Below are 57,671 nucleotides of genomic sequence, written 5' to 3' on the forward strand. Positions count from 1 at the left end.
GATAATATTTATTGGGGATATCGTGGAGGTACGCTTGATATTAATGGGAATGATCTGACTTTCCACAAATTAAATGCTTTTGATGACGGTGCAATTATTACAAGTAATGGCGGGTTGGCCAGACTGACACTTTCGTTAAATGAAAAAACAGCAACTATTTATCATGGGAATTTTAAGAATGATTTGTCTGTGACAAATAACGCCACCAATAATTCAGGTGATTTTATTGTTGATGGTGGTATAAATATAAATGATAATTTTGAACAAAATGGTGGAAAATTGTTTTTTCAGGGGCATCCTGTTCCTCATGCGGTGACTAGTCAGTCAGTAGCAAATACTCTCAAAAAACTAGGAGATGACTCAGTATTAACACAACCAGTGTCATTTACACAGGATGATTGGGAGACTCGACAATTCAGTATGAAGTCTCTTGTTCTGAAAGACACCTCGTTTTATCTTGGACGAAATGCGCAGCTCACTACTGATATTAGTGCAGATAACTCATCTGTCACCCTTGGCAGTGAAGATGTCTATATTGATCTGAATGACAGTAATGAAAAGAAAGTACAGGTTATTCCGCAACAAGGTCAATCAAAAGCGACAAAGGACTCAGATAAAAGTACATTTTATGGAAATGTATCTCTGACCAATAACTCTACTTTAAATATTAATGAATTTTTTACGGGTGGAATAAATAGTACGGATAGTACTATAAATGTATCTTCCCCTGGTGCAACTATCAGTGAGTACAGTACGTTGACCCGTTCGGCACTGACACTCACCGATAATGCACAGCTTACAAGCAAGGCTGGTTTACTATCGGATGACAATGTTGTGCTCGGTTCAGGGACTACCCTCTCTTTGTTGAATGAACAATCGACGACGCCAGCGTTTTATTCAGCGGCAGCCTGGGATTTGCAAGGTTCTGGATCAACGTTGAATGTTGGTTCCGGTACGATGATGAGTGGTGATATTACTGCCGGCTCAAATGCGACCATTAATATTGGTGTTAGTACGAACCAAGGTACTTCATCAGGCATCTACTATTCCGGTGATATCAACGCACCTGGGGCCAATGTTAGTATTGACCAGACATTGTGGAAGCTTAACTCGTCTTCTCAAATGCAAAATCTGGCACTATCTAACAGCCAGCTTGTGATGACCACCGATGGTAAAACCAGCAGCAATATTACGGTTCTCGATAAGTTAATCGCAGAGAACAATATTCTGTATGTAAAACCGACCAGACCGCTTAACGAAATGTCTGTCGGTGATATTCCGTTGATCACGGCAGAAAATGGAACCAACAATACTCAGGCGTTTAAAACTGTGCCTCAACAGATGGGTTTTCACTCAATGACTCCTGATGTTGAGGTGGTAAATACTGATGGTGCCACACAGTGGCGTCTGAAAGGATTCGATGTTCAGCGTAATAATGCTGCACTCAATGAAAGTCAACGTTTTATGGATATCCGTTACAGGAACTTCTTATCTGAGGTGAATAACCTTAACCGACGTATGGGTGATCTACGCGATACACAAGGAGAAGCCGGTGCCTGGGCACGGTTTATGACCACTTCTGGTTCAGGCGAGGGGGGATTCTCTGATCGCCATATGCATCTGCAAATTGGTGCCGACAAAAAACATCACTTTGATGGAGGTGATCTTTTTACAGGTATCATGATGACTGTTACTGACAGCAAAGCCAGTGGCGAAAGTTACCAGGGGAAAACCCGCTCTGTAGGCGGCGGTTTATACGCATCCACCCTGTTTGATTCAGGATTGTATATTGATGTGGTCGGAAAATATGTCCATCATCGTGACGATTACACAATGCAAACATTGGGACTTGGTAAGGCAGACGATACTGCCCACTCCTGGTATTTAGGGGCTGAAACCGGTTGGCGCTATCAGTGGAAACCTGATGTGTTTATTGAACCGCAGGTTGAGCTTGTCTACGGCACGTTGTCAGGTAATACCTTTGACTGGCAATACAACGGAATGGATATCAGCATGCAACGTAAAACGGCAAAACCCTTGATTGGTCGTACTGGAGTGGAGTTTGGAAAAACGCTGGATGGGCACGACTGGCAGGTTACAGCGAAGGCAGGTTTAAGTTATCAATTTGACCTGCGGAATTCTGGCACCACCACTTACCGTGATTTTGCTGGTGAGTCCACGATATACAACGGTAAAGATGGTCGTATGTTAGCCAATATTGGGATTGATACACGCATTAAAGACAATACCCGTATCGGCCTGACCGTTGAGAAATCAGCATTTGGTAAGTACAACGTCGATAATGCTATCAATGCGAATATCCGCTATTCATTCTGATATTTAAAAAGATCGTTTCATCTACAAGACCCGATATGCGTACGTATCGGGTCATCTTGTGTTTGTCATCACACTCATATCAATAACATCTGCCTTTTTTTTAACCCTGGGTCATACTCATATTTTGTTAATACAAAGGACATGGCATGAAACTTATCGGTAGCTACACCAGCCCGTTTGTACGCAAACTTTCTATTCTGTTGTTAGAAAAGGGCATAACTTTCGAATTTATTAATGAACTGCCCTATAACGCGGACAACGGCGTGGCGCAATTTAACCCGTTAGGGAAAGTGCCGGTGCTGGTGACCGAAGAGGGCGAATGTTGGTTTGATTCGCCGATCATTGCCGAATATATTGAATTAATGAATGTCGCTCCGGCGATGTTGCCGCGCGATCCGCTGGAGTCGTTGCGAGTGCGCAAAATTGAGGCGCTGGCAGATGGCATTATGGATGCCGGGCTGGTGTCGGTGCGCGAACAGGCGCGTCCGGCGGCGCAGCAGTCTGAAGATGAATTGTTACGCCAGCGGGAGAAAATCAACCGTAGCCTGGATGTGCTGGAAGGATATCTGGTCGATGGCACGCTCAAAACCGATACGGTCAATCTGGCGACGATCGCTATTGCCTGTGCCGTCGGATATCTCAATTTCCGCCGCGTTGCGCCGGGCTGGTGTGTTGACCGCCCACACTTAGTCAAACTGGTCGAAAACTTGTTTAGCCGCGAAAGTTTTGCCCGCACCGAACCACCAAAGGCTTGATGCGCGATATGTCCTCCTGACCCATCTCACGTTACAATCCGTGGTTATGTTAAACGCCCTTCTCCGTGTGAGAGGGCCTTGATCAGCCAGGTTTCCTATGACAACCGAAACGCGTTCCCTCTATAGTCAACTTCCGGCTATTGATCGCTTATTGCGCGATAGCTCCTTCCTTTCTTTGCGTGATACTTATGGTCACACCCGCGTGGTGGAATTGCTGCGTCAGATGCTTGACGAAGCGCGAGAAGTGATTCGTGACAGCCAGACGCTGCCCGCGTGGTGTGAGAACTGGGCGCAAGAAGTCGATGCCCGGTTGACGAAAGAAGCGCAGAGCGCGCTGCGTCCGGTGATCAACCTGACGGGAACCGTACTGCATACCAATCTTGGGCGAGCTTTACAGGCGGAAGCAGCGGTGGAAGCCGTTGCGCAGGCTATGCGTTCGCCGGTGACGCTGGAGTACGATCTGGACGACGCCGGACGCGGGCATCGCGATCGCGCGCTGGCGCAACTGCTGTGCCGCATTACGGGGGCGGAAGATGCCTGTATCGTCAATAACAATGCGGCGGCGGTATTGTTGATGTTGGCGGCCACTGCCAGCGGTAAAGAGGTGGTGGTGTCTCGTGGCGAACTGGTGGAGATCGGCGGCGCGTTTCGTATCCCTGACGTCATGCGTCAGGCTGGCTGTACCCTGCACGAAGTGGGGACGACCAACCGCACGCACGCCAGTGATTATCGTCAGGCGGTGAATGAAAATACCGCACTGTTGATGAAAGTACATACCAGTAACTACAGCATTCAGGGGTTCACCAAAGCGATAGATGAAGCGGAACTGGTGGCGCTCGGCAAAGAGCTGGATGTTCCCGTAGTGACTGATTTAGGCAGTGGTTCGCTGGTCGATCTTAGCCAGTACGGTTTGCCGAAAGAGCCGATGCCGCAGGAGTTGATTGCAGCGGGCGTCAGCCTGGTGAGCTTCTCCGGCGACAAGTTGTTAGGCGGGCCGCAGGCAGGGATCATCGTTGGTAAGAAAGAGATGATTTCCCGCCTGCAAAGCCATCCGCTGAAACGTGCATTACGCGCGGATAAAATGACCCTCGCGGCGCTGGAAGCGACGCTGCGTCTTTATTTGCACCCCGAAGCACTGAGCGAAAAATTACCGACCCTGCGTCTGCTTACTCGCAGTGCAGAGGTCATTCAAATCCAGGCGCAACGTTTACAGGCTCCCCTTGCCGCACATTACGGCGCGGAGTTTGCGGTACAGGTTATGCCGTGTCTTTCGCAGATTGGCAGTGGTTCGCTGCCGGTTGATCGCCTGTCTAGCGCGGCATTAACGTTTACACCCCATGACGGACGTGGCAGCCACCTTGAGGCATTAGCCGCCCGCTGGCGTGAATTGCCGGTGCCGGTGATTGGTCGTATTTATGACGGACGATTGTGGCTGGATTTACGCTGCCTTGAAGATGAGCAACGGTTTATGGAGATGTTGTTGAAATGATTATTGCGACTGCCGGACACGTTGACCACGGCAAAACAACTTTATTGCAGGCGATTACTGGCGTAAATGCCGACCGTCTGCCGGAAGAAAAAAAGCGCGGAATGACTATCGATCTCGGCTATGCCTACTGGCCGCAGCCAGATGGGCGCGTGCCTGGTTTTATCGACGTTCCCGGTCATGAAAAGTTTCTTTCCAATATGCTGGCGGGCGTGGGTGGTATCGATCACGCGCTGCTGGTGGTGGCTTGCGATGACGGTGTGATGGCGCAGACCCGTGAGCATCTGGCGATTTTGCAGCTTACCGGTAACCCGATGCTGACAGTGGCGCTGACTAAAGCCGATCGCGTGGACGAAGCGCGTGTTGATGAGGTTGAACGTCAGGTAAAGCAGGTGCTGCGGGAATATGGTTTTGCTGAGGCAAAACTGTTTGTCACCGCAGCAACCGAAGGTCGGGGAATTGATGCCCTGCGCGAACATCTGCTTCAGTTGCCTGAACGTGAACACGCCAGCCAACATAGTTTCCGCCTCGCTATCGACCGCGCTTTTACCGTAAAAGGTGCCGGGCTGGTGGTCACCGGTACGGCGTTAAGCGGGGAAGTGAAGGTGGGTGATTCACTATGGCTGACCGGTGTAAATAAGCCGATGCGCGTGCGTGCTCTCCATGCGCAAAATCAACCAACAGAAACCGCCCATGCCGGGCAACGTATTGCGCTTAACATCGCCGGTGATGCGGAGAAAGAACAGATTAACCGTGGCGACTGGCTGCTTGCCGATGCGCCGCCGGAGCCGTTCACGCGGGTGATTGTCGAGCTACAAACTCATGTACCGTTGTCCCAGTGGCAGCCGCTGCATATTCACCACGCCGCCAGCCACGTTACGGGGCGCGTTTCGCTGCTGGAAGATAACCTTGCCGAGCTGGTGTTCGACACGCCTTTGTGGCTGGCGGATAACGATCGCATAGTGCTGCGCGATATCTCGGCTCGCAACACGCTGGCGGGGGCGCGCGTGGTGATGCTCAACCCGCCACGTCGCGGTAAGCGTAAGCCGGAATATCTGCAATGGCTGGCGTCTCTTGCACGCACACAAAGCGATGCCGACGCACTGACGGTTTATCTGGAACGCGGAGCGGTGAATCTTGCCGATTTCGCCTGGGCGAGACAGCTCAACGGCGAAGGGATGCGCGAAGTGCTGCAACAGCCTGGCTATATTCAGGCTGGTTATAGCTTGTTGAATGCGCCGGTTGCCGCCCGCTGGCAGCGGAAAATCCTCGACACATTAGCGGCTTATCATGAGCAGCATCGCGACGAACCAGGTCCGGGGCGCGAGCGCCTGCGGCGTATGGCGTTGCCGATGGAAGATGAAGCTCTGGTACTGTTGTTGATTGAAAAGATGCGCGAAAGCGGCGATATCCACAGCCACCACGGCTGGCTGCATCTGCCGGATCACAAAGCGGGCTTCAGCGAAGAGCAGCAGGCCATCTGGCAAAAAGCAGAGCCGCTGTTTGGTAACGAGCCGTGGTGGGTACGTGATCTGGCAAAAGAGACGGGAACCGACGAGCAGGCAATGCGGCTGACACTACGGCAGGCGGCGCAGCAGGGGATAATTACGGCGATCGTCAAAGATCGTTATTACCGTAATGATCGGATTGTTGAATTTGCCAATATGATCCGCGATCTCGATCAGGAATGTGGCTCAACCTGCGCGGCGGATTTCCGCGATCGCTTAGGTGTAGGCCGAAAGCTGGCAATTCAGATTCTGGAATATTTTGACCGCATTGGCTTTACGCGGCGTCGTGGAAATGATCATTTATTGCGCGATGCATTATTATTTCCCGAAAAATAAGGAAATGATTAATTCATAATAAATATGAATTAATACAAAATTCTTATTAATATTAAGGAAGCACGTTATTTGATGAATGTAACGTGCTTTTTATTAAAAATATTTTGATAAACGGTAATGTCGATCATATTTCCGAATGAAAATACTTTGTAATCTGCCAGCCCTTTTTACTCTTCCAGGAGTGTTTTATGGCAGCTTCAACCTTTTTTATTCCTTCAGTGAATGTCATCGGCGCTGATTCATTGAATGATGCAATGAATATGATGGCAGACTATGGGTTTACCCGTACATTAATTGTTACTGACAATATTTTAACGAAATTAGGTATGGCGGGCGATGTGCAAAAAGCACTGGAAGAACGCAATATTTTTAGCGTTATTTATGATGGCACCCAGCCTAACCCAACTACGGAAAACGTCTCCGCAGGCCTCAAACTGCTGAAAGAAAATAATTGCGATAGCGTGATTTCCTTAGGTGGTGGTTCTCCGCACGATTGTGCGAAAGGCATTGCGCTGGTGGCAGCCAACGGCGGTGATATTCGCGATTACGAAGGCGTTGACCGCTCTGCAAAACCGCAGTTGCCGATGATCGCCATCAACACCACGGCGGGTACTGCGTCTGAAATGACCCGTTTCTGCATTATTACTGACGAAGCACGTCACATCAAAATGGCGATTGTGGATAAACACGTGACTCCGCTGCTTTCTGTCAATGACTCCTCTCTGATGATCGGTATGCCGAAGTCACTGACCGCCGCAACGGGTATGGATGCCTTAACACACGCTATCGAAGCGTATGTGTCTATTGCCGCCACGCCGATCACCGACGCTTGCGCACTGAAAGCCGTGACCATGATTGCCGAAAACCTGCCGTTAGCCGTAGAAGATGGCAGCAATGCGAAAGCGCGTGAAGCGATGGCTTATGCCCAGTTCCTCGCCGGTATGGCGTTCAACAATGCGTCTTTGGGTTATGTTCATGCGATGGCGCACCAGTTAGGCGGTTTCTACAATCTGCCGCACGGTGTATGTAACGCCGTTCTGCTGCCGCATGTTCAGGTATTCAACAGCAAAGTAGCCGCCGCACGTCTGCGTGACTGCGCTGCTGCAATGGGTGTGAACGTGACAGGTAAAAACGACGCGGAAGGTGCAGAAGCCTGCATTAACGCTATCCGCGAACTGGCGAAGAAAGTCGATATTCCGGCAGGTCTGCGCGATCTGAACGTGAAAGAAGAAGATTTCGCGGTACTGGCGACCAATGCTCTGAAAGATGCCTGCGGATTTACTAACCCGATTCAGGCAACTCACGAAGAAATTGTGGCGATTTATCGCGCTGCGATGTAATCATCATTCCCACAACGGCTGGCAAATTGTCAGCCGCTTTTTTAACTATCTCTGTAATCCTTGCCCGTAAATTCGTGATTGCTGTCGTAAAGCTATCACCCGCTGGCGAAGATTTCGCCAGTCACGTCTACCCTTGTTATACCTCACACCGCAAGGAGACTACCATGACCAACAATCCCCCTTCAGCACAGATTAAGCCCGGCGAGTATGGTTTCCCCCTCAAGTTAAAAGCTCGCTATGACAACTTTATCGGCGGCGAATGGGTAGCACCCGCCGACGGCGAGTATTACCAGAACCTGACGCCGGTGACCGGGCAGCTACTGTGCGAAGTGGCGTCTTCGGGCAAACGCGACATCGATCTGGCGCTGGATGCCGCGCATAAAGTGAAAGACAAATGGGCGCATACCTCGGTGCAGGATCGCGCGGCGATTCTGTTTAAGATTGCGGATCGAATGGAACAAAACCTCGAACTGTTAGCGACGGCAGAAACCTGGGATAACGGCAAGCCCATCCGCGAAACCAGTGCTGCCGATGTGCCGCTGGCGATTGACCATTTCCGCTATTTCGCCTCGTGTATTCGGGCGCAGGAAGGTGGGATCAGTGAAGTCGATAGCGAAACTGTGGCTTATCACTTCCACGAACCGTTGGGCGTGGTGGGGCAGATTATCCCGTGGAACTTCCCGTTGCTGATGGCGAGCTGGAAAATGGCTCCCGCGCTGGCGGCGGGCAACTGCGTGGTGCTAAAACCCGCACGACTTACCCCGCTTTCAGTGTTGCTTTTGATGGAGATCGTCGGTGATTTACTGCCGCCAGGCGTGGTGAACGTGGTCAACGGTGCGGGCGGCGAAATCGGTGAATATCTGGCGACCTCAAAACGTATCGCCAAAGTGGCGTTTACCGGCTCAACGGAAGTCGGTCAGCAGATTATGCAGTACGCCACGCAGAACATTATTCCGGTGACGCTGGAGTTGGGCGGTAAGTCGCCAAATATCTTCTTTGCCGATGTGATGGATGAAGAAGATGCTTTCTTCGATAAGGCGCTGGAGGGGTTTGCACTGTTCGCCTTCAACCAGGGCGAAGTTTGCACCTGTCCAAGCCGTGCTTTAGTGCAGGAGTCTATCTACGAACGCTTTATGGAACGCGCCATCCGTCGTGTTGAAAGCATTCGTAGCGGTAACCCGCTCGACAGCGTGACGCAAATGGGCGCGCAGGTATCTCACGGGCAACTGGAAACCATCCTCAATTACATTGATATCGGCAAAAAAGAGGGCGCAGATGTGCTTACCGGCGGCCGGCGCAAGCTGCTGGAAGGCGAACTGAAAGACGGCTACTACCTCGAACCGACGATTCTGTTTGGTCAGAACAATATGCGTGTGTTCCAGGAAGAGATATTTGGCCCGGTGCTGGCGGTGACCACCTTCAAAACGATGGAAGAGGCGCTGGAGCTGGCGAATGACACGCAATATGGCCTGGGCGCTGGTGTCTGGAGTCGTAACGGTAATCTGGCCTATAAGATGGGGCGTGGCATTCAGGCAGGGCGCGTGTGGACTAACTGTTATCACGCTTACCCGGCACATGCGGCGTTTGGTGGTTACAAGCAGTCGGGTATCGGTCGCGAAACCCATAAGATGATGCTGGAGCATTATCAGCAAACCAAGTGTCTACTGGTAAGCTACTCGGATAAACCGTTGGGGCTGTTCTGATATAAGAAGCTGGTCGCATTGGGTATTCATTGCCTGATGCGACGCTTGCGTGTCTTATCGGTTCAAATGTTTACGTCTCCTGGGGTTGAGCATTCACTGAACTAAATTAAGAGCATCTTTTCTACAAATTACTGCACACCGTGATTCTTCTTACGAATATTCATATTAGCCCCCTTTAAACTTATTTTCGTTGATTGTAATGAGAGTGATAAGCGGCGATATACCGTGAAGCTGTGACAATGTAAGGAAGAGAGAAAGGCACATTTTGCGGAGCAGGACACATATTGGTGGGTAAAATAAATGTCGCAAATAAAAAACCATTTTTTAATGATTTGATGAATGTTTAAATATCTAAAGTGTTTCTGTACAAAGCTATTTATTTTTATTGTTTATGAATTAGCAGAAATCATATCTAATATTTTTTATGATATTTAGTTAAAAATGACACTATTGTTATATTCCTCACGTTCCAGGAAATCAGTAGATTTACTCGTCTTTTGTGGCGGGATACTATTCGCTGGCTTGCTGATGTTGCATTAAAATCGAAAGTGCACATCCTATTAAAACAATTTTTTATATTTTTCGATATACGCACGCCTTTTGGAAAGCGTAGGGCATCCTTTATTTCAGGGAACGTAAATAATGAAAAAATCGACGTTATCTTTAGCCATCGGTTTATTATTGGCATGTAGTACCGGTATGGCAAAAACACAGCATTTAACGCTGGAACAACGCATGGCATTGCTGGAGGAGCGGCTGGAAGCGGCGGAAATGCGGGCAACAAAAGCTGAAAGCCAGGTAAAACAGCTTCAGATACAACAGGCAGCCGAAATTCGCGAAATTAAAGCCGCGCAGGGTAATACGCCAGTAAATGGTCAGGCTGCTGCGGAATCTGCAAAGAAAAACGCGTCATCTCCTAATCTTTTGCTTTCAGGTTATGGCGATTTGAAAATCTACGGCGACGTAGAATTTAATATGGACGCGGAAAGCAATCATGGCCTGCTGGCAATGACCAACGCCGATATGAATAGCGATCCTACCAATGAACAGTGGAATCTCAATGGCCGTATTCTGTTAGGCTTTGACGGTATGCGAAAGCTGGATAACGGTTATTTTGCCGGATTCTCCGCACAGCCGCTGGGGGATATGCACGGTTCAGTGAATATCGATGACGCCGTATTCTTCTTTGGCAAAGAAAATGACTGGAGAGTCAAAGTAGGGCGCTTTGAAGCCTACGATATGTTCCCGCTAAATCAGGATACCTTTGTTGAGCATTCAGGTAATACTGCGAACGATCTTTATGACGATGGCAGCGGTTATATCTATATGATGAAAGAGGGGCGCGGGCGTTCTAACGCTGGCGGTAATTTCCTTGTCAGCAAACAACTCGATAACTGGTATTTTGAATTAAACACGTTACTGGAAGACGGAACATCTTTATATAACGATGGCAATTATCATGGCCGCGATATGGAGCAGCAGAAAAATGTCGCTTACCTGCGCCCGGTAATTGCCTGGTCGCCGACGGATGAATTAACCGTTTCCGCAGCGATGGAAGCGAACGTGGTGAATAATGCTTACGGTTATACCGATAGTAAGGGTAATTTTGTCGACCAGTCCGATCGTACCGGCTATGGCATGAGCATGACCTGGAACGGCCTGAAAACCGATCCGGAAAATGGTATCGTGGTTAATCTTAATACCGCCTATTTAGATGCCAATAATGAGAAAGATTTCACTGCCGGGATCAACGCGCTGTGGAAACGTTTCGAGCTGGGTTATATCTACGCGCACAATAAGATTGATGAATTTAGTGGCGTAGTTTGTGATAACGACTGCTGGATTGATGATGAAGGGACGTACACCATTCACACCATTCATGCGTCTTATCAGTTCGCCAACGTGATGGATATGGAGAACTTTAATATTTACCTTGGTACTTATTACTCCATTCTGGATAGCGACGGCGATAAGAAACACGGCGACGAGACTGATGACCGTTACGGCGCACGCGTTCGCTTTAAATACTTCTTCTGATGAAGGCGCGGTGCTGGATATTTTCCGGCACCGCAACTCATTAAGGCAGATAAAAGACTTCTTGCAGCTCGCTGCTGACCGGGCTGTTATCCGGATTAGCGGGCATCACCTCGGTCATATGTTTCCACCATCGTTGGCAAACATCCGTATTGGCAACCGCATTCCAGCGTTCTTCAGATTCAATTTCTACCGTGGCAAAAAGTAAATTACGTGCTTCGTCGAGGTAGATGGCGTAATGGTGCGCGCCGTGTGACTTCAACACCGCTTCCAGTTCCGGCCAGATCGGGTTATGCCGACGCTGATACTCTTCGTGAGCGTCCGGGTTGACTTGCATAACAAACGCTTTGCGGATCATAACGCCTCCAGATAAAGCTCACGCACGTCGTCGCGGCTGGCGGTACGCGGATTACATGGTGCGCATGGGTCGGCCAGGGCTTTATCTAACCAGCCTTCGATATCCTCTTTGCTGATGCCAAGCTGACTAAATCCCGCAGGTATGCCCACGCGATGGCTCAAGACTCGAATGGCATTAATTGCTTCCAGACTTGCCGCTTCATCACTCATCCCGCGCGTATCGACACCCATCGCCTGGGCGATACGGGCAAAGCGTGCGATGGCATTCGGGCGGTTAAAGTTTTCGATTACTGGCAACAAGATGGCATTACACACCCCGTGTGGCAGGTTGTGGGTAGCTCCGGGCTGATGCGCCAGTGCGTGAACCAGCCCCAGTCCCGCGCTGTTAAAAGCCATTCCCGCCAGATATTGCCCGAATGCCATTTGTTCACGGGCTTCCAGATTATGACCATCTTCTACCGCTTTCGGCAGCCACAGAGAAATCAGGCGGATAGCTTCCAGCGCGTTGGCGTCGGTTAATGGATGTGCACCAACAGAAACATAGGCTTCAACTGCGTGAGTCAGTGCATCCATACCGGTGGCAGCGGTAACGGAGGCAGGGATCTCCAGCATTACACTGGCATCATCCACCGCAATATCTGGAATAATATTCGGATCGATGATGACTTCTTTCACTTGCCGCGCAGTGTCGATGATCACCGCATTGCTGGTCATCTCAGCGGCGGTTCCGGCAGTCGTATTGATCGCCACCAGCGGTACGCCGGGGTTTGTCACTTTACCAACACCAGAGTACGCCGTAGAAGGTGCGGGATTAGCGGTAAGGATTTTTACGGCTTTTGCGGTATCAATCGGGCTACCGCCACCGAAAGCAATAATGTAGTCACATGCGGCGTCCTGAAATGCAGCGTAGCCTTTTTGCACCAGTTCTTCGGTGGGGTTTGGAAAGACCTCATCGAATAGGTGGTAAGACATTTGGTGTTGATCCAGCGCGGTGAACAGACTGTCCAGCAATCCCAATTTAACCAGTTGCCCATCGGTAACGATCAGTGCTTTTCCCCATTGCTTATTCGCAACCAGGTTTACCATATCGCCAATTGCCCCAGCGCCATGCAGGCTGATTTTCGGTAATGCCAACATAAAACTCATGATTATTCTCCTTAAGATCAAATCCTTCTGTCCGGCGGCATAACCCGCGCCGCCAGATGCGAAACGGGGTGTTAAAGCGCCAGTGCGCTTGCCAGCGGGGTGACGCCGAAACGCTTGCCGAGGGCTATCAACTCTTCACGGCTGATAGTCTGTTTCATACCGCCCATCGAATACACTTTCACCAACACTTCCGCCGATTTTTCTGCGGTATCGATCAGGCCAAACGCTTCGTCCAGCGTCGGACCGCTGCCGAAGACGCCATGGAAAGGCCAGAGAACCAGTGAGTGTTTTTGCATTTTCTGCGCGGTGGCCTGGCCAATTTCGTCCGTGCCGGGCACCATCCACGGCAAAATGCCAACGCCATCCGGGAATACCACCAGGCACTCGGTGCTGCCTTCCCACAGTTGGCGAGTGAAGACCGCCGTGTCGTTTTCCAGTACATAGGTGAGGGCAATCAGGTTGGTGGCATGGCAGTGCATGATCACCCGATCTTTACCGTTGGTGGCTTTAATGCGTTCGCAATGGGAGAGGAAGTGCGCCGGAAGTTCAGAGGTTGGGACGGCTTCGTTGGTTAGCCCCCAGAGAATATGGTAGCCCGCGCCGTCGCTGTCGATTTTTACGACGCCTAAATTGGCGGCTGGATCGAGCTGGACGTTACGAAAGAATTTGCCGGAGCCGGTGACGATAAACGGTGTATTTGCCAGTAAAGGCATTGGCTGACTGAGCGGAATATATCGCGGTTGTGGGTGAAAATTGTCGTGATATGGCGCGATATCAGCGTCATCCAGGCGCAGCGTGAGGTTACCGCCGTTGCGCTCGTCCCAGCCTTTCAGCCAGGCGTCGGTGGTGGCTTTGATCATTCCCTGGACAAACCAGGACTGGGTAATGTTTTGCATGTTCTGTGTTCCTGTAAATTCGGTTGCCTTGTTGATACATGGTGCGGCTTGTTCCCCTCACCCTAACCCTCTCCCCGAAGGGGCGAGGGGACTGTCCGGCGCAGTGTTTAGCTCCGTTGCCGGAGGGTGCTGTGGTTTTCTCCCTCGCCTTTTCAGGGAGAGGGGACGGTGCAGTGTTTAACTCCGTTGCCGGAGGGTGCTGCGGTTTTCTCCCTCGCCCTTTCAGGGAGAGGGGACGGTGCAGTGTTTAACTCCGTTGCCGGAGGGTGCTGCGGTTTTCTCCCTCGCCTTTTCAGGGAGAGGGGACGGTGCAGTGTTTAACTCCGTTGCCGGAGGGTGCTGCGGTTTTCTCCCTCGCCCTTTCAGGGAGAGGGGACGGTGCAGTGTTTAACTCCGTTGCCGGAGGGTGCTGCGGTTTTCTCCCTCGCCCTTTCAGGGAGAGGGGACGGTGCAGTGTTTAACTCCGTTGCCGGAGGGTGCTGTGGTTTTCTCCCTCGCCCTTTCAGGGAGAGGGGACGGTGCAGTGTTTAGCTCCGTTGCCGGAGGGTGCTGCGGTTTTCTCCCTCGCCCTTTCAGGGAGAGGGTCGGGGTGAGGGTGACAGCCCGCACGGTCATTCGACCCGTAGGCCGGATAAGGCGCTCGCGCCGCATCCGGCGGTGTTTACCCGCGCTGACGCAAAATTGCGTTCTCATAAGCCCGCACGCTTTCCAGCCATTCGCTACCCGCTGGCGTATCGTGACGCTGGCAATACATTTCCCACACCGCCTGCCACGGCAACGATTTTTGTTCTTCCAGCAGCGCCAGTCGCGCGGTGTAATCGCCCGCTGCTTCCAGCTTGCGTAGTTCGGCTGTCGGTTCTAACAACGCACGCAGCAGGGCTTTTTTCATATTGCGCGTGCCAATAACCCACGCGGCAATGCGGTTGATGGAGGCATCAAAGAAGTCGAGACCAATGTGTACCCGGTCAAACAGGTCATGACGGACAATCTCACTGGCAATCGCCTGGGTTTCATCATCCAGCAGCACCACGTGATCGCTGTCCCAGCGAACCGGTCGGCTGACGTGCAGCAGCAACTGCGGAACATACAGCATGGCGGCGGAAATCTTGTCGGAAATAACTTCTGTCGGGTGGAAGTGCCCGGCGTCCAGACACAAAGCGGTCTGGCGGCTGGTGGCATACCCCATGTAAAACTCATTGGAGCCAACCGTGTAGCTCTCCGCGCCAATACCAAACAATTTGCTCTCAACGGCGTCGATATGGTGCGCAGGGTTCAGCTTTTCGCTGATCACTTCATCCAGCGCAGCCAGTAAACGCTGGCGTGGGGCGAGACGGTCAACGGTGATATCTTTCATGCCATCCGGGATCCAGATGTTCATCACCGATGGCGTGCCAAGTTGCTCGCCAAAATAGGCCGAAACGCGACGGCTTGCTTTGCAGTGGTCAATCCAGAACTGGCGAATGCGGTCGTCGGGATGCGAGAGCGTAAAGCCATCGGCACTTAGCGGATGCGAAAAACAGGAGGGGTTAAAGTCCAGACCGAGGTGATTGGCTTTCGCCCATTCAACCCAGTTTTTGAAGTGCTCTGGTTTGATTTTATCGCGCGAGACTGGCGTGTCTGATTCCAGATAGATAGCATGTAAATTAAGCCGTTTCGGCCCCGGAATCAGCCGCATAGCCTGTTCCAGATCGGCTCGTAGCTCGCTGGCATTACGCGCTTTACCCGGATAATTACCTGTGGCCTGAATCCCACCAGTCAGCGAACCTTCCGGGTTTTCAAAACCAGAAACATCATCGCCCTGCCAGCAGTGCATTGAAACGGGTAAGCGATCAAGTTGGCGCAGTGCCTCCTCGACATCAATCCCTACCGCCGCGAAACGCTGTTTCGCCAGTTCCCAGGCCTGTTCCAGTTGTGTGGTCATGCGCAAAGCTCCTTTGTCTGTCGTGTAGAGTGAATCCGCGCCACATAGTGGGCAATTTCACTGTCAGGATTAGGGGTAAAGGTGGTCAGATTCGCGGTGGCGCTCACGACCTGACGGAAATCATCCACATTGTTGAGTTCATCCAGCGTCATTAACTGGATGCCGATATTGCCGAGCGTCGAGGCTTCAACTGGCCCGGCGATCACCCGAATACCGCAGGCATCGGCACACAACTGGTTGAGCAGTGCGTTCTGGCTGCCGCCGCCGACAATATGCAGTTGCGAGAAGTCTTCACCGCGTAGCTGCGCCAGTTCGTGCAGTACGTCGGCATACAGCAGCGCCAGACTGTCGAAAATACAGCGCGCCAGTTCAGCATCACTTTCTGGGATCGGTTGCGCCGTTTCCCGACACGCTGCCTGAATTTCGCTGCACATCTCGTCAGGATTAATAAAGCGATCGTCATTGGGATTGATGATGAAGCGACAGGCCGGGAGTGCCTGTGTCGCGGCGATAAGCGTTGGGAGATCGTTGATTTGCCGCTCCTGAAGCACTCGCTGAAGCAGCCATAAACCCATGATATTTTTCAGTACCCGATAGCGACCTTCCGCACCGCCTTCATTGGTGATGTTGGCTGCGAGCGCCGCATCATCGGTGAATGGCGTCTGGCTTTCGAAGCCCATCAATGACCAGGTTCCAGAAGAGAGATAAGCGGCGCGTGAACCGTTTAACGGCGAGGCGATAACCGCGCTGGCGGTATCATGGCTGGCAACGGCGACCACCGGAATCTCATTACCCTGCGGGCAAATCCAGTGACCTATGACATTACCCGGATGTGTCGGGCGACCAAACCAGGCTTTGTTGGCCCCACTCCACGCCAGTAGCGACTCGTCCCAGTCGTCGCTATTGATATTGACCAGTTGCGTGGTCGTGGCGTTGGTGTACTCCCAGTTCATCTTGCCGGTCAGGCGATAACTGAAGTAATCCGGCATCAGCAGAGCGTGAGCGATTTGTGGAATAAGTTCAGGTTGTTGCGCCGTCAGCGCACGCAACTGATAGATCGTATTGAAGGGCAGAAACTGGATGCCGCTACGCTGATAAATATCGCGTTTGCCGAGTTGCTGCTGTGCCAATGTCATCAGCCCGTGAGTGCGGCTATCACGATAGGCAATCGGTAAACCGACGCGCTGACCGTGTTGATCCAGCAGCACATAGTCCACGCCCCAGGTATCAATACCGATGCTATCGATACGAATCCCTTCCTCGCACACCTTGTTTAACCCAAAGCGAATGGCGTTTTCCAGACTATCGACATCCCAGGTGGCATAACCGCTCTGGTAATACAGCCCATTGGTAAAACGATGGATTTCACGCAGCGTCAGGCTGCGACATTCACGGTGGTAACGCGCCAGCATTACGCGCCCACTGGATGCGCCGAGATCAACAGCGACGCAGTAGCGAAAGGTCATAATGAGATCCTTCTAGGTTTCATTACGCCCAGTCTAAGAAGCGCCCGACTTCGCTACCTTCTCGTTACTGACAGGAAAATACACCACTGGCAACCAGGGAAAGATGAACGTGATAGCGTTCACAATTTTCAGAATTGTGGTGGTGTGATGTTTGCCGCATTTTCTGAAAAATCACGCTTTATCTTGAAAAATCGACATTTTTTACGTGTTTTGCTGTCGAAAATTTAAGGTAAGAACCAAATCGCTTGATTACTATTCCGCCATGTTGACGGCATCAGGAGGTTTATATGGACGTATTACATTGCGTGGATTTTTTTCCGTCTGGTAACGTGTCTGTGGCAATAGAACCCCGGCTTCCACAGGTGGATTTTCCTGAACATCACCATGATTTCCATGAGATTGTGATTGTCGAACACGGCACGGGTATCCATATTTTCAATGGGCAGCCTTATACCATCTCCGGTGGAACAATCTGTTTCGTGCGCGATCATGATCGGCATTTATACGAACATACGGACAATCTGTATTTGACCAATGTGCTGTATCGCTCACCGGATAGATTTCAGTTTCTCGCCGGGCTGCATCAGCTTCTGCCGCAAGAACAAGACGGGCAATATCCGTCCCATTGGCGCGTGAGCCACAGCATATTGCAGCAGGTACGGCAACTGGTTTCGCAACTGGAACAGCAGGAAAGAACGAATGATTTACCCTCGAAAGCCAGCGGTGAGATTTTGTTTATGCAATTACTGCTCTTGCTGCGTAAAAACAGTTTGCAGGAGAGCATGGAAAGTCGCGAATCGCGTCTGAACTTGTTGTTGGCCTGGCTGGAAGAGCATTTTGCCGACGAGGTGAATTGGGAAATGATGGCGGATCAATTTTCTTTGTCACTACGTACATTGCATCGTCAGTTAAAACAGCAAACTGGTTTGACGCCCCAGCGTTACCTTAACCGTTTACGGTTGGTGAAAGCGCGTCATCTGTTACGCCACAGCGAGGCCAGCGTTACTGACATCGCCTATCGCTGCGGATTCAGCGACAGTAACCACTTTTCGACGCTTTTTCGCCGAGAGTTTAACTGGTCACCGCGTGATATTCGTCAGGGACGGGATGGCTTTCTGCAATAACGCGAATCTTCTCAACGTATTTCCACGCCAGTTTATGAATAATCAAACACGTCTTCTGGCTGAGGTGGCACGGTGGCTCATCAGTTTGTCCTTCGTAAAAAAGATTTTTTTGCCAGCGAACAGCAGGCGGTCGCTGTGGCTGATCGTTATCCGCAGGATGTCTTTGCCGAGCATACACATGATTTTTGTGAACTGGTGATCGTCTGGCGCGGTAACGGTTTGCACGTGCTCAACGATCGTCCTCATCGTATTACTCGTGGCGATCTCTTTTATATCCACGCAGACGATAAACACTCCTACGCTTCCGTTAACGATCTGGTGTTGCAGAACATTATTTATTGCCCGGAGCGGCTGACGCTTAATCTCGACTGGCAGGGAGCGATTCCAGGGTTTAACGCCAGCGCAGGACAACCACACTGGCGTTTAGGCAGTGCGGGCATGGCGCTGGTGCGGCAGGTTATCGGGCAGCTTGAGCACGAAAGCAATCAGCCCGCGCCGTTTGCCAACGAAATGGCGGAGTTACTGTTCGGGCAGTTGGTGATGCTTTTGAAACGTCATCGCTACACCAGTGATTCGTTACCGCCAACATCCAGCGAAACGTTGCTGGATAAGCTGATTACCCGACTGGCGGCCAGCCTGAAAAGTCCTTTTGTGCTGGATAAATTTTGTGATGAGGCGGCGTGCAGTGAACGCGTCTTGCGCCAGCAATTTCGCCAGCAGACCGGGATGACCATCAATCAATATCTGCGGCAGGTCAGAGTGTGCCATGCGCAATATCTTCTCCAGCATAGCCGCCTGTTAATCAGTGATATTTCGACAGAATGTGGCTTTGAAGACAGTAACTACTTTTCGGTGGTGTTTACCCGGGAAACCGGGATGACGCCCAGCCAGTGGCGTCATCGCAATTCCCAGAAAGATTAACTTGCCATGCCCATGCCGACGATGTTGGCGGCGACAATAATCACCACACAACCGAGGCTCAATACGGTAACCGGACGGCGTCCCGCATTGTTCCACTCTTTCAGCACCAGCCCGACGATACCGCCGCACAATACATAGAAACTCATATGCAGCATCCAACTGATGTAGTCATACTGCGCCGGAATGCGGGCGTGTCCCCAGGCATAGAAAAAGAATTGCAGATACCACATCAAACCCCCCAGTGCCGAGAGCAATACGTTGTGGATGATCAGCGGTTTTGCCAGCGAGAAGTCGGCTTTTAGCGACAAATCTTTCACTTTTGCCAGACGAATAAAACAGAAACCGAGGTTGATGATCGCACCGCCACCCATGATGACAACATAGCTTGGCAGAGCGACATACAGTGGATCAACACCCAGCGCGGCAGCCGCTTCATGCATCGGTTTTGCGGCGTTCATCGCAAAAGACATCCCGGCAGAGAAAATGCCGCACATTACCGCCAGCACTAGCCCTTTTTTCAGGTTGAACTCTTCGGCTTTAATGCCCATTTTGCGCTCTTTCAACTGCCCGGCGCGAGTCACAATCCCCACGCCAATCAACGCCACCAGTACGCCGAGCAACGTCATGCGCCCACCGTCGGTGTTAATCAGCACATCGAAATTGCCGTTGATAATAGGCGTCATCAGCGTACCGACGATCAAAGTAATGCCAATGGCGATACCTATCCCCATCGACATGCCGAGATAACGCATGGTCAGACCGTAGTTGATATTACCAATCCCCCACATAGCGCCGAACAGAAAAACAGGCAGCAGGGTAGAGAGACTGAACGAGCTGTAATATGCCCAGAAATCAGGTAGTAGCATGGCGCTGATGGCCCACGGCAGAATAATCCACGAAACAATCCCACCGACAGACCACATGGTTTCCCATGACCACTTTTTTACTTTTTTGAACGGAGCGTAAAAACAGGCTGCACTGGCCGCGCCGATCAAATGCCAAAATATCCCCATCGTAATCGCGTTACTCATCTTCTTATCCTCATCATTTTTCGTCGCGTCACATCTCCGACGAGATGAGTGTAAAAATCGTGCTGTCGATTAACCTTTCGCCTGTTGCCGCCGTTGTCGATTTACTGGCAATCACGGCATTAAGTGGGTGATTTGGTTCACATCTCGGACATTTCCCTGCAAAACCATTCCCCTATGAAAAGTACGGCATTGATAATCATTTTCAATATCATTTAATTAACTATAATGAACCAACTGCTTACGCGGCATTAACAATCGGCCGCCCGACAATACTGGAGATGAATATGAGCTATACCCTGCCATCCCTGCCGTATGCTTACGATGCCCTGGAACCGCACTTCGATAAGCAGACCATGGAAATCCACCACACCAAGCACCATCAGACTTACGTCAACAACGCCAATGCGGCGCTGGAAAGCCTGCCAGAATTCGCCAACCTGCCGGTTGAAGAGCTGATCACCAAACTGGATCAGCTGCCAGCAGACAAAAAAACCGTGCTGCGCAACAACGCTGGTGGTCACGCCAACCACAGCCTGTTCTGGAAAGGCCTGAAAAAAGGCACGACTTTGCAGGGCGACCTGAAAGCGGCTATCGAACGTGATTTCGGTTCCGTTGATAACTTCAAAGCAGAATTTGAGAAAGCGGCAGCTTCCCGCTTTGGTTCCGGCTGGGCATGGCTGGTGCTTAAAGGCGATAAACTGGCGGTGGTTTCTACTGCTAATCAGGACTCCCCGCTGATGGGCGAAGCCATTTCTGGCGCTTCCGGCTTCCCTGTTCTGGGTCTGGATGTGTGGGAACACGCTTACTACCTGAAATTCCAGAACCGCCGTCCGGACTACATCAAAGAGTTCTGGAACGTGGTGAACTGGGACGAAGCTGCGGCACGTTTCGCGGCGAAAAAATAATCGCATATTGCCTACTGCAATGAGGCGTTTACGCCGTTTTTCAGCATAAAAAACAAACCATCGCACATAGCGGTGGTTTTTTTGTGATCAATTTCAAAATAAAAACAATGATCCTATAAAAATAAAACAACGTTTCAATTGATGTGGTTTTGATCACTTTTATTGCTCTGTTGAATGTCTATCTTCATTTCCATCAACACTGATGCATCGTGAAGGACTTATGCATCAGCCTATAAAAATATGCCGATAGGTGATGAAAATGCAGATAAAACACACGATAGAGAAAATCCCAGGAGGGATGATGCTCGTCCCGCTGTTCCTTGGCGCACTGTGTCACACTTTCTCGCCAGGGGCGGGAAAATACTTTGGTTCATTCACAAATGGAATGATTACCGGCACGGTGCCGATTCTGGCGGTGTGGTTTTTCTGCATGGGGGCATCGATAAAATTAAGTGCGACGGGAACGGTATTGCGTAAATCCGGTACGCTGGTGGTAACTAAAATTGCCGTGGCGTGGGTGGTTGCGGCAATTGCTTCACGCATTATTCCTGAACATGGTGTTGAAGTTGGATTCTTTGCCGGACTTTCAACGCTGGCGCTGGTGGCGGCGATGGATATGACCAACGGCGGACTTTACGCTTCGATCATGCAGCAGTATGGCACTAAAGAAGAGGCCGGGGCGTTTGTATTAATGTCGCTGGAATCCGGGCCGCTTATGACGATGATTATTCTGGGGACTGCCGGGATTGCATCGTTTGAACCGCATGTTTTCGTCGGTGCGGTATTACCGTTCCTCGTCGGCTTTGCGTTAGGGAACCTTGACCCTGAGCTGCGAGAATTTTTCAGCAAAGCCGTACAGACGCTGATCCCGTTCTTTGCCTTTGCGCTGGGCAATACCATTGATTTAACCGTGATTGCTCAGACCGGTTTGCTGGGGATCTTGCTGGGTGTGGCGGTGATCGTCGTGACCGGTATACCGTTGATTATTGCGGATAAATTGATTGGCGGTGGCGATGGTACTGCCGGAATCGCGGCCTCCAGTTCTGCCGGTGCTGCGGTGGCGACACCGGTACTGATTGCTGAAATGATCCCCGCCTTTAAACCGATGGCGCCTGCGGCAACTTCGCTGGTGGCGACGTCAGTGATTGTGACCTCGATTCTGGTGCCGATTCTGACTTCTGTCTGGTCGCGCAAAGTTAAAGCCAGAGCGGCGAAAATCGAAATATTGGGTACGGTGAAGTAATCTCCATCCATATAAATCAAGAGGCCGGATGATTTGTAGTCATCCGGCCTTTTGCGTTATCTGACAAAGACTTCATCAATCGTTCGACATTCACTTTCGCTTAACTCACCACCCGCATTGCGTGATACGCCAGTGCAATAGCCAAACTTACGCGATACCACCGTCTTGATGGTGGTGACAAAATCCTCACCAATGGCGTAGATGGACATATAAGTGCCAATCTGTTGCTGAATCTCTGGTAAAGCCGCCAGGTCGCCGCGTTTGAAGGCTTCACGGGCTTCGACAAACAGCTCCGGCATAACGTTGTTCAGGCCGGATATTATTCCCGCGCCGCCTGCCAGCAGATTAGGAATGTAATACTCGTCATAGCCCGAAAGCACTGCAAAATCAGAACGAACTGCCTGGGTTGCCTGAATCATGCTGCGGGTGTGTGACTGGCAATCGACGGTATCTTTAATTCCGGCAAAGTCAGGAAATTCACTCGCCAGCGTGGCGACCAGGTCAGGGGTTAAATCACAACCGGTTCTTGCCGGGAAGTTATATGCGAACCATTTGCCCTGTAATTCGCGACCCAGATGGCGGAAATAGCTTAATAATTGTTTTGCCGTCTGGCCGTAGTAGTAAGGCGGGAGGATCATCACTGCATCATAGCCTGTGCGATACGCCTCTTGCGCCATCATCAGCACATCGTGTGTGCAGGTGGAAGAAACGTTAGCGACCATTTTTAATGTGCTCATGGAACGCGCTTCGCGGATAAGTATGAGTCTCTCTTCGAGAGTGAAAGAGGCAAATTCACCAATGCTGCCCATCAGCAATATCACATCAATATTGGCTTCTGTTAGCCGCTGCAGATGCTTCTTCAGTCCGTTAAGATCCACATTACCGTCTTTATCCATTGGCGTAATGGAAGGACACCAGACGCCAGAAAACTGTGTTTGCTCGGTCACGTTGTACACTCCTGATAATGAAATGGCGTTTCAAATTCATCTCATTGATAACATTTCTAAGACGTCGTCATGTGAACCGTGCTCTCATTTTGCGCGCCTGACGTAAAATAAATATGGTCTAATGGGGAAATTTCTCGGTGGAGAGGGAACAGATGCGATATCCGGTTGATGTATACACAGGCAAAATACAGGCTTATCCCGAAAGCAAACCCAGCGCGATTGCGAAAATCCAGGTCGATGGCGAGTTGATGTTGACAGAGCTGGGGCTGGAAGGTGACGAGCAGGCAGAGAAAATAGTTCACGGTGGGCCGGACAGGGCGCTGTGTCATTATCCTCGCGAGCATTATCTCTTCTGGGCGCGGGAATTTCCTGAACAGGCAGATTTGTTTGTTGCGCCTGCGTTTGGTGAAAACCTCTCAACCGACGGCCTGACGGAAAGCAATGTTTATATTGGTGATATTTTCCGCTGGGGTGAGGCATTAATTCAGGTCACCCAGCCGCGCTCCCCGTGTTACAAACTCAATTACCATTTTGATATCAGCGATATGGCACAGTTGATGCAAAACGCCGGTAAAGTTGGCTGGCTGTATAGCGTGATTGCGCCGGGGTTGGTATCTGCGGATGCTCCGCTGGAGCTGGTTTCTCGCGTCAGCGATGTCACCGTGCAGGAGGCAATAGCTATCGCATGGCATATGCCGTTTGATGACGAGCAGTATCACCGTTTACTCTCCGCTGCCGGGCTGTCGAAAAGCTGGACGCGGACGATGCAGAAGCGCCGACTTAGCGGCAAGATTGAAGATAATTCGCGGCGTTTGTGGGGGAAATAACCCCCGAAGAGTAGACCTGATAAGACGCGATCAGCGTCGCATCAGGCATCCTGCTCAAACGCCGGATGCGGCGTAAACGCCTATCCGGCCTGCGCGGAGTTTAACTCCGCTTATACAGCGGCAGCCAAATTACCAGCCGTAAACCGCCCAGCGGGCTGTCTTCAGCTTTAACCCAACCACGGTGCTGCTGAATGGCGGTTTCGACAATCGCCAGCCCCAGACCTGTACCGCCAGATTCACGATCGCGTGCTTCATCGGTACGATAGAACGGACGGAAAATCTGTTCGCGATCTTCCGGGCTAACGCCAGGACCATCGTCGTCCACCGTAATGGTGATACCGTCTTTATCTACCGCAAAGCCCACTTCAATCTTCGTATGGGAATAACGCAGGGCATTACGAACAATGTTTTCCAGCGCGCTTTCCAGGGCGTTCGGGTTGCCGTACAGCGGCCACGGCCCAGGCGGGAAGTTAACGGTAAACGACTTGCCCATCTGCTCCGCTTCGAACGCTGCGTTATCCAGCACTTCGCTCCACAACTGGTTGGCTTTGATTGTCTCGCTCACCAGCGCGTTTTTCTGCTGATTACGTGACATCACCAACAGGTCGTTGATCATGCTGTCCAGACGTTGCGCTTCGGTTTCAATACGCTCCAGTTCCTTACTTTCACCACTACGACGGCGCAGTAACGCCGTACCCAGTTGCAGACGCGTCAGCGGCGTGCGCAGCTCGTGAGAGATATCAGAAAGCAGGCGCTGCTGAGAGGTCATCATGCGCTCCAGCGCGGTGACCATCTGGTTAAAACTGGCACCTGCGGCAAGAAATTCCTGTGGCCCCGCTTCCAGTTCCGGATGCTGGCGTAAGTTTCCCTGGGCGACTTCATCGGCAGCGTTTTTCAGCTTACGCGCTGGTTTTGCCAGACTCCAGGCTAACCACAACAGCAGCGGCGTACTGACCAACATGGTGACAATCAGCAGTAATAGCGGACGGTCAAACAGTAAGTTAATGAAATCGGATTGAGAACTGCTGGCTGGACGAATCAGATACAGTTGGTAATTATCTTCGCCATCACGCACAGAGAACGGGCCGACCAGTTCCACGCGACCATACTTTTTCTTCTGCGGGTGATCGGCGTTATCGGCCTGGCCAATAAAGTTGCGAATGATCTGCATTTCGCTGCGTTCTGCGCCAATCACGCGGCCTTCGGTTGTCACCAGTAACAAACGCTGCCCCGGTGGTGCCCACTTATCAATGGCACGGAACAGACGGCGCCACCACATTAAATCGTTGGGTGGATCGTTCGCCAGTTCCGCTTCGACATGCTGCTCAATCATCAGCCCCTGACGCTGTTCGCTATCCAGAAGCTCGGTCATCTGGCGTGAATCGAGCTTGGGTAACATCAAAACCAACATCAACACCAGCGCCAGCGTCAGCCAGAAGATGGCGAAGATGCGCGCGGTTAAGCTGCCTATCATGAAGCAGAAACCATCAGATAGCCGCGACCACGCAAGGTTTTAAACCACGGGTGACCATCTTTACGATCCGGCAGTTTACGACGCAGGTTGGAAATGTGCATATCGATAGCGCGGTCGAAAGGCGTCAGGCGTTTGCCCAGCACTTCCTGGCTTAAATGTTCACGAGAAACTACCTGACCCAGATGCTGTGCCAGCAAATAGAGTAGGGTAAATTCAGTACCGGTTAACTCCAGCGTTTGCCCATCGAAGCTGGCTTCCTGACGGCCTGGATTCAGCACTAAGGCATCAACTTCAAGCGTCGGTGAACCGTTGTCGTTGTTTTGCTGTTGCTCGCTCCAGTGGGAACGGCGCAGGATCGCGCGAATACGAGCCACCAGCTCACGGTCGTTAAACGGTTTCGGGAGATAGTCATCTGCGCCCAGCTCAAGGCCGAGGACGCGATCAAGTTCACTGCCGCGTGCCGTTAACATAATGACAGGCGTCTGGTGTGTCTGGCGAAGTGCCTTCAATGTGTCGATACCATTTTTCTTCGGCATCATGACATCAAGCAAAAGTAAATCAATGCTGTCGTCCAGAAGATCAAGCGCCTGCTCCCCATCGTGGGCAACAATTACGTTGAAGCCTTCCATCTCGAGCAGCTCCTTTAACAGGGAAGTCAGCTCTCGGTCATCATCAACTAACAGGATTTTATTCATTGTTTAAATACCTCCGAGGCAGAAATTACGTCATCAGACGTCGCTAATCCATGACTTTACGTTGTTTTACACCCCCTGACGCATGTTTGCAGCCTGAATCGTAAACTCTCTATCGTTGAATCGCGACAGAAAGATTTTGGGAGCAAATGATGCGCATAGTTACCGCTGCCGTCATGGCCTCAACGCTGGCAGTCAGTTCATTAAGCCACGCTGCTGAAGTCGGTTCAGGCGATAACTGGCATCCGGGCGAAGAACTTGCGCAGCGCAGTACGCAGAGCCATATGTTCGACGGCATAAGTTTAACCGAACATCAGCGTCAGCAGATGCGAGATCTTATGCAACAGGCCCGGCACGAACAGCCTCCTGTTAATGTTAGCGAAGTGGAGACAATGCATCGCCTTGTCACCGCAGAAAATTTTGATGAAAACGCTGTGCGCGCTCAGGCAGAAAAAATGGCGAAAGAACAGATCGCTCGCCAGGTTGAGATGGCTAAAGTCCGCAACCAAATGTATCACCTGTTAACGCCAGAGCAGCAAGCGGTTTTAAACGAGAAACATCAACAACGAATGGAGCAGTTGCGCGACGTGACGCAATGGCAAAAAAGTTCATCGTTGAAGCTATTGAGTAGTAGCAACTCACGTTCCCAGTAGTAAACCCTGTTTTCCTTGCCATAGACACCATCCCTGTCTTCCCCCACATGATGTGGGGGTTTTTTTTATCTTCAATTTGCCTGTTGCTTGATGCATTGCAGATGATTTGCTTCCGTTATACTACCGTCAGTTGATAGCGGGAGTATTTATGAATCAATCTTATGGACGGCTGGTCAGCCGGGCGGCGATTGCTGCGACGGCGATGGCTTCGCTGCTATTGCTGATTAAAATTTTTGCATGGTGGTATACCGGTTCGGTGAGTATTCTTGCCGCGCTGGTGGATTCGTTGGTGGATATTGGCGCGTCGTTGACGAATTTACTGGTGGTGCGTTACTCGCTGCAACCTGCCGACGACAATCACTCGTTTGGTCACGGTAAAGCCGAGTCCCTCGCGGCGCTGGCGCAAAGTATGTTTATCTCCGGTTCGGCGCTGTTCCTGTTTTTGACTGGTATTCAGCATTTGGTTTCTCCGACGCCGATGACAGACCCCGGCGTCGGGGTTCTCGTGACTATTGTGGCGCTGATTTGTACGATTATCCTTGTTTCGTTTCAGCGTTGGGTGGTGCGCCGGACGCAAAGCCAGGCGGTGCGGGCTGATATGCTACATTACCAGTCTGATGTTATGATGAACGGCGCAATTCTGCTGGCGCTGGGGTTGTCCTGGTACGGCTGGCATCGCGCCGATGCTCTGTTTGCATTGGGAATCGGCATCTATATTTTATATAGCGCGTTACGCATGGGATATGAGGCGGTACAGTCATTACTGGATCGCGCATTACCCGATGAGGAACGGCAAGAAATTATTGATATCGTGACTTCCTGGCCGGGAGTTAGCGGCGCTCACGATCTTCGTACGCGGCAGTCAGGGCCGACCCGCTTTATTCAGATTCATTTGGAAATGGAAGACTCTCTGCCTTTGGTTCAGGCGCATATGGTGGCGGATCAGGTAGAGCAGGCTATTTTACGGCGTTTTCCGGGATCGGATGTGATTATTCATCAGGACCCTTGTTCCGTCGTACCCAGGGAGGGTAAACGGTCTATGCTTTCATAATCAGTATAAAAGAGAGCCAGACCCGCATTTTGTGTATAAAATACCGCCATTTGGCCTGACCTGAATCAATTCAGCAGGAAGTGATTGTTATACTATTTGCACATTCGTTGGATCACTTCGATGTGCAAGAAGACTTCCGGCAACAGATTTCATTTTGCATTCCAAAGTTCAGAGGTAGTCATGATTAAGAAAATCGGTGTGTTGACAAGCGGCGGTGATGCGCCAGGCATGAACGCCGCAATTCGCGGGGTTGTTCGTTCTGCGCTGACAGAAGGTCTGGAAGTAATGGGCATTTATGACGGCTATCTGGGTCTGTATGAAGACCGTATGGTACAGCTAGACCGTTACAGCGTGTCTGACATGATCAACCGTGGCGGTACGTTCCTCGGTTCTGCGCGCTTCCCGGAATTCCGCGACGAGAACATCCGCGCCGTGGCTATCGAAAACCTGAAAAAACGTGGTATCGATGCGCTGGTGGTTATCGGCGGTGACGGTTCCTACATGGGTGCAATGCGTTTGACCGAAATGGGCTTCCCGTGCATCGGCCTGCCGGGCACCATCGACAACGACATCAAAGGTACTGACTACACTATCGGTTTCTTCACTGCTCTGAGCACCGTTGTGGAAGCCATCGACCGTCTGCGTGACACCTCTTCTTCTCACCAGCGTATTTCTGTGGTGGAAGTGATGGGTCGTTACTGTGGCGATCTGACGCTGGCTGCGGCCATTGCCGGTGGTTGTGAATTTGTGGTGGTTCCGGAAGTTGAATTCAGCCGCGATGACCTGGTAAATGAAATCAAAGCGGGTATCGCGAAAGGTAAAAAACACGCAATTGTGGCGATTACCGAACACATGTGTGATGTTGACGAACTGGCGCATTTCATCGAGAAAGAAACCGGTCGTGAAACCCGCGCAACTGTGCTGGGTCACATCCAGCGTGGTGGTTCTCCGGTGCCTTACGACCGTATTCTGGCTTCCCGTATGGGCGCTTACGCTATTGAACTGCTACTGGCTGGTTACGGCGGTCGCTGCGTAGGTATTCAGAACGAACAACTGGTTCACCATGACATCATCGACGCTATCGAAAACATGAAGCGTCCGTTCAAAGGTGACTGGCTGGACTGCGCGAAAAAACTGTATTAATGATTTCGGGCAGATTTCTTTCGCCTGAAACCGATGACAGAAGCAAAAATGCCTGATGCGCTTTGCTTATCAGGCCTACATGAATTGTGCAATCTATTGAGTTTGCAAGCTTTTGTAGGCCGGATAAGGCGTTTACGCCGCATCCGGCATGAACAAAGCGAACTTTGTCAGCAATATGAGGCGGATTTCTTCCGCCTTTTTAACTCCCCAACATATACCCACAAGTTATAGCCAATCTTTTTTTATTCTTTAATGTTTGGTTCACCTTCTGGCACGCTTTGCTTATCACAACACAACATAAGAGAGCCGGGCGATGAACAAGTGGGGCGTAGGATTAACATTTTTGCTGGCAGCGACCAGCGTGATGGCAAAGGATATTCAGTTACTTAACGTTTCGTATGATCCAACGCGCGAGTTATACGAACAATACAACAAAGCCTTCAGTGCCCACTGGAAACAGCAAACCGGCGATAACGTGGTGATTCGTCAGTCGCACGGTGGTTCAGGGAAACAGGCAACATCGGTAATCAACGGGATAGAAGCTGACGTTGTTACGCTGGCGCTGGCTTACGACGTAGATGCGATTGCTGAACGTGGTCGAATTGATAAAGAGTGGATCAAACGTCTGCCGGATAACTCCGCGCCGTATACCTCCACCATTGTCTTCCTGGTTCGTAAGGGCAATCCGAAGCAAATCCATGACTGGAACGACCTGGTTAAACCGGGTGTTTCGGTGATCACGCCTAACCCGAAAAGCTCTGGCGGTGCACGCTGGAACTACCTGGCAGCGTGGGGATATGCCCTGCACCACAACAATAACGATCAGGCAAAGGCGCAGGATTTTGTGCAGTCATTGTATAAAAACGTGGAAGTGCTGGACTCCGGTGCGCGTGGTTCAACAAATACTTTCGTCGAGCGCGGGATTGGTGACGTGCTGATCGCCTGGGAAAACGAAGCACTGCTGGCAACGAATGAACTGGGGAAAGATAAGTTCGAAATCGTCACGCCGAGTGAGTCTATTCTCGCGGAGCCGACGGTATCGGTTGTCGATAAAGTGGTGGAGAAAAAAGGCACCAAAGAGGTGGCAGAAGCCTATCTGAAATATCTCTACTCGCCAGAAGGTCAGGAGATTGCAGCCAAAAACTATTACCGTCCGCGCGATCCTGACGTGGCGAAAAAGTATGAAAATGCTTTTCCGAAGCTGAAGTTATTCACCATTGATGAAGAGTTCGGCGGCTGGACGAAAGCGCAAAAAGAGCATTTCTCTAACGGCGGTACGTTTGACCAAATCAGCAAACGTTAATTTTGTTGACGATAACCAGACCCGGTGGCATCTCGCGACCGGGTTTTTTATTTGTCGCGATTTTGCGTTACCCTTGCATCTCTTTGAGGTACAGGGAAAAAACGATGAAAAAAACGGTTATTCTCATTTTGGTGATGATAGTTATCGCCGTTGCTGCGGGTATCGGCTACTGGAAATTTACCGGTGATTCGGATGTGTTACGTAAGATTGTCCTTGAGGAATGTTTGCCCAATCAGCAGCAAAATCAAAATCCTTCGCCATGTGTGGAAGTCAAACCCGATGCCGGATATGTGGTTTTAAAAGACATTAACGGTCCACTGCAATATCTGTTGATGCCAACGTATCGTATTAACGGCACTGAAAGTCCTTTGCTGACCGATCCTGCAACGCCGAACTTCTTTTGGCTGGCCTGGCAGGCGCGTGATTTTATGAGTAAAAAATATGGTCAGCCGGTTCCCGATCGCGCGGTCTCGTTGGCGATTAACTCCCGAACGGGACGCACGCAAAACCATTTTCATATTCATATCTCTTGCATCCGTCCTGATGTGCGCGAACAACTGGATAATAACCTGGCGAACATCAGCAGCCGCTGGTTGCCGCTGCCGGGCGGATTACAAGGGCATGAATATCTGGCGCGTCGGGTAACCGAAAGCGAACTGGTACAACGTAGTCCGTTTATGATGCTGGCGGAAGAAGTGCCAGAAGCGCGGGAACATATGGGAAGTTACGGGCTGGCGATGGTACGGCAGAGTGACAACTCGTTTGTATTACTGGCGACACAGCGTAATCTGCTGACGCTGAATCGTGCTTCAGCCGAGGAGATTCAGGATCATCAGTGTGAGATTTTGCGTTAAGGCAAGCAGTTAAGAAAAGTTAAGTGCCGGATGTGAAATCCGGCACCTGTCAGACTTAAGCCTGTTTAGCCGCTTCTGCAGCTTTAACGATCACAGCAAAGGCGTCAGCTTTCAGAGAAGCACCGCCAACCAGCGCGCCGTCGATGTCCGGCTGAGCGAATAGTTCAGCAGCGTTAGACGCGTTTACAGAACCGCCGTACTGGATGATCACTTGTTCAGCGATGTTAGCGTCAACTTTAGCGATGTGATCGCGGATGAATTTGTGAACAGCCTGCGCTTGCGCCGGAGTTGCAGATTTGCCAGTACCGATTGCCCATACTGGTTCGTAAGCGATAACTGCGCCTTCGAATGCTGCCGCACCCTGAGTTTTCAGCACTGCGTCGATCTGACGTGCGCAAACTTCTTCAGTTTTGCCCGCTTCGTTCTCAGCTTCAGTTTCGCCGATGCACAGAACCGGAGTCAGACCCTGCTCTTTCAGCACAGCGAATTTTTTCGCGATCAGTTCGTCAGACTCTTTGTGGTAAGTACGACGTTCAGAGTGACCGATGATGATGTACTGTGCGCCGATGTCTTTCAGCATAGCAGCAGAGGTTTCACCGGTGAATGCGCCGGACAGGTTCAGATCCACGTTCTGCGCACCCAGCATGATGTGGCTGCCTTCAGCTTCACGCTTCGCCATATCGATGTACATTTCCGGTGGTGCGATTGCAACCGCACAGCCAGCAACACCTGCCAGCTCTTTACGCAGGTTAGAAACCAGCTCGTGAACCATGTGGCGGCTGCCGTTCAGTTTCCAGTTACCCATCACTAAAGGATGTCGCATTTTAATTCTCCACGCTTATAAGCGAATAAAGGAAGATGGCCGCCCCGCAGGGCAGCAGGTCTGTGAAACAGTATAGAGATTCATCGGCGCAAAGGCTTTGCTTTTTGTCATTTATTCAACCCTTCCAGCGTTTCAGATAGCGCCAGCTTAATCGGTTCAACAGCGAAGGTCAGCCCCTTTTCGCCGTTGTCCGCTACAACATAGCGCAACGCGCCTTCTGTCTCAGTGTAGTAACGTTTGTTTTTCCCCGCCGTAAGGAGTGACTGCAGCTTTTTCTGACTTTGTGTTTTGGTCATCAGCGGGGTGAGTGTGCGGATCATTGCTGCCATGTATTCCTGGGCTTTCGCTTTAGCGGCTTTTTGCTCTGGCCCCTGGATTGGCAGCCAGGTAATTTGAATGCTTTTGATTTTTAAGGTGCCGCGCTCAAGCGCCGTGGAAGCATACAAGTTCTCGTTAATTTTACTGGCGGCGCGAGTCAGGTTGGCTTTGTCGGGGCTGCTGTCGATGGCACGAAATTCGTTCAGTGGCAGATTGGGGTTCTGGCTGTTAAAGTCTTCTCGAAACTGGCTGATGGAGAGATCGAAAGTGGGGGCGCCAGCCAGCAGGTAGGGCGCTGTCGTTGCCGTGCCAGGCGATTGTGCGTGCACCGTTGCACTAACGGATAACACGGTAGATAAGAGAAAAAACACTGAACACCCTGACTTCATCGGCAGTACCTTTTGTTATGACTGGGTTCGATTAAAACGATATCTGTCGCCCTTGTCAAAAGGGTAGAATCCTGGAAAAGACAACCATCAAGGAACTTACATGACCATACAGCAATGGTTATTCTCATTTAAAGGGCGTATTGGACGCCGCGATTTCTGGATTTGGATTGGCCTCTGGATCGTTGGCATGTTGGTGCTTTTCTCACTGGCGGCTAAAAAATTACTCGATATCCAGACCGCCGCGTTTTGCCTTGTGTGCCTGTTATGGCCGACAGCGGCAGTGACGGTGAAACGACTGCACGATCGTGGGCGTTCTGGCGCATGGGCATTTCTGATGATTGTAGCGTGGATGCTTCTGGCGGGTAACTGGGCGATTTTACCGGGCGTGTGGCAATGGGCGGTGGGGCGGTTTATTCCGACGTTGATTCTGGTGATGATGCTTATCGATCTTGGCGCATTTGTCGGCACCCAGGGCGCAAATAAATTTGGTAAAGATACCCTGGACGTAAAGTATAAGTCTGAGAATAAATCAAGCCATTAATCCGCAATATATCTCTTATTGCTATTTTTATCCGGGATCGTTATTTCCATATTGCAAATGACGATACCCGGAAAATCTCCCTCATTTCCTTACCTTAATCAATATCAAAAAAAATGGTAATCCATAAGATCATTACTTGTTTGTTCTTCCCTTAACGGCGCATTATTCTTAAGTGGCAATCGACAGAGAGGCGAATATACAGAGGTGCCCTATGAAAGATGTCGTAGATAAATGCAGTACTAAAGGATGTGCGATTGATATCGGTACGGTGATTGATAACGACAACTGTACAAGCAAACTTTCGCGCTTTTTTGCTACCCGCGAAGAAGCAGAGTCCTTTATGACCAAACTGAAAGAGCTTGCAGCCACTGCATCCTCTGCGGATGAAGGCGCCAGCGTGGCCTATAAGATTAAAGATCTGGAGGGGCAAGTCGAGCTTGATGCAGCTTTCACCTTCTCATGCCAGGCCGAGATGATTATTTTTGAGTTATCACTGCGTTCACTTGGTTAATGGAGTTAAACATGGCTTATAAACACATTGGCGTGGCAATTTCCGGGAATGAAGAAGATGCCCTACTGGTGAACAAAGCCCTGGATCTCGCCAGACATAATGACGCTCATCTGACGTTAATTCATATTGATGATGGCTTAAGTGAGTTGTATCCGGGTATCTACTTCCCCGCAACAGAAGATATTCTTCAACTATTGAAAGATAAGTCAGATAACAAACTGTATAAGCTGACGAAAAATATTCAGTGGCCGAAAACGAAACTGCGCATTGAGCGCGGAGAAATGCCGGAAACACTGCTGGAAATTATGCAAAAAGAGCAGTGTGACCTCCTTGTTTGTGGTCACCACCACTCGTTTATCAACCGTTTGATGCCGGCATATCGCGGGATGATCAATAAGTTGAGTGCGGATCTCTTGATCGTGCCATTTATCGACAAGTAACCGCTTACCAGTAATGCTCCGCTGTCATGTGACCCGGTCGGCGACGTAAATGTTTCGTCATCTGCCGGGTCTCTTTCAGCAGTTGTTGCGTATCGCGCACCATCTGTGGATTACCACACAGCATCACATGGCTGGTTTCTTTATTCATTGGCAGTCCAACCGCGTTTTCCAGTTCACCGCTTTCAATTAACGCCGGTATTCGCCCGGTGAGTGAGCCCGCTGCCGTTTCCCGACTGACAACCGTCTGAATGCGCAGTTTTCCTTCGTAGCGTTTTTCCAGTTCCTGCATCAGTGGCAAATAGCTTAAGTCGGAGGCATAACGCGCGGCGTGAACCAGTACCAAATTTTTGAAGCGATCTAAATCTTTGCCTAATTGCAGAATCGACAAATAAGGGCCAATCGCTGTACCGGTTGCCAGCATCCATAGCGTTTCGCAATCTGGTACTTCATCCAGAACAAAAAAGCCAGCCGCTTCGCTAACCACCTGCACTTCGTCACCCGGTTTTAGCGCCGCCAGTCGCGGGCTTAATTTGCCATCAGGGACGGTGACCAGATAAAACTCCAGGTCGGGATTGTCGGGAGAATTAACGTAAGAGTAGGCGCGCTGGACGCGTTCGCCGTCAATTTCAAGGCCAAGTTTGGTGAATTGTCCGGCGGTAAATGGAAGTACCGGAGCGTGAACGGTGAGACTAAACAGGGCGTCGGTCCAGTTCTGCACTTTAGTGACTTTGCCTGTTACCCAATCAGCCATGTTTCTCTCCTGTTTTGATTGACTTGCCTTATCTTCGTTCTCCGGACAAAAAAATTCCAGTCCCGAAGGACTGGAAGGCTCAATCGATCAAATGACTCAGAGAATATGCACCTGCATTTCCGGGTCTTTGCGATCCAGATAGTGAATCGACTGAATGCGGCGAATGGTGCGTGACTTACCACGAATCAGCAGCGTTTCGGTTGTCGCGATATTGCCTTTGCGGCTAATCCCTTCCAGCAGATCGCCTTTGGTGATACCGGTGGCAGAGAAGATGACGTTATCGCTACGCGCCATATCGCCCAGACGCAGTACTTTACCGGCTTCAATGCCCATTGCTTTGCAGCGCGCCAGCTCCTGCTCGCCAATGCGACGATTCTCTTCGTTGTCGCCTTTGACGTCATGACGTGCCAGCAGACGGCCATTCATGTCGCCATCTAATGCGCGGATCACCGCCGCAGACACCACACCTTCTGGCGCGCCGCCAATGCCGTACAGCACGTCAACTTCGCTGTCTGGCATACAGGTGAGAATCGAGGCTGCGACATCGCCATCAGGAATGGCAAATACGCGCACGCCGAGTTGCTGCATTTCTGCGATAACCGCGTCGTGGCGCGGTTTCGCCAGAATAGTGACCGTCAGTTCGCTTAACGGTTTACCGAGTGCCGCCGCAACATTGCGCAGGTTATCCGCCAGCGGCAGATTCAGGTCGATGACGCCTTTGGCACCAGGTCCGACGATCAACTTCTCCATATACATATCCGGCGCATTGAGGAAGCAGCCCTTATCGCCCACAGCCAGCACCGCCAGCGCGTTAGCCTGACCCATCGCCGTCATGCGCGTGCCTTCAATCGGGTCAACAGCAATATCTACCGCATCGCCGCGACCAGTACCGACTTTTTCACCAATATAGAGCATCGGTGCTTCGTCGATTTCGCCTTCACCAATGACGATGGTGCCGTCAATGTTGACCTGGTTGAGCATAATACGCATGGCGTTTACCGCCGCGCCGTCAGCGGTGTTTTTATCGCCGCGTCCTAACCATTTGTAGCCAGCCAGCGCCGCAGATTCGGTGACGCGGGAAAATTCGATGGCAAGTTCTCGTCTCATAGCAAACTCTAAGCAGTAAGGAATGGCGCGAAGTGTAGCACAGGGGAAGGGAGGGATTATTGATGTGTGCGGGGTTGCCCCCGCACGGTTTCAGAGTCTGCGTGATGCCGGATGCGGCGTGAACGCCTTATCCCGCCTACACAAAATGGCATCGGCTCGTAGGCCTGATAAGACGCGTAAGCGTCGCATCAGGCGATCAGCATCAGGCAATCGTTCAGATGCCTGGCATCACTCCTCGTGTTCTTCCCACGCCATCGCGCGTTTGACTGCTTTTTTCCAGCCTGCGTAACGGTAATTACGCTCGGTGGTTTCGATGCCAGGGCGGAACTCGCGTTCAATCACCGCTTTCTCTTGCAGCTCGTCAAGGTTCTGCCAGAAGCCAACCGCCAGACCAGCAAGATAGGCCGCACCCAATGCGGTCACTTCGCGCACTTCCGGACGCTCAACGCGCGTGCCGAGGATGTCAGACTGGAACTGCATCAGGAAATTGTTCGCCACCGCGCCGCCGTCTACACGCAGCGCATGTAGACGAATGCCGGAGTCGGCCTGCATCGCTTCCAGCACGTCGCGCGTCTGATAAGCGATAGATTCCAGCGTCGCGCGGATGATGTGGTTAGCGTTCACGCCACGAGTCAGACCGAAAATCGCTCCGCGCGCATACGGGTCCCAGTACGGCGCGCCCAGGCCGGTAAAGGCCGGAACGACATATACGCCGTTGGTATTTTGCACTTTGGTGGCAAAGTATTCGGAATCGTCGGCGTCGCTAATCAGTTTCATTTCATCGCGCAGCCACTGAATGGACGCGCCCGCCATAAATACCGCGCCTTCCAGCGCATAATTCACTTCGCCAGTCGGGCCACAGGCGATGGTGGTCAGCAGGCCATTTTCTGATGTCACCGCTTTCTCACCGGTATTCATCAGCATAAAGCAGCCTGTACCATAGGTATTCTTCGCCATCCCTTCTTTAACGCACAACTGACCGAATAGCGCCGCCTGCTGATCACCCGCGATCCCGGCGATCGGAATACGCGTGCCGCCTTTACCGCCGATGTTGGTCTGACCGTACACTTCCGAAGAGCGACGCACTTCAGGCAGCATCTCGCGCGGGATATCCAGTGCGTCGAGCATTTTGTCGTCCCAGTCCAGAGTATGGATGTTGAACAACATGGTGCGAGACGCGTTGGTGTAATCGGTCACGTGAACGCGACCTTGAGTCATTTTCCAGATTAGCCAGGTATCAACCGTACCAAACAGCAGTTCACCACGACGCGCACGCTCGCGGGAGCCTTCCACATGGTCGAGGATCCACTTCACTTTGGTGCCAGAGAAGTACGGGTCAATGACCAGACCGGTGTTATTACGAATGTACTCTTCCATGCCATCGCGCTTGAGATGCTCGCAGATCTCAGCGGTACGACGGCACTGCCAGACAATGGCGTTATAGATAGGCTTGCCGGTTTCTTTTTCCCAGACGATAGTGGTTTCTCGCTGGTTAGTAATCCCAATAGCTGCAATTTGATCGGAACTGATATCGGCTTTCGCCAGCACTTCTACCAGCGTAGAGCTTTGGGTGGCCCAGATTTCCATTGGGTCGTGTTCTACCCAGCCTGGTTTTGGGTAGATTTGCTCAAATTCGCGCTGTGACACGCTAATGATGTTGGCATCGTGATCCATCACGACTGCGCGGGAGCTGGTGGTGCCCTGGTCGAGCGCAACGATATATTTTTTTTCAGTCATGTTTAATTGTCCCGTAGTCACATTACAGTGAAGCTTTTTGTTCTGAAGGAGTTGTGATCTCCTTTTCTTCCACAACACAGATATCGCAAGGCAAATGGCGGCCAATCAGTTTGCGGTAGGCAAATGCACCTACAATCGCGCCAACGATAGGGCCAAAAAGCGGCACAAGGAAGTAAGGAATGTCTCTGCCGCCGGTAAAGGCGACCTTGCCCCAGCCCGCCAGCCAGGCAAAGACTTTCGGACCGAAGTCACGCGCTGGGTTCATGGCAAAGCCCGTCAATGGACCCATAGATGCGCCAATGACCGCAATCAGTAGACCAATCAACAACGGTGCCAATGGCCCACGCGGTACACCGTTACCATCGTCCGTGAGCGCCAGGATCAGCCCCATCAGAATAGCGGTAATCACCATTTCAACTGCGAAAGCCTGCACAAAATTGATATGAGGGTTAGGGTAAGTAGAGAATGTGCCCGCCAGATCAACACTTTCGACGCTGCCGCGAACAATGTGATGGGTCTGTTCGAAGTCGAGGAATAAATTGTAGTAAAGCCCGTAAACTAATGCCGCAGCGCAGAAAGCACCGGCAACTTGTGAAATGATAAAAGGAATAACTTTTCGCTTGTCGAAACAGGCAAACAGCCACAACGCAATAGTGACAGCGGGATTAAGATGCGCGCCGGAAACCCCTGCGGTCAGGTAGATGGCCATTGCCACCCCTAGTCCCCAAATGACACTGATTTCCCACTGACCAAAAGACGCACCAGCGACTTTAAGTGCTGCAACGCAACCCACACCGAAAAAAATCAACAACCCGGTCCCTAGGAATTCGGCAATGCACTGGCCTTTCAAGGTTGATGTTTGACTCATAATCGGATCCTGAAGAGTTAATGTTTGTTGTAAGCGTGAAAGTCACTGACGTTCACGATGCTTGTAGGCATCCTGTGAATTTATCGTTAACGAGCAAAAACGAGAAATATCGAAATCAAAATGTGTGTGCCGCGTCATAAAATGAGCGTTATCGCGCCATTTGTTTCACATCTTCTTACATGATGCACGTTTGTTAAATCATTCTTGCAACAAATTTTTTAACATTTTCGATTCACGTGGGTTATGTCACCAGGAGAAGGATGAAAAGTGTGGCAAACCGGAATCTGCAAGGCGTGCTGCTGGACAGAGATGGCGCGGCTTCATACAATCGGAGCTAACGAAAACGTGCACGTATTTATTAAGGCGTCACCGATAATCGGGACGAGGATATATATCCATCAACGCCTTGCAATTCAGGAGAGGTATGACAATGTCATTAGAAGTGTTTGAGAAACTGGAAGCAAAAGTACAGCAGGCGATTGATACCATCACTTTGTTGCAGATGGAAATCGAAGAGCTGAAAGAAAAGAACAACTCACTGTCGCAGGAAGTTCAAAATGCCCAGCATCAGCGCGAAGAGCTGGAGCGTGAGAACAACCATCTGAAAGAACAGCAGAACGGCTGGCAGGAACGTCTGCAGGCCCTGCTGGGTCGCATGGAAGAGGTCTGATTACGCTTCATCTTTCGCGTAATTGCTTTACTGTGTAGGCAACAGGTAACGCAGAAAAAAGGCACCTTGCGGTGCCTTTTTTATCATTCGATATCCAGCGGATCTTCAGAAAGAATAATCCCGGTATTGTCGGCATAGAGATGGTCGCCGGAGAAGAAGGTGACGCCGCCAAAGTTGACGCGGACATCGCTTTCACCAATGCCTTCGCCAACAGCACCGACCGGAATTGCCGCCATCGCCTGGATGCCGATATCCAGCTCTTCCAGGTCATCTACCTGACGCACCGCGCCGTAAATGACCAGGCCTTCCCATTCATTTTGTACTGCCAGACGCGCCAGTTCAGCATCGACCAGTGCGCGACGAACAGAACCACCGCCATCGACGACAAGAACACGACCACGACCATTCTGTTCGAGCAGATCATACAGCAACCCGTTGTCCTCGAAACATTTTACCGTGATGATTTGTCCGCCAAACGACGCCCGTCCACCAAAGTTGGAGAACAGCGGTTCCACGACGTTGACATCTTCTTGATAGATGTCACAAAGCTCGGAAGTATCGTATTTCATAGGCTTAACATTCAGTTGCTGCGAGAATTTTCAGTATATCGCGCTATGTGGGTTGTTGGCAAAATCATCAATTGTTAATTGATATTTGTCAGTTATGCTGCCCACTGGCTTAGGAATATCCCTAAAACAAACAGCAAGTTAGTCAGTAATGCGCCCTTGACAGTGCGTTCCAGCATTGGTCGCATCGCTACCGGATCCATTTCACGCATCACATAACGAGCCTGTTTCACCAGTAACGGCGTTGCCAGCAGGAACAACCAGCCCCACAGGCTGTGCAGCGAAAAGAGATTAAACAGCGCCAGGCACACCAGTGAGCCGATCAGCAGGCAGGCATGGTAACGACGCGCGTTTACTGCACCTAAGCGCACCACCAGTGTATTTTTGCCATTCTCGCGGTCGCTATTGATATCACGCAGGTTATTAATATTCAGAACCGCTGTTGCCAGCAGGCCACAGGCGGTCGCCGGAAGGATCAATGCCGGAATCAACGTATGCGCCTGCAAATACCAGCTCCCCATCACGCTCAACCAGCCAAAGAAAACCAGTACGGAAATATCACCCAGACCGATATAACCATAAGGGCGATTGCCCACGGTGTAGGTGATTGCGGCGATGATCGACAACCCGCCCAGAATCAGGAAGCCGACAAAATCGGCCAGCGTATGGCACGCCACTGCAACCAGCGCCAGTCCGGAGAGACAGATGAGCACGACGGTAATGATGAGCGCCCGTTTCATCTCTTGCTGGGTAATAACCCCTTTTTGCATACCACGTAGTGGTCCGATACGGTCAGGTTTGTCGCTGCCTTTGACGGCATCGCCGTAATCATTGGCGAGGTTAGAAAGGATCTGTAATAGCCCGGCGGTAATCAGTGCCAGCAGGGCGACCAGCGGATCGAAGTGACCTTGCCACCATGCCAGCGCCGTCCCGACGATAATTGCAGCAAAGGCGAGGGGGAGGGTTTTAGGTCGTAAACTTTCCAGCCACGCCTGAGTTCGGCTAATTTGTTGTTCAGTCATAATACGCGCCAATAAAAATGGGGCCTTTCAGCCCCATCAAACAATGATGAAAATGATTGAACGCGATTATAGGATAAAACGGCTCAGATCTTCATCTGCCACCAACGCATCCAGATGTTTGCTCACATAATCTGCGTCAATGGTGATAGTTTGACCGCTTAAATCGCTGGCGTCGTAGGAAATCTCTTCCATTAAACGCTCCAGAACGGTATGTAAACGGCGTGCACCGATGTTTTCGGTAGATTCGTTCACCTGCCATGCCGCTTCCGCGATACGCTTAATACCGGAATCCGTAAATTCGATATTCACGCCCTCAGTCGCCATCAGTGCTTTGTACTGCACGGTGATAGAGGCATTCGGTTCGGTCAGAATGCGCTCGAAGTCGCTGGTGGTCAGCGCCTGGAGTTCGACGCGGATCGGCAGACGACCTTGCAGTTCCGGGATCAGGTCAGACGGTTTCGCTACCTGGAATGCGCCAGAAGCGATAAACAGAATGTGGTCAGTTTTGACCATCCCGTGTTTGGTAGAAACGGTGCAACCTTCTACCAGTGGCAGCAGGTCACGCTGAACACCTTCACGAGAAACATCCGGACCGGAAGACTCGCCGCGCTTACAGATTTTGTCGATTTCGTCGATAAACACGATCCCGTGCTGTTCAACGGCGTCGATAGCGTCTTGCTTCAGTTCTTCCGGATTCACCAGTTTCGCCGCTTCTTCTTCAATCAGCAGCTTCATGGCGTCTTTGATTTTCAGCTTACGCGCTTTTTGTTTCTGACCGCCCAGGTTCTGGAACATGGATTGCAGCTGGCTGGTCATCTCTTCCATTCCCGGAGGCGCCATAATTTCAACGCCCATCGGTGCTGCGGCAAGATCGATCTCGATTTCTTTGTCATCGAGCTGGCCTTCACGCAGTTTTTTGCGGAATGCCTGACGGGCAGCGGACGGCTCCTGCTGCTGTTCGGTCTGTCCCCAGTTGTTTTTGGCCGGTGGGATCAGCACGTCGAGAATACGTTCTTCTGCCAGTTCTTCAGCGCGATAACGGTTTTTCTCGATAGCTTGTACGCGCACCATTTTCACGGCGGCATCGGTCAGGTCGCGGATAATAGAATCGACTTCTTTACCCACATAACCGACTTCGGTGAATTTGGTCGCTTCAACTTTGATGAACGGCGCGTTAGCCAGTTTTGCCAGACGACGGGCGATTTCAGTTTTACCGACACCGGTCGGGCCGATCATCAGGATATTTTTCGGGGTCACTTCATGGCGCAGCTCTTCGTTGAGCTGCATGCGACGCCAGCGGTTACGCAGAGCAATCGCCACGGAACGCTTGGCGTTGTCCTGGCCGATGATGTGCTTATCCAGTTCGCTGACGATTTCGCGTGGGGTCATTTCAGACATGGGAGATCCTTACGCTTTGTAGCTTAATTCTTCGATGGTGTGGAAATGGTTGGTATAGATGCAAATGTCGCCTGCAATATCCAACGCCTTTTCAGCAATTTCACGGGCGCTAAGTTCAGTGTTTTCTAACAGCGCGCGCGCCGCAGCCTGGGCGTAAGGGCCGCCGGAGCCGATAGCAATAAGATCGTTTTCTGGCTGCACCACGTCACCGTTACCGGTGATGATAAGCGATGCAGTTTCATCCGCGACTGCCAGCAGTGCTTCAAGTTTGCGCAACATGCGATCGGTACGCCAGTCTTTTGCCAGTTCAACGGCCGCTTTAACCAGATGGCCCTGATGCATTTCCAGCTTACGTTCAAACAGTTCGAACAGCGTAAAAGCATCCGCAGTACCGCCCGCAAAGCCCGCAATGACTTTGTCGTTGTACAGACGGCGGACCTTTTTCACGTTGCCTTTCATTACGGTATTGCCCAACGTGGCCTGACCATCACCAGCGATGACCACATGGCCGTTACGGCGTACGCTTACTATAGTTGTCACGAGCTGACCCCTTGGTTACGAATACAGAGTACAAACCCCGTACAAAAGTACGGGGCATAATGCAATTATAGATGGGGGGGATTTTGAGGGTTTCAACCCCCGGCAGCGAGCCGAATGCAGTTTGTATGACCCGCCATCTTCAACCGATTGAGGGTGCTGTCTGCGTTCTCTTTGCCTTTCACCGGGCCAATGACCACACGATTCCAGCCATTGTTGGTGGTAATTTTCGAGTCAAAGCCTTCGAACGCCAGCTGAGCACGTACTGTCTCTGCCTGTTCTGCCCCTCTGAACGAACCGCACTGTACCATCCAGCGGCGTTCATCTTTTTTCTCCGCCGTCGGTTTTGGCGCGTCAGCTGCACGAGCAACTGGCGCAGCTTGCTGCGGCTTCGACTGCGCGGTAGTGTGCGCAGGGGTTTGCAGCAGATCCTGGTACGGCTGCTGAGTAGAAGCCGGTTTTGACTGGCGCGGCTGCGACTGAACCGGCGCGGCTTGCGACGTACGCGTCTGTTGCTGCCAGCTTTGTTCGGTTGTACGTGACTGCTGAGCCAGGCGTTGCTGTTCCGCTAACTGCTGCGCCTGACGCTGGCGTTGTAGCGTTTGCTGGCGCTGTTCTGGCGTTTGCTCATTCCACGGAACTTCAACTAACTGCGTTGGCTGCTGGCGCATATCGGCCTGCATTTGTTCAAGAAGCTGGCGCTGTTCTGGTGTCAGTTGCTCCGGCGTTTTTACTTCACCACCGGCAGAAGGTTCTGTTGGCGCACGCACACCCGGCTGGCGACTTTCCAGCTCTTTAATGTAGCGCCAGCGTTCTTCCGGTTTCGGAGGTAGTCCGTTTCCGGTCACTTTCTGGCTTTGCAGCGTCTCGGACTCTTCTTTCTTGTGATGCGTAATGAAGTACAGACCACCGATAAAGGTCACAAGAACGGCGGCAGCAATAGCGACCATTGCGGGAGAAACCGCAGGCAGATTTCGTTGCTTTTTCCGTGAGGTACTCTTTTTTCGCCGCGAAGGTGCCGGTTGGCTGCGGCGTACATAATCTCGTTGTGCCACTATCGTTTCGCTGTATTTATTCGTTCGTCAGCCCGCCATGTTACTTAAGCGGCGGGCCTTTGACCAGTCACGGAAGCCTTAAAGGTTTACTTTAAGTCAATGTGCGTGTCGATCCCCGGATAATAAGCTCGCAGTCCATTAAACGTGAGCCACTGCCGACCGTTTGCCCCTGCATTTGGTCAAGCAATAACAACATTGCCTCGCGACCAATTTCATAGCGCGGCTGTGCGATGGTTGTCAGTGGCGGATCACAAAATTGCGTCAGGTCGATGTTATCAAAACCGATTATGGAAAGGTCATCAGGAACTTTCAGCCCCTGACGTTTTGCCTGCGAAAGTGCGCCAAGTGCCATCACATCGCTATGACAGAAAACAGCAGTTGGCGGTTGCGGAAGGTCGAGCAACTGCTGCATGGCTTTGCTTCCGGCGTCGAAGGTGAAGTCGCCACGGGCGATGTATTGTGGATCAACCATAATTCCGCAGCGACGCAGAGCCTGAACGTAGCCTTGCAGGCGATAGTGACACAGCGGCATTTCTTCCGGCCCAGCAATACAGCCGATCAATTTATGCCCCTGTTCATACAGGTAATTTACCGCATCAAATGCAGCGGTCAGGTTGTCGATATGAACTGTAGGCAGTTCCAGCTCCGGTGCAAATTCGTTCGCCATCACCATCGGCGGCAGATTACGCTGTTCCTCAATGCTGGCATCAAACGGCAGCCTTGAACCGAGCAGCAACATGCCATCAATTTGCTTAGTGATTATCAAATCGATAAAGGTTTTTTCCTGCTGGTTTTGATGTGCACAGTCGCCAATCAGTACCAGATACCCATGACTTGCTGCCGTAATTTCGATTCCGCGAATAATTTCGCTAAAGAAGGGATCACAGATATTCGGGACAATCACCAGAATGGTGCGGGACTCATTACGCTTGACGTTACGCCCCATCGGCTGCGGTAAATAACCCACATCCCGGGCGGCTTTTTCAACCCGGTTACGAGTCGCCAGGGAGACCTTATCTGGATTCATTAACGCTCGGGAGACGGTTGCCGTAGAGACTTTTGCTTTCAGGGCGACGTCTTTCATGGTTGCGGCAGTTTCCTGCTTCTTCGCTTTCACTCTCACTCCTCGCCTGGCACGTCAGGCGTACTACATCCGTGTTTACTTCACATCGGCAACATTTTTAGCAGATAGCGCGTGAAAACGGTTACAGAATTTTCATGAAAAGTGTGATGAATATTTAATTTTTCGATCCGCCTCGCATCGTTAGCGGTTTAACCCTCAATAGGATCGACATCCAGCACCCATTTCACTTTCCGTGAATCCGGTATTGTATTAATAAGCGCCAGCGTACCGTTAATGATGTGCTGTAAGCGCACGCGGGAAGGATGTTGCAGCAGGATCTGCCAGCGCCAGCGACCGCCACGTTTGGGTGCCAGTGCTGGAACCGGGCCGAGAACCCACAGTTTCTCATCCGCCAGCGGACTGGAGAGGATGAGATTTCGCAACTGTTGCAGGAACAGCGGCGCGTGCTGATTGTTATGATCTTCGGCGCGCACAATCACGTGGCTGGTCCACGGTGGTAGCTGCATCATACGCCGCTCGGCCAGCGCCTGTTCTGCAAAGGCGTCATAGCCTTTATAGAGCAATGTTTGCAAGAGAGGATGTTCCGGATGATGCGTTTGCAGCACCACTTCGCCCTGTTTACCGGCACGCCCCGCACGACCAGCGACCTGGGTGTAAAGCTGGGCGAAACGTTCTGCGGATCGAAAATCGGCAGAAAACAGCGCACCGTCCACGTCCAGTAATGCCACAAGTGTGACATCCGGAAAGTGGTGACCTTTCGCCAGCATTTGCGTGCCAATCAAAATCCGCGCGCCGCCGCGATGTACTTCCGCCAGTTGTTGTTCCAGCGCACCTTTGCGGCTGGTAGTGTCACGATCAATACGTGAAATGGGTACACCAGGGAACATCGGGGCAAGCGTCTGCTCAAGCTGCTCGGTGCCCAGGCCCACCGGCACAAGATGCGTGGAGCCGCAGGAAGGGCACTGGCGCGGCACTGGGCGCTGGCTGTCGCAGTGATGACAGCGCAGATGCTGCTGCGCCTGATGCAATGTGTAGTAGTGATCGCAGCGCGGGCATTCGGCTATCCAGCCACAGTCATGGCACAGCAGCGCAGGCGCAAAACCCCGGCGATTAAGAAAGAGGATAACCTGGTTGTCGGCCTGTAAATGCTGGCGCATACGGCTGATCAACGCCGGAGCCAGCCCCGCTTGCACCTTCTGACCTTTTAAATCCAGCACGTGTTGAATTGCCGGACGCGCATTACCCGCCCGACGGGTCAGGCGCAGCAGGCGGTATTTTTTCTGCTGGACGTTGCATAACGTTTCCAGCGCGGGCGTTGCGGAGCCAAGAATAATCGGGATTTGCTCGCTATGCGCGCGATACACCGCCAGGTCGCGGGCATGGTAGCGCCAGCCTTCCTGCTGTTTGTAGGAACTGTCGTGCTCTTCATCAATGACAATCACGCCGAGATTTTTAAACGGTGTAAACAGCGCGGAGCGGGTGCCAATCACAATCGCCGCCTCGCCATTTTTCGCTTTTAGCCACGCCGAAAGGCGTTCGCTGTCGTTCAGGCCAGAATGCAGAACTTCCACGGGGGCATTAAAGCGTTCACGAAAACGGGCGATAGTTTGCGGTGTCAGGCCGATTTCCGGCACCATTACCAGCGCCTGTTTGCCCTGGGCGAGCACGTTTTCCAGCACGCTTAGATAAACTTCCGTTTTACCGGAGCCGGTGACGCCCGCCAGCAGCCAGGCGGAAAAGGTATCTGCCGCGCTATGGATGGCGCCAACGGCGGTGGCTTGTTCAGTATTCAGTCGCAACCGCTCGCCAGAAACGGCGTAGTTCGTTCGCCAGTCACTAAACTCTGGTGTTTCACTTGCTAAATCACACAGACCTTTTTTGCGCAGTGCCTGTAGCGCGGCATCATTAAATTCGAGAGTGGCAACCTGGTCGCGCCAGATTTTCCCTTGTCGCAATGCCGCCAGTGCCTGTTGTTGCTTTGGCGAACGTTTCAGGCTGTTGATATCTACCGCCTGACCGTGCTCGGTGGCAAACCAGTACCACATGGGCGCGTTCGCTGCAGGTCGCCCCTGGCGCAGTAAAATCGGCAAGGCATGAAACAACACATCGCCAATTGGATGATGATAATAATCCGCCGCCCATAGCAGTAATCGCCAGACGGAGTGAGTAAATACCGGCTCAACGTCCAGCACTTCAACTACCGCTTTTAGCTCGTTGAGCGGCAGCTCGCTGGCATCGCTAACGGACACCACAATCCCGATGCGCTCCTGCTGTTTACCAAACGGCACGCGCACGCGACACCCGGCTTTAACCGTCATGCCTTCAGGCAGCAGATAGTCAAAGGTTCGGGGAAGCGGAACGGGCAAGGCAACGTGAGCAACGGGCATAGCATCATCCTGACTTGAAATTCGGTGGAACAGTATACACATTGCCGTAGAGGAGTGCGGATCAGTTTGCATACGCTGGTTAATTTCTGTATGATTCGGCGCCTTTGATACGAAATGATCGTATTGAAACTATACTTTAAACATCGCGTGGTGTCTGGCGTTAGGGCTGGAAGAGCGACGCGGCCTTAAACCGAGGTTTTCCCATGAAAAAAGATATTCACCCGAAATACGAAGAAATTACTGCTAGCTGCTCTTGCGGTAACGTAATGAAAATCCGCTCCACCGTTGGTCATGACCTGAACCTCGACGTGTGCAGCAAGTGCCACCCGTTCTTCACTGGCAAACAGCGTGATGTTGCTACCGGTGGCCGTGTTGACCGCTTCAACAAGCGTTTCAGCATCCCGGGCAGCAAATAAGACCGGATTTCCGAAAAAAGCGCCGCACGGCGCTTTTTTTGTGCCTGAAAACCTACATTATCAACATAACTCATTGAGTTTGTGTCTTTTTATCTTTCTTCTCATAGCGAAAATCCATTTTATCAATACCGTATTTTTTCATGCGCAAATACAGCTTTTTCCTGGGTATCTGAAAGTAATCGGCAACGTCGTTGATACGACCCTGATGGAAGTTGAGAGCATCAATAATTATTTGTCTTTCATAAGATTCTACGAGTTCATCCAGCGGGGCTGGATCCGTCTCCATCATCTGCAAACTGACCGAATCGTCCAGCATTAAAACGCCGACTGCCACCAGTTCTGCCGCATTCACCAATTCAATAATATTACCAGGCCAGGTACGCGCCATCAGTCGCTTATAAAAAGCTTTTCCCAGCAGTGGCTGCTGGCGATTTAATCGTTTACAGGTGAGGGTCAGATAATGGTGAAAAATAGGTTCAATATCCCCCGGACGCTGGCAGAGTGGTGGGCATTCAATGTGGGTGAGTGAAAAAAGAAAATACAATGCAGGAATAATTTTTTGTGCGGCAGCCAGTTCAGCCAGAGGGCTTTGATTAACAACAATCAGACGAAATGACCGATCCTGGGGTCTTTCCTGGTACTGGATCAAGGCGCGCTGATTTTCTGGCGTTAAATGCTCAAGTTCTTTTAATAACAGCGTGCCACCTTCTGCTTCTTTCACCCATTCTTCCAACGGCTGCTGGCTATTGGCGCTGAGTGTGCGTTCAATTAAAGGTCTTTCCTTGCGAGAACTAAATTGATGAAGATAGTGGGCGGCTAATGTTCTTCCTGTGCCAGGTTCGCCGTAAAAGCAGACGGGAAGATCGGTTTCTGCCAGCGTTTCAAGCTGTTGACGTGTCTGGCGAATCCAACCACTGTTACCGATTAAGTGCCGATTAAACTGAGCGTGTCGCCATTTTTTTTGTTCCAGATAAGCTTCACGTTCAGCCAGTGCTTTTTCGATAAGTGAGAGAAATTGTTCTGGATTGATCGGCTTTTGCAGGAAATCCCACGCTCCCTTTTTTACTGCTTCAACGGCCATGGGGACATCGCCATGCCCGGTGATCATCAGAATGGGAAGATGAGGGTCGATAAGCATTATTTTTTCCAGCAGCGTGATGCCTGAAATATCCGGCATACAAACGTCACACACCACGATGCCTTCCCACGTATTTTGCAGTAATTGTAGAGCCTCAGAAGGGTTGCTACAGGTACATACGACATAACCCTCTTGCTGTAAGAGAGTGCTGTAGGCTAGCAGAACATCATTGTCGTCATCAATTAACAGAATTGTTGGGGTAGTGTCTGTCATGCTTAAAGTTTCCTGAAACGTAGAATAACCAGCGCATGGCGGTCGAGAGTTGACGCGATATATAACTCTCCCTGGCACTGGCGCATAATAGAATGGCTAATCGAAAGGCCAATACCCAAACCTACAGCTTTGTCCGTGGTAAAAGGCGTTAATAGTCGATCAGCCAGATGCACTGGCCAGCCTTTTCCATTATCAGCAATATATAGCGTTACAGTGGAGGCTTCTTCTTCAAAGCTGATGGTTATTGTGGGTGATTGCTCCAGACTGGCTTCCAGGGCATTCGTAAACAAATTAACTAAAACTTGTTGAATCAAGACATCATCACCATAAACGGCAGGGAAATTATCAGGGTAGTGAAGAGAGGCCTTCTGTGATCGATGTTTCAACGCCAGAAGTTCCCAGGACGAATAAATTACCTGCTGTAAATTGATTGCACCGCCAGCCAGTTCACTATCTCGACGGCGGGCGAAGTTGCGCAATCTTTTAACGATGTTATCCATGCGCTCGACTAACGATCGCATAGTAACAATATAATTTTTCACCAAACCAACGTCTTGTTGTTCCAGCGCGCGGTTGGCGCTGAAAAGATACATAGATAAGGCATTAAGTGGTTGATTAATTTCATGTGCCAGTGTTGTCATTGTCTGCCCAACCACGGCCAGTTTTGCAGTTTGGATCAATTCACTTTGCGTTGTACGAAGGTTTTTTTCTGTCGCGATACGCTCGCATATTTCCTGTCCCAGTTGACGTTGCTGTTGATTAATTTTCTCAATGGTCTGGCGGAGCAGGTTGGCAATTCTCCCAAGTTCATCGTTACCGGAGACAGGGATATCAGCATCGAGTTCACCATTGCTTAACTTGACAACGGCATCATTCAGTAACCGAAATCGGCGGATCATTCTGGGACGAATGTAGAGGTAATTTACCAGAATAACGAACAGTAAGGCGGTAACCATAGCTGCCAAAATCAATAGCCCGCTGATTTGCATTATTTTTTCCAATCGTAGATTGAATGTTTGTAATTGTTGATGGCTATTACCTAATTGCGTTTCTAATTGAGCACGTATTTGCGTAAATACACGCTCTTTATCCCCGATAGTACTCATGAGAGTTTGTTGAGCTTGTTGCCAGGCAGCCAGGGTTCCGGGTAGATAATTTTGCTGAGTACCCAGTTCCCACAAGGAATAAACTGTCTGGTGTAATGTGATGGTACTGGAATAAGAAGATAACGACCGCACATTTTCGTCAATGCTGTGTTTCAAAAAATTCAAATACTGAATATGTTGTTTCAACGCGTCTATATCTCTGCTATGCGTGTTAAGCATCTCCTTTAGCGTACTGACGATTTGGGTTTCTATATGTGAAAGTTCGAAAACGAGCTGCAATTCTTTTTGAATAGTTTGCTGAGCATTTTGCAAACTCTGTTTTTCGGGTAGATCTTTTCGTTGGCTGAGTTGATTTAGCAACGACGATTGTTGCCAACTTAAATCCTGGGTAAGTGAGTTGAGTTCATTATTAAAGTCATCATGCAGCCAGTTAACTCTTGAGGATATAACGTCGAGTTTTCCTTTTTCCTGATTGTTGTTGTTTAATGCGTTATCGAGCTTGTTAAGCAGTCTGTCACTACTGGCGACCTGTTGGTTAAGTGCACGTTGATGTACTGAATCAAGATGAGGATTAATGGCCTTAATTTTTTGTAGCCGTTGTTCAATTTGCTTCCTCACCTGAAGACGACTAGCGGTATTGGTTGTCTGTTGTAGCTCATTAAATTCGTTTACCAATGCGGTGAGGTTTTCTTCAAAAAGAAATGAAGCCTGAATCCTCGGGAAATAATCATCAAGCGCGTAGCGAACCTGAGAATTTTGTTCATACCAGGAATAGAGGCTGACTACGCTAACGAATAGCGTAAGAATGGCGCTAAAAACAAAGGCGAGCCGTAAGCTCGTCCCTATAGTATGTAGTTGTTTCACTTTAACGACTCAAGTTGTGTGTTCACCAATTGCTGCTGATGCAGGAAAAACTGCTGCCATGCCATGAGCTGAGCTTCACGAAAGCCTGATTGCAGTTCGAATTGCTGCAGGTACATGGCATTAACGGACTGCTCCGGGGTAACAGGAACTGCTGTTAATAATGCACGCACATCTGGCAATTTACGCTTAAGCCGATGTTCTGCGGCATATAACGATTTCCAGCTGTTTTGAAGTTCGGTAAGGCGAACAGTAATCGCATTATCAAATAACAATTGCACAAGCTTTTGGCGCTGCATAATCAACGGATAATCAAGGGAAGGAGAGGCAAATAATCGCAATTGTTGATCCGCGAGTGGAGTACCGGAGGGTAGCGGATATACCGGATACTTTCCTGAATCAGAATCGCTCAATGCCTGTTGTCCTTCCTGGCTCAACAAAAAATTAATAAAACGCCCCGCCTCCTGTGGGTGTTTACTGCCGTTTGCGATGGCAATAAACATTGGCGCTGCGCGAGAGTTGGGGAAATAACTGAAACGTAAAGTTGAATTATTAAGCAGTACGTTAGCGTAATTGTCGATGACTGGACCAGCGTCACCCAGCCCTGTACTGATCTTATTTGCTACGCCAAAGCTGCGAGATGAAATGGTAGCGAGATTACCGCCTATTTTCAGTAGCGTACCCCAACCATTACTCCATCCTTGTTGTTGCAGGAGATCTTCAATCATCAGATGTGTGGTATCTGAACGTGAAGGGCTGCTCATTAATAGTGTTCCTTGATAACGTGACCTGCTCAATTCCTTCCATGAAGTAGGCACTGGCTCATTTTTATCTTCCAGATGCGCCACATTGATCAGGATGCCATAGCCCGATACCGCAACCGCAACGGTGGTTGAACGAATAGATTCGGGGACTAACTTTCTGCTTGTTTCGATTTGATTATTAAAAGGCTGGAGCAGATTTTTACTTTGCAACCGCTGTAGCAACATGGGGGATGAACTCAGTACCAGATCAATATTTTCACCCAATGGATTTTCTAGCAGGCGCTCAATGGATGCACTGGTTCGGTTAAGCGTTCGGATTTTGGTTGCCAGTGGTTGTTTTTGCCATTGACTAATAATGTGTTCCGTCGCTTCCGAAGAAAGCGTTGTTGCAATCACCAGCTCTTGCGCTGAGGTGACATTGACGCATAAAACCCAACAGATTAATGCTCGTTGTATAATACGAATCATGTCAAAAATCCTATTAACGAGAGAAAAACTCTTACGCTGTAATTCATAGCATTATCCGTTAGCTAATATACATAATGACTGTAAGACGCTGGTGTCAGTATCGGAAATTTCATTAATTCAGATGTAACGAGCGTCACTATATCCGGAAGCGGTTATCAAAAAAAGATCAATATTGCACATCTGAACATGTGTATCTTGCGGAAATAGCGATTGTTACAGCTATTTCCGGTAATTAATTTCGATATTCGTGCTATCGGATTCAGGCCCTGACCGGATTCTATTGTTTCTTTGCACCAGCCTTCAGAAGCCGGAACAATGGCTTTAACTTGAGCGCAAATGTGCTTATCACGAAGGATAACATGAAAATCCTTAATCCCTGCTGGTTGTTGAACGGTGATGAAAATTTTCATGTTGCGTAGCATGATCCTCCAACAGGGTAAAATCGAGTCTCTTCAATGATCACGTATATGGATGCAAAATATGTGACTGACCTCAAAAACTGAAAAAATTAATAAAAGTCATTGTTTTTTTATTGGGGCTGTTGTAACCCGTTAATGCTGAAATAATGGCTTTGTTCTATTTTGAGATATAAAAATGGGAAAGAAATGGAACATGATATTTGTATTTTTGAGTCAGTTTTGACTCATATGCCCTGTATTGTAACTTAAACTCACTTGCTTCACTATCTTTAAAACCAATGAAGCAAGGGCTTTTGCAATACTCTTCAGAGAGTAGCAACTGGCATTGCTGTTTTAAATAACTCTATGAACTGGAAGGTGATATATGCTTTCTCTATTGAAACCTAAAGTGGCAACACATAAGGTTCCTGAAAGTGAAATAAAGAATACGTATAATCGTTATCGTATGCAGGCGCTATTTAGCGTATTTATCGGTTATCTTTCGTATTATATTGTCAGGAATAACTTTGTTCTTTCCACACCTTATTTAAAGCAAGATCTTAATCTGTCTGCGACTCAAATAGGTCTACTTAGCAGTTGTATGCTGATCGCCTACGGTATTAGTAAAGGGGTAATGAGTAGTCTGGCAGATAAAGCGAATCCTAAAGTCTATATGGCTGTGGGTTTGGTTCTTTGTGCTCTCGTTAACGTGGCGCTTGGATTTAGTTTTGCTTTCTGGATGTTTGCGGGACTTGTTGTTTTAAACGGTCTCTTTCAAGGGATGGGGGTTGGTCCTTCGTTTATTACAATAGCCAACTGGTTCCCTCGTAAAGAACGAGGCATCGTCGGTGCGGTCTGGAATATTTCACACAATGTCGGGGGCGGTATTGTTGCTCCGATTGTTGGTGGTGCATTTGCTGTGCTGGGGACTGAACACTGGAAAATAGCAACATATGTTGTTCCAGCGATTGTATCTGTTGTCATTGCTATAGTGGTACTGATGTCAGGTAAAGGTTCGCCCGTAAGTGAAGGTTTGCCGCCATTAAGCGAAATCGTCCTGGACGACGTCAGCATTAAAGCAAAAGATGATCGTGCGCCGGAAGATATGACGGCCTGGCAAATTTTTTGTACCTATGTGCTAAAAAATAAGAACGCATGGTTCGTCTCTTTCGTTGATGTTTTTGTCTATATGGTGCGTTTCGGAATTATCAGTTGGTTGCCTATTTACCTGCTAAGCGTGAAACATTTTACGAAGACTGAAATGAGCACGGCATTTTTAATCTTCGAATGGGCGGCGATTCCAACTACATTATTTGCTGGTTGGTTGAGTGATAAATTATTTCGTGGTCGCCGTATGCCACCCGCTATTATCAGTATGGTATTAATTTTCTTCTGCCTGCTGGGCTACTGGAAAAGTGACTCTCTGCTCTCTATTACCATTTTTGCTGCTTGCGTAGGCTGCCTTATCTATGTACCGCAGTTCTTGGCTTCTGTTCAGACAATGGAAATTGTCCCCAGTTTTGCCGTGGGTTCCGCAGTCGGTTTGCGTGGTTTTATGAGCTATATTCTTGGCGCAACGCTTGGAACAAGTCTGTTTGGTGTTATGGTCGATCAGGTTGGTTGGGATGGCGGTTTTTATCTTCTGCTTGCTGGTGTTATCTGCTGCATTATTTTCTGTACGTTAACGCACTTTGGCGCGATCGCCATGGAACGACAGCGTCAAAATGACGTTGCTGAGTTTTCGCAAGAGCTTCAGAGCAGCAAAAGTTAGATTTGGGGGGGCCAATTATGATGCGATTGGCCCATTACCATGAAAACAGCGGCCATTCTTTAGCAACGGTAGTGAGTTGTGGCGCATCGAAAACGGCCTGAGGTGAAACCACAGTTTCCTCAAGAGGAATATTTTTGCCGTAGCGTTCTTTGAGCTTTGCCTGAACCAGCGGGTTACTAAGATCGAACTCTTTTAGTTTTTGCTGCTCACCCACGCGTATTCCCAGCGCGTTCTGATAAACCTTCCACACCACTTCCGAACAGTACTGGCGATCGTCGCTCCACGAGAAGCTGAAATCGTATGGTTTGCCGAGATAACGTTTTGCCGTTTGCGCCAGTTTTTGTTGCTGTTCGGCGCTGAGTCCGCCTTCAACGCGGCGAACAACGTATTTGCCATTTTCACCGTGGGCGATCCACTGTTTGAGCGGGGTGTATTTCACCGGGCCGACCGCTTCAAAGACGTAGGGCTTTTTGTTACGCATCACCAACATACCGGTGTGGCTGTAATCGGAATGGGTTGCCAGTTGGATTGCTTTACTTTGCGATGAGCGAGAAATTTGAAAGATGATGTCGCCGGTTTGCGGTTGCCAGGCAAGGGCAGGCACAGAAACCAGCAGGCCGGGGAGCAGTAGCCTGTATTTCATAGTTAAACGTCCATGTATAAAAAGCGGTGGGTTAGAGCAGAACCGCTGACAACGTGCTCGTTGTTTATGCCGGATGCGGCGTGAACGCCTTATCCGGCCTACAAGTTCGTGCAAATTCAATAAATTGCAATATGACGTAGGCCTGATAAGCGTAGCGCATCAGGCGATTCCACTCTCCGCGCCGCTCTTTTCCGCTTTAGTATTCCCACGTCTCCGGGTTAATCCCCATCTCACGCATGATCTCTTTTGCCGCTTCCGGGATTTCGTCGCTGCGCTCTTTACGCAGATCGGCATCATCCGGCAGAGGTTGCCCGGTAAAGGCATGCAGAAACGCTTCGCACAGCAGCTCGCTGTTAGTAGCGTGACGCAGGTTGTTCACCTGACGACGCGTGCGTTCATCGGTGAGGATTTTTAACACCTTAAGAGGAATGGAAACCGTAATCTTTTTGACTTGTTCACTCTTCTTACCGTGCTCAGCGTATGGGCTGATATATTCGCCGCTCCATTCAGCCATGAGATACTTAATCCTCTTCGTCAATAAATTGAGACCAGACCGCACAGTTTATAAGGGTACTGGTCATAAACCCGCATAGTTTACCGCACAGGCGCTACCGTGACATCGTGTAATGCGCCTGCCAGCGTGATAATGCATATAATTTTAACGGCAATTTCGGATTTGCTCAATCTATACGCAAAGAAGTTTAGATGTCCAGATGTATTGACGTCCATTAACACAATGTTTACTCTGGTGCCTGACATTTCACCAACAAAGCCCAGGAAACTTCATCACATGACGCGTAAACAGGCCACTATTGCAGTGCGTAGCGGGTTAAATGACGACGAACAGTATGGTTGCGTTGTCCCGCCTATCCATCTTTCCAGCACCTATAACTTTACCGGATTTAACGAACCACGCGCGCATGATTACTCGCGTCGCGGCAACCCAACGCGCGATGTGGTCCAGCGGGCGCTGGCAGAACTGGAAGGCGGTGCAGGTGCGGTGCTAACCAATACCGGCATGTCAGCTATTCACCTGGTCACGACTGTCTTTTTGAAACCCGGCGATCTGCTGGTTGCGCCGCACGACTGCTACGGCGGCAGCTATCGCCTGTTCGACAGCCTGGCGAAACGCGGTTGCTATCGCGTGTTGTTTGTTGATCAGGGCGATGAGCAGGCATTACGGGCGGCACTGGCAGAAAAACCTAAACTGGTGCTGGTAGAAAGCCCAAGTAATCCATTGTTACGCGTCGTGGATATTGCGAAAATCTGCCATCTGGCAAGGGAAGTCGGGGCGGTGAGCGTGGTGGATAACACCTTCTTAAGCCCGGCATTACAAAATCCACTGGCATTAGGTGCCGATCTGGTGTTGCATTCATGTACGAAATATCTGAACGGTCACTCAGACGTGGTGGCGGGCGTGGTGATTGCTAAAGATCCAGATGTTGTCACCGAACTGGCCTGGTGGGCAAACAATATTGGCGTAACGGGCGGCGCGTTTGACAGCTATCTGCTGCTGCGCGGTCTGCGTACTCTGGTGCCGCGTATGGAGCTGGCTCAGCGTAACGCGCAGGCGATTGTGAAATATCTGCAAACCCAGCCGTTGGTGAAAAAACTTTATCACCCATCGCTGCCGGAAAATCAGGGGCATGAAATTGCCGTGCGCCAGCAAAAAGGCTTTGGCGCAATGTTGAGTTTTGAGCTGGATGGCGATGAGCAAACGCTGCGTCGTTTCTTGGGCGGGCTGTCGTTGTTTACGCTGGCGGAATCGTTAGGGGGAGTGGAAAGTTTAATCTCTCACGCCGCAACCATGACACATGCAGGCATGGCGCCAGAAGCGCGTGCTGCCGCCGGGATCTCCGAGACGCTGTTGCGTATCTCCACCGGTATAGAAGATGGCGAAGATTTAATTGCCGACCTGGAAAATGGCTTCCGGGCTGCAAACAAGGGGTAAAAATGAGTGTGATTGCGCAGGCAGGGGCGAAAGGTCGTCAACTGCATAAATTTGGTGGCAGTAGTCTGGCTGATGTGAAGTGTTATTTGCGTGTCGCGGGCATTATGGCGGAGTACTCTCAGCCCGACGATATGATGGTGGTTTCCGCCGCCGGTAGCACCACTAACCAGTTGATTAACTGGTTGAAACTAAGCCAGACCGATCGTCTCTCTGCGCATCAGGTTCAACAAACGCTACGTCGTTATCAATGCGATCTGATTAGCGGCCTGTTACCCGCTGAAGAAG

52 protein-coding genes (2 of these 52 only partly in view) are annotated in these 57,671 nt (G+C 50.5%); 25 read left to right on the forward strand and 27 right to left on the reverse strand.

Annotation, left to right across the window (positions count from 1 at the left end; translation table 11 throughout):
- The 7 genes from A7Z06_RS12055 to A7Z06_RS12085 form a co-directional block, all read left to right on the forward strand.
- Positions 1-2,337 carry the 3' portion of a S6 family peptidase gene (locus tag A7Z06_RS12055; RefSeq protein WP_194313877.1) on the forward strand. Its footprint begins 1,335 nt before the window's first position, so the window shows 2,337 of its 3,672 coding nt (coding positions 1,336-3,672); the start codon falls outside the window, past its left edge; the stop codon is at positions 2,335-2,337.
- 146 nt (positions 2,338-2,483) lie between these two features.
- Entirely contained in the window at positions 2,484-3,092 is a 609-nt protein-coding gene (locus tag A7Z06_RS12060) for a glutathione S-transferase (RefSeq protein ID WP_000766696.1), read from the forward strand.
- Positions 3,093-3,189: 97 nt separating this feature from the next.
- Positions 3,190-4,581 carry an L-seryl-tRNA(Sec) selenium transferase gene (gene selA / locus A7Z06_RS12065; RefSeq protein WP_000206251.1) on the forward strand — a complete coding sequence of 464 codons (1,392 nt, stop codon included), beginning with the start codon at positions 3,190-3,192 and terminating at the stop codon, positions 4,579-4,581.
- Positions 4,578-6,422: a selenocysteine-specific translation elongation factor gene (gene selB, locus A7Z06_RS12070; protein ID WP_105279438.1), complete on the forward strand. Its 1,845-nt coding sequence runs from the start codon at positions 4,578-4,580 to the stop codon at positions 6,420-6,422. The genes selA and selB overlap by 4 nt, the downstream gene beginning before the upstream one ends.
- A 188-nt stretch (positions 6,423-6,610) precedes the next feature.
- Positions 6,611-7,762, forward strand: coding sequence for an L-threonine dehydrogenase (yiaY, locus tag A7Z06_RS12075; RefSeq protein ID WP_000741496.1), 1,152 nt, complete (start codon positions 6,611-6,613; stop codon positions 7,760-7,762).
- A 164-nt stretch (positions 7,763-7,926) separates the two neighbouring features.
- Positions 7,927-9,465, forward strand: a complete 1,539-nt coding sequence (gene aldB / locus A7Z06_RS12080; protein ID WP_000183978.1) for an aldehyde dehydrogenase AldB — start codon at positions 7,927-7,929, stop codon at positions 9,463-9,465.
- 642 nt (positions 9,466-10,107) lie between these two features.
- Entirely contained in the window at positions 10,108-11,502 is a 1,395-nt protein-coding gene (locus tag A7Z06_RS12085) for a carbohydrate porin (RefSeq protein WP_000749947.1), read from the forward strand.
- A gap of 40 nt (positions 11,503-11,542) precedes the next feature.
- Here A7Z06_RS12085 and rhaM read toward each other — a convergent pair whose 3' ends face one another.
- The 5 genes from rhaM to rhaB all read right to left on the reverse strand — a co-directional run bounded on the left by rhaM (position 11,543) and on the right by rhaB (position 17,285).
- Positions 11,543-11,857 carry an L-rhamnose mutarotase gene (gene rhaM, locus A7Z06_RS12090; protein WP_000619489.1) on the reverse strand — a complete coding sequence of 105 codons (315 nt, stop codon included), beginning with the start codon at positions 11,855-11,857 and terminating at the stop codon, positions 11,543-11,545.
- Complete coding sequence (gene fucO / locus A7Z06_RS12095) at positions 11,854-13,002, reverse strand: lactaldehyde reductase (RefSeq protein ID WP_085461452.1); 1,149 nt, start codon at positions 13,000-13,002, stop codon at positions 11,854-11,856. Before fucO ends, rhaM begins: the two co-directional genes overlap by 4 nt.
- A gap of 71 nt (positions 13,003-13,073) precedes the next feature.
- A complete protein-coding gene (gene rhaD, locus A7Z06_RS12100) occupies positions 13,074-13,898 on the reverse strand; it encodes a rhamnulose-1-phosphate aldolase (RefSeq protein ID WP_001179736.1) in 825 nt (274 codons plus the stop codon).
- A gap of 661 nt (positions 13,899-14,559) precedes the next feature.
- A complete protein-coding gene (gene rhaA, locus A7Z06_RS12105; protein ID WP_000211489.1) occupies positions 14,560-15,819 on the reverse strand; it encodes an L-rhamnose isomerase in 1,260 nt (419 codons plus the stop codon).
- Entirely contained in the window at positions 15,816-17,285 is a 1,470-nt protein-coding gene (gene rhaB / locus A7Z06_RS12110; RefSeq protein WP_000144220.1) for a rhamnulokinase, read from the reverse strand. The genes rhaA and rhaB overlap by 4 nt, the downstream gene beginning before the upstream one ends.
- Positions 17,286-17,572: 287 nt before the next feature.
- Here rhaB and rhaS point away from each other — a divergent pair, with 287 nt between their 5' ends.
- Both rhaS and rhaR read left to right on the forward strand, forming a co-directional pair.
- Positions 17,573-18,409 (forward strand): HTH-type transcriptional activator RhaS, encoded by an 837-nt coding sequence (gene rhaS / locus A7Z06_RS12120; protein ID WP_000382766.1) that lies wholly within the window; start codon positions 17,573-17,575, stop codon positions 18,407-18,409.
- A 72-nt stretch (positions 18,410-18,481) separates the two neighbouring features.
- Complete coding sequence (gene rhaR, locus A7Z06_RS12125) at positions 18,482-19,330, forward strand: HTH-type transcriptional activator RhaR (protein ID WP_085461447.1); 849 nt, start codon at positions 18,482-18,484, stop codon at positions 19,328-19,330.
- On the opposite strand, the gene rhaT is transcribed toward rhaR, so the two are convergent.
- A complete protein-coding gene (gene rhaT / locus A7Z06_RS12130) occupies positions 19,327-20,361 on the reverse strand; it encodes an L-rhamnose/proton symporter RhaT (RefSeq protein WP_000063528.1) in 1,035 nt (344 codons plus the stop codon). The genes rhaR and rhaT overlap by 4 nt on opposite strands.
- Positions 20,362-20,645: 284 nt before the next feature.
- Between rhaT and sodA the strand changes: the two genes are divergently transcribed.
- Together sodA and kdgT are read left to right on the forward strand one after the other, a co-directional pair.
- A complete protein-coding gene (gene sodA / locus A7Z06_RS12135) occupies positions 20,646-21,266 on the forward strand; it encodes a superoxide dismutase [Mn] (RefSeq protein WP_010345169.1) in 621 nt (206 codons plus the stop codon).
- Positions 21,267-21,525: 259 nt separating this feature from the next.
- Positions 21,526-22,509, forward strand: a complete 984-nt coding sequence (kdgT, locus tag A7Z06_RS12140; protein WP_024191187.1) for a 2-keto-3-deoxygluconate transporter — start codon at positions 21,526-21,528, stop codon at positions 22,507-22,509.
- A gap of 56 nt (positions 22,510-22,565) precedes the next feature.
- Here the strand turns inward: kdgT and A7Z06_RS12145 are convergent, their stop codons facing one another.
- Positions 22,566-23,456, reverse strand: a complete 891-nt coding sequence (locus A7Z06_RS12145) for a dihydrodipicolinate synthase family protein (protein WP_000139747.1) — start codon at positions 23,454-23,456, stop codon at positions 22,566-22,568.
- A 152-nt stretch (positions 23,457-23,608) separates the two neighbouring features.
- Here A7Z06_RS12145 and yiiM point away from each other — a divergent pair, with 152 nt between their 5' ends.
- A complete protein-coding gene (gene yiiM / locus A7Z06_RS12150; RefSeq protein WP_105279439.1) occupies positions 23,609-24,283 on the forward strand; it encodes a 6-hydroxyaminopurine reductase in 675 nt (224 codons plus the stop codon).
- A gap of 100 nt (positions 24,284-24,383) precedes the next feature.
- On the opposite strand, the gene cpxA is transcribed toward yiiM, so the two are convergent.
- Positions 24,384-25,757 carry an envelope stress sensor histidine kinase CpxA gene (gene cpxA, locus A7Z06_RS12155; protein ID WP_000580416.1) on the reverse strand — a complete coding sequence of 458 codons (1,374 nt, stop codon included), beginning with the start codon at positions 25,755-25,757 and terminating at the stop codon, positions 24,384-24,386.
- Positions 25,754-26,452 (reverse strand): envelope stress response regulator transcription factor CpxR, encoded by a 699-nt coding sequence (cpxR, locus tag A7Z06_RS12160; protein WP_001033722.1) that lies wholly within the window; start codon positions 26,450-26,452, stop codon positions 25,754-25,756. The genes cpxA and cpxR overlap by 4 nt, the downstream gene beginning before the upstream one ends.
- Positions 26,453-26,601: 149 nt before the next feature.
- On the opposite strand from cpxR, the gene cpxP reads away from it, so the two are divergent.
- From cpxP to cdh, 5 genes are all read left to right on the forward strand, one after another.
- On the forward strand, positions 26,602-27,102 hold the full coding sequence (gene cpxP, locus A7Z06_RS12165) for a cell-envelope stress modulator CpxP (protein ID WP_016158830.1): 501 nt from the start codon (positions 26,602-26,604) through the stop codon (positions 27,100-27,102).
- Positions 27,103-27,250: 148 nt separating this feature from the next.
- Entirely contained in the window at positions 27,251-28,153 is a 903-nt protein-coding gene (gene fieF / locus A7Z06_RS12170) for a CDF family cation-efflux transporter FieF (RefSeq protein ID WP_001076752.1), read from the forward strand.
- A gap of 180 nt (positions 28,154-28,333) precedes the next feature.
- Positions 28,334-29,296, forward strand: a complete 963-nt coding sequence (pfkA, locus tag A7Z06_RS12175; protein WP_001355350.1) for a 6-phosphofructokinase — start codon at positions 28,334-28,336, stop codon at positions 29,294-29,296.
- A gap of 313 nt (positions 29,297-29,609) precedes the next feature.
- The gene (gene sbp / locus A7Z06_RS12180; RefSeq protein WP_001045694.1) at positions 29,610-30,599 is read left to right on the forward strand and encodes a sulfate/thiosulfate ABC transporter substrate-binding protein Sbp; all 990 of its coding nucleotides are present in this window, start codon (positions 29,610-29,612) and stop codon (positions 30,597-30,599) included.
- A gap of 104 nt (positions 30,600-30,703) precedes the next feature.
- Entirely contained in the window at positions 30,704-31,453 is a 750-nt protein-coding gene (gene cdh / locus A7Z06_RS12185) for a CDP-diacylglycerol diphosphatase (RefSeq protein ID WP_010345188.1), read from the forward strand.
- Between the two features lie 55 nt (positions 31,454-31,508).
- Here cdh and tpiA read toward each other — a convergent pair whose 3' ends face one another.
- Positions 31,509-32,276: a triose-phosphate isomerase gene (tpiA, locus tag A7Z06_RS12190; protein ID WP_001216325.1), complete on the reverse strand. Its 768-nt coding sequence runs from the start codon at positions 32,274-32,276 to the stop codon at positions 31,509-31,511.
- 107 nt (positions 32,277-32,383) lie between these two features.
- Positions 32,384-32,983, reverse strand: a complete 600-nt coding sequence (locus A7Z06_RS12195; protein WP_000834910.1) for a YiiQ family protein — start codon at positions 32,981-32,983, stop codon at positions 32,384-32,386.
- 100 nt (positions 32,984-33,083) lie between these two features.
- Here A7Z06_RS12195 and A7Z06_RS12200 point away from each other — a divergent pair, with 100 nt between their 5' ends.
- From A7Z06_RS12200 to uspD, 3 genes are all read left to right on the forward strand, one after another.
- Positions 33,084-33,524 (forward strand): DUF805 domain-containing protein, encoded by a 441-nt coding sequence (locus A7Z06_RS12200; protein ID WP_000155269.1) that lies wholly within the window; start codon positions 33,084-33,086, stop codon positions 33,522-33,524.
- Between the two features lie 211 nt (positions 33,525-33,735).
- The gene (locus A7Z06_RS12205; protein ID WP_000655995.1) at positions 33,736-34,035 is read left to right on the forward strand and encodes a DUF406 domain-containing protein; all 300 of its coding nucleotides are present in this window, start codon (positions 33,736-33,738) and stop codon (positions 34,033-34,035) included.
- Between the two features lie 11 nt (positions 34,036-34,046).
- Positions 34,047-34,475, forward strand: coding sequence for a universal stress protein UspD (gene uspD, locus A7Z06_RS12210; RefSeq protein WP_000323549.1), 429 nt, complete (start codon positions 34,047-34,049; stop codon positions 34,473-34,475).
- 4 nt (positions 34,476-34,479) lie between these two features.
- Here the strand turns inward: uspD and fpr are convergent, their stop codons facing one another.
- The 4 genes from fpr to glpF all read right to left on the reverse strand — a co-directional run bounded on the left by fpr (position 34,480) and on the right by glpF (position 38,938).
- On the reverse strand, positions 34,480-35,226 hold the full coding sequence (gene fpr / locus A7Z06_RS12215) for a ferredoxin--NADP(+) reductase (RefSeq protein ID WP_032226782.1): 747 nt from the start codon (positions 35,224-35,226) through the stop codon (positions 34,480-34,482).
- A gap of 96 nt (positions 35,227-35,322) precedes the next feature.
- Positions 35,323-36,333 (reverse strand): class II fructose-bisphosphatase, encoded by a 1,011-nt coding sequence (gene glpX / locus A7Z06_RS12220; protein WP_001250655.1) that lies wholly within the window; start codon positions 36,331-36,333, stop codon positions 35,323-35,325.
- 228 nt (positions 36,334-36,561) lie between these two features.
- Positions 36,562-38,070: a glycerol kinase GlpK gene (glpK, locus tag A7Z06_RS12225; protein ID WP_000136801.1), complete on the reverse strand. Its 1,509-nt coding sequence runs from the start codon at positions 38,068-38,070 to the stop codon at positions 36,562-36,564.
- Between the two features lie 22 nt (positions 38,071-38,092).
- Positions 38,093-38,938: a glycerol uptake facilitator protein GlpF gene (glpF, locus tag A7Z06_RS12230; RefSeq protein ID WP_000084260.1), complete on the reverse strand. Its 846-nt coding sequence runs from the start codon at positions 38,936-38,938 to the stop codon at positions 38,093-38,095.
- A gap of 424 nt (positions 38,939-39,362) precedes the next feature.
- On the opposite strand from glpF, the gene zapB reads away from it, so the two are divergent.
- On the forward strand, positions 39,363-39,608 hold the full coding sequence (zapB, locus tag A7Z06_RS12235; RefSeq protein ID WP_001296623.1) for a septal ring assembly protein ZapB: 246 nt from the start codon (positions 39,363-39,365) through the stop codon (positions 39,606-39,608).
- An 83-nt stretch (positions 39,609-39,691) separates the two neighbouring features.
- On the opposite strand, the gene rraA is transcribed toward zapB, so the two are convergent.
- The 7 genes from rraA to priA all read right to left on the reverse strand — a co-directional run bounded on the left by rraA (position 39,692) and on the right by priA (position 47,657).
- Positions 39,692-40,177, reverse strand: a complete 486-nt coding sequence (rraA, locus tag A7Z06_RS12240) for a ribonuclease E activity regulator RraA (RefSeq protein ID WP_000872912.1) — start codon at positions 40,175-40,177, stop codon at positions 39,692-39,694.
- A 92-nt stretch (positions 40,178-40,269) separates the two neighbouring features.
- Complete coding sequence (gene menA / locus A7Z06_RS12245) at positions 40,270-41,196, reverse strand: 1,4-dihydroxy-2-naphthoate polyprenyltransferase (protein ID WP_024212602.1); 927 nt, start codon at positions 41,194-41,196, stop codon at positions 40,270-40,272.
- A 66-nt stretch (positions 41,197-41,262) separates the two neighbouring features.
- Positions 41,263-42,594, reverse strand: coding sequence for an HslU--HslV peptidase ATPase subunit (gene hslU, locus A7Z06_RS12250; protein WP_001293348.1), 1,332 nt, complete (start codon positions 42,592-42,594; stop codon positions 41,263-41,265).
- Between the two features lie 9 nt (positions 42,595-42,603).
- Positions 42,604-43,134, reverse strand: a complete 531-nt coding sequence (hslV, locus tag A7Z06_RS12255) for an ATP-dependent protease subunit HslV (RefSeq protein WP_000208242.1) — start codon at positions 43,132-43,134, stop codon at positions 42,604-42,606.
- A gap of 92 nt (positions 43,135-43,226) precedes the next feature.
- Complete coding sequence (ftsN, locus tag A7Z06_RS12260) at positions 43,227-44,186, reverse strand: cell division protein FtsN (RefSeq protein WP_000068842.1); 960 nt, start codon at positions 44,184-44,186, stop codon at positions 43,227-43,229.
- A 91-nt stretch (positions 44,187-44,277) separates the two neighbouring features.
- On the reverse strand, positions 44,278-45,303 hold the full coding sequence (cytR, locus tag A7Z06_RS12265) for a DNA-binding transcriptional regulator CytR (RefSeq protein ID WP_000644885.1): 1,026 nt from the start codon (positions 45,301-45,303) through the stop codon (positions 44,278-44,280).
- 155 nt (positions 45,304-45,458) lie between these two features.
- The gene (gene priA / locus A7Z06_RS12270; RefSeq protein ID WP_032226781.1) at positions 45,459-47,657 is read right to left on the reverse strand and encodes a primosomal protein N'; all 2,199 of its coding nucleotides are present in this window, start codon (positions 47,655-47,657) and stop codon (positions 45,459-45,461) included.
- 203 nt (positions 47,658-47,860) lie between these two features.
- Between priA and rpmE the strand changes: the two genes are divergently transcribed.
- Entirely contained in the window at positions 47,861-48,073 is a 213-nt protein-coding gene (rpmE, locus tag A7Z06_RS12275) for a 50S ribosomal protein L31 (protein ID WP_000710770.1), read from the forward strand.
- A 70-nt stretch (positions 48,074-48,143) separates the two neighbouring features.
- Here the strand turns inward: rpmE and pgtA are convergent, their stop codons facing one another.
- Genes pgtA through A7Z06_RS12290 form a run of 3 tightly spaced genes read right to left on the reverse strand, consistent with a single transcriptional unit; the run spans position 48,144 to position 52,623 of the window.
- Entirely contained in the window at positions 48,144-49,424 is a 1,281-nt protein-coding gene (gene pgtA / locus A7Z06_RS12280) for a two-component system response regulator PgtA (RefSeq protein WP_000132856.1), read from the reverse strand.
- A gap of 2 nt (positions 49,425-49,426) precedes the next feature.
- Positions 49,427-51,394: a HAMP domain-containing histidine kinase gene (locus tag A7Z06_RS12285; protein WP_000811381.1), complete on the reverse strand. Its 1,968-nt coding sequence runs from the start codon at positions 51,392-51,394 to the stop codon at positions 49,427-49,429.
- Positions 51,391-52,623, reverse strand: coding sequence for an ABC transporter substrate-binding protein (locus A7Z06_RS12290; RefSeq protein ID WP_000619303.1), 1,233 nt, complete (start codon positions 52,621-52,623; stop codon positions 51,391-51,393). Before A7Z06_RS12290 ends, A7Z06_RS12285 begins: the two co-directional genes overlap by 4 nt.
- 783 nt (positions 52,624-53,406) lie before the next feature.
- Between A7Z06_RS12290 and pgtP the strand changes: the two genes are divergently transcribed.
- Positions 53,407-54,792 (forward strand): phosphoglycerate transporter PgtP, encoded by a 1,386-nt coding sequence (gene pgtP, locus A7Z06_RS12300; RefSeq protein ID WP_105279440.1) that lies wholly within the window; start codon positions 53,407-53,409, stop codon positions 54,790-54,792.
- Positions 54,793-54,826: 34 nt separating this feature from the next.
- Here pgtP and A7Z06_RS12305 read toward each other — a convergent pair whose 3' ends face one another.
- Both A7Z06_RS12305 and metJ read right to left on the reverse strand, forming a co-directional pair.
- Positions 54,827-55,435, reverse strand: a complete 609-nt coding sequence (locus A7Z06_RS12305) for a YiiX family permuted papain-like enzyme (RefSeq protein ID WP_000877404.1) — start codon at positions 55,433-55,435, stop codon at positions 54,827-54,829.
- Positions 55,436-55,631: 196 nt separating this feature from the next.
- Positions 55,632-55,949, reverse strand: coding sequence for a met regulon transcriptional regulator MetJ (gene metJ / locus A7Z06_RS12310; protein WP_000852812.1), 318 nt, complete (start codon positions 55,947-55,949; stop codon positions 55,632-55,634).
- A 276-nt stretch (positions 55,950-56,225) separates the two neighbouring features.
- Here metJ and metB point away from each other — a divergent pair, with 276 nt between their 5' ends.
- Both metB and metL read left to right on the forward strand, forming a co-directional pair.
- Complete coding sequence (gene metB, locus A7Z06_RS12315) at positions 56,226-57,386, forward strand: cystathionine gamma-synthase (protein ID WP_010350181.1); 1,161 nt, start codon at positions 56,226-56,228, stop codon at positions 57,384-57,386.
- 2 nt (positions 57,387-57,388) lie between these two features.
- A protein-coding gene (metL, locus tag A7Z06_RS12320) for a bifunctional aspartate kinase/homoserine dehydrogenase II (RefSeq protein WP_000110780.1) crosses the window boundary here: on the forward strand, positions 57,389-57,671 show its 5' end (the start). 2,150 nt of this gene lie beyond the right edge of the window; 283 of the gene's 2,433 nt are visible here — the first part of the coding sequence; it begins with the start codon at positions 57,389-57,391; its stop codon lies off the right edge, out of view.

Source organism: Escherichia sp. MOD1-EC6819, from assembly GCF_002965765.1.
GTDB lineage: Bacteria > Pseudomonadota > Gammaproteobacteria > Enterobacterales > Enterobacteriaceae > Escherichia > Escherichia ruysiae.

What these genes read in the sequence shown, in the direction of transcription:
- metJ (WP_000852812.1), bottom strand. Translation starts at nt 55,949, where the DNA reads ATGGCTGAATGGAGCGGCGAATATATCAGCCCATACGCTGAGCACGGT.
- sbp (WP_001045694.1), top strand. Translation starts at nt 29,610, where the DNA reads ATGAACAAGTGGGGCGTAGGATTAACATTTTTGCTGGCAGCGACCAGC.
- pgtA (WP_000132856.1), bottom strand. Translation starts at nt 49,424, where the DNA reads ATGACAGACACTACCCCAACAATTCTGTTAATTGATGACGACAATGAT.
- A7Z06_RS12060 (WP_000766696.1), top strand. Translation starts at nt 2,484, where the DNA reads ATGAAACTTATCGGTAGCTACACCAGCCCGTTTGTACGCAAACTTTCT.
- priA (WP_032226781.1), bottom strand. Translation starts at nt 47,657, where the DNA reads ATGCCCGTTGCTCACGTTGCCTTGCCCGTTCCGCTTCCCCGAACCTTT.
- menA (WP_024212602.1), bottom strand. Translation starts at nt 41,196, where the DNA reads ATGACTGAACAACAAATTAGCCGAACTCAGGCGTGGCTGGAAAGTTTA.
- sodA (WP_010345169.1), top strand. Translation starts at nt 20,646, where the DNA reads ATGAGCTATACCCTGCCATCCCTGCCGTATGCTTACGATGCCCTGGAA.
- yiiM (WP_105279439.1), top strand. Translation starts at nt 23,609, where the DNA reads ATGCGATATCCGGTTGATGTATACACAGGCAAAATACAGGCTTATCCC.
- glpX (WP_001250655.1), bottom strand. Translation starts at nt 36,333, where the DNA reads ATGAGACGAGAACTTGCCATCGAATTTTCCCGCGTCACCGAATCTGCG.
- rhaM (WP_000619489.1), bottom strand. Translation starts at nt 11,857, where the DNA reads ATGATCCGCAAAGCGTTTGTTATGCAAGTCAACCCGGACGCTCACGAA.
- A7Z06_RS12205 (WP_000655995.1), top strand. Translation starts at nt 33,736, where the DNA reads ATGAAAGATGTCGTAGATAAATGCAGTACTAAAGGATGTGCGATTGAT.
- A7Z06_RS12200 (WP_000155269.1), top strand. Translation starts at nt 33,084, where the DNA reads ATGACCATACAGCAATGGTTATTCTCATTTAAAGGGCGTATTGGACGC.
- rhaA (WP_000211489.1), bottom strand. Translation starts at nt 15,819, where the DNA reads ATGACCACACAACTGGAACAGGCCTGGGAACTGGCGAAACAGCGTTTC.
- tpiA (WP_001216325.1), bottom strand. Translation starts at nt 32,276, where the DNA reads ATGCGACATCCTTTAGTGATGGGTAACTGGAAACTGAACGGCAGCCGC.
- rraA (WP_000872912.1), bottom strand. Translation starts at nt 40,177, where the DNA reads ATGAAATACGATACTTCCGAGCTTTGTGACATCTATCAAGAAGATGTC.
- A7Z06_RS12290 (WP_000619303.1), bottom strand. Translation starts at nt 52,623, where the DNA reads ATGATTCGTATTATACAACGAGCATTAATCTGTTGGGTTTTATGCGTC.
- fpr (WP_032226782.1), bottom strand. Translation starts at nt 35,226, where the DNA reads ATGGCTGATTGGGTAACAGGCAAAGTCACTAAAGTGCAGAACTGGACC.
- rhaD (WP_001179736.1), bottom strand. Translation starts at nt 13,898, where the DNA reads ATGCAAAACATTACCCAGTCCTGGTTTGTCCAGGGAATGATCAAAGCC.
- rhaS (WP_000382766.1), top strand. Translation starts at nt 17,573, where the DNA reads ATGGACGTATTACATTGCGTGGATTTTTTTCCGTCTGGTAACGTGTCT.
- cpxP (WP_016158830.1), top strand. Translation starts at nt 26,602, where the DNA reads ATGCGCATAGTTACCGCTGCCGTCATGGCCTCAACGCTGGCAGTCAGT.
- fieF (WP_001076752.1), top strand. Translation starts at nt 27,251, where the DNA reads ATGAATCAATCTTATGGACGGCTGGTCAGCCGGGCGGCGATTGCTGCG.
- A7Z06_RS12305 (WP_000877404.1), bottom strand. Translation starts at nt 55,435, where the DNA reads ATGAAATACAGGCTACTGCTCCCCGGCCTGCTGGTTTCTGTGCCTGCC.
- cdh (WP_010345188.1), top strand. Translation starts at nt 30,704, where the DNA reads ATGAAAAAAACGGTTATTCTCATTTTGGTGATGATAGTTATCGCCGTT.
- pgtP (WP_105279440.1), top strand. Translation starts at nt 53,407, where the DNA reads ATGCTTTCTCTATTGAAACCTAAAGTGGCAACACATAAGGTTCCTGAA.
- kdgT (WP_024191187.1), top strand. Translation starts at nt 21,526, where the DNA reads ATGCAGATAAAACACACGATAGAGAAAATCCCAGGAGGGATGATGCTC.
- pfkA (WP_001355350.1), top strand. Translation starts at nt 28,334, where the DNA reads ATGATTAAGAAAATCGGTGTGTTGACAAGCGGCGGTGATGCGCCAGGC.
- selB (WP_105279438.1), top strand. Translation starts at nt 4,578, where the DNA reads ATGATTATTGCGACTGCCGGACACGTTGACCACGGCAAAACAACTTTA.
- yiaY (WP_000741496.1), top strand. Translation starts at nt 6,611, where the DNA reads ATGGCAGCTTCAACCTTTTTTATTCCTTCAGTGAATGTCATCGGCGCT.
- metB (WP_010350181.1), top strand. Translation starts at nt 56,226, where the DNA reads ATGACGCGTAAACAGGCCACTATTGCAGTGCGTAGCGGGTTAAATGAC.
- fucO (WP_085461452.1), bottom strand. Translation starts at nt 13,002, where the DNA reads ATGAGTTTTATGTTGGCATTACCGAAAATCAGCCTGCATGGCGCTGGG.
- A7Z06_RS12195 (WP_000834910.1), bottom strand. Translation starts at nt 32,983, where the DNA reads ATGAAGTCAGGGTGTTCAGTGTTTTTTCTCTTATCTACCGTGTTATCC.
- uspD (WP_000323549.1), top strand. Translation starts at nt 34,047, where the DNA reads ATGGCTTATAAACACATTGGCGTGGCAATTTCCGGGAATGAAGAAGAT.
- aldB (WP_000183978.1), top strand. Translation starts at nt 7,927, where the DNA reads ATGACCAACAATCCCCCTTCAGCACAGATTAAGCCCGGCGAGTATGGT.
- cpxR (WP_001033722.1), bottom strand. Translation starts at nt 26,452, where the DNA reads ATGAATAAAATCCTGTTAGTTGATGATGACCGAGAGCTGACTTCCCTG.
- zapB (WP_001296623.1), top strand. Translation starts at nt 39,363, where the DNA reads ATGACAATGTCATTAGAAGTGTTTGAGAAACTGGAAGCAAAAGTACAG.
- A7Z06_RS12085 (WP_000749947.1), top strand. Translation starts at nt 10,108, where the DNA reads ATGAAAAAATCGACGTTATCTTTAGCCATCGGTTTATTATTGGCATGT.
- rhaT (WP_000063528.1), bottom strand. Translation starts at nt 20,361, where the DNA reads ATGAGTAACGCGATTACGATGGGGATATTTTGGCATTTGATCGGCGCG.
- cpxA (WP_000580416.1), bottom strand. Translation starts at nt 25,757, where the DNA reads ATGATAGGCAGCTTAACCGCGCGCATCTTCGCCATCTTCTGGCTGACG.
- selA (WP_000206251.1), top strand. Translation starts at nt 3,190, where the DNA reads ATGACAACCGAAACGCGTTCCCTCTATAGTCAACTTCCGGCTATTGAT.
- hslU (WP_001293348.1), bottom strand. Translation starts at nt 42,594, where the DNA reads ATGTCTGAAATGACCCCACGCGAAATCGTCAGCGAACTGGATAAGCAC.
- rpmE (WP_000710770.1), top strand. Translation starts at nt 47,861, where the DNA reads ATGAAAAAAGATATTCACCCGAAATACGAAGAAATTACTGCTAGCTGC.
- rhaB (WP_000144220.1), bottom strand. Translation starts at nt 17,285, where the DNA reads ATGACCTTTCGCTACTGCGTCGCTGTTGATCTCGGCGCATCCAGTGGG.
- glpF (WP_000084260.1), bottom strand. Translation starts at nt 38,938, where the DNA reads ATGAGTCAAACATCAACCTTGAAAGGCCAGTGCATTGCCGAATTCCTA.
- glpK (WP_000136801.1), bottom strand. Translation starts at nt 38,070, where the DNA reads ATGACTGAAAAAAAATATATCGTTGCGCTCGACCAGGGCACCACCAGC.